This is a genomic window from Candidatus Dormiibacterota bacterium, from assembly GCA_035544955.1.
Classification (GTDB): Bacteria; Chloroflexota; Dormibacteria; order CF-121; family CF-121; genus CF-13.
The window spans coordinates 113,591-170,141 of sequence record DASZZN010000009.1; the positions used below are offsets into that span (position 1 = coordinate 113,591).

60 protein-coding genes, 3 tRNA genes and 1 pseudogene (1 of these 64 only partly in view) are annotated in these 56,551 nt (G+C 65.1%); 41 read left to right on the forward strand and 23 right to left on the reverse strand.

Going from position 1 to position 56,551, the window contains the following annotated elements; genetic code table 11:
* Positions 1-1,223 carry the 3' portion of an MFS transporter gene (locus VHK65_03015; GenBank protein HVS05120.1) on the forward strand. It extends 37 nt beyond the left edge of the window, so only the last 1,223 of its 1,260 coding nucleotides appear in the window; the start codon falls outside the window, past its left edge; the stop codon is at positions 1,221-1,223.
* Positions 1,224-1,398: 175 nt separating this feature from the next.
* Positions 1,399-1,647 (forward strand): Flp family type IVb pilin, encoded by a 249-nt coding sequence (locus VHK65_03020; protein ID HVS05121.1) that lies wholly within the window; start codon positions 1,399-1,401, stop codon positions 1,645-1,647.
* 28 nt (positions 1,648-1,675) lie between these two features.
* On the opposite strand, the gene VHK65_03025 is transcribed toward VHK65_03020, so the two are convergent.
* Positions 1,676-1,751: transfer RNA gene (locus tag VHK65_03025), tRNA-Ala, on the reverse strand.
* Between the two features lie 69 nt (positions 1,752-1,820).
* On the opposite strand from VHK65_03025, the gene VHK65_03030 reads away from it, so the two are divergent.
* Positions 1,821-3,029, forward strand: coding sequence for a hypothetical protein (locus tag VHK65_03030; protein HVS05122.1), 1,209 nt, complete (start codon positions 1,821-1,823; stop codon positions 3,027-3,029).
* On the opposite strand, the gene VHK65_03035 is transcribed toward VHK65_03030, so the two are convergent.
* Positions 3,026-4,093 (reverse strand): hypothetical protein, encoded by a 1,068-nt coding sequence (locus VHK65_03035; GenBank protein HVS05123.1) that lies wholly within the window; start codon positions 4,091-4,093, stop codon positions 3,026-3,028. The genes VHK65_03030 and VHK65_03035 overlap by 4 nt on opposite strands.
* A 213-nt stretch (positions 4,094-4,306) precedes the next feature.
* On the opposite strand from VHK65_03035, the gene ftsH reads away from it, so the two are divergent.
* The 3 genes from ftsH to VHK65_03050 are packed head-to-tail and all read left to right on the forward strand — an operon-like array spanning position 4,307 to position 9,222.
* Entirely contained in the window at positions 4,307-6,253 is a 1,947-nt protein-coding gene (gene ftsH, locus VHK65_03040; GenBank protein HVS05124.1) for an ATP-dependent zinc metalloprotease FtsH, read from the forward strand.
* A gap of 4 nt (positions 6,254-6,257) precedes the next feature.
* Complete coding sequence (lon, locus tag VHK65_03045; GenBank protein HVS05125.1) at positions 6,258-8,684, forward strand: endopeptidase La; 2,427 nt, start codon at positions 6,258-6,260, stop codon at positions 8,682-8,684.
* Between the two features lies 1 nt (position 8,685).
* Positions 8,686-9,222 carry a TlpA disulfide reductase family protein gene (locus VHK65_03050; GenBank protein ID HVS05126.1) on the forward strand — a complete coding sequence of 179 codons (537 nt, stop codon included), beginning with the start codon at positions 8,686-8,688 and terminating at the stop codon, positions 9,220-9,222.
* On the opposite strand, the gene VHK65_03055 is transcribed toward VHK65_03050, so the two are convergent.
* A complete protein-coding gene (locus VHK65_03055; protein HVS05127.1) occupies positions 9,188-9,283 on the reverse strand; it encodes an AURKAIP1/COX24 domain-containing protein in 96 nt (31 codons plus the stop codon). The genes VHK65_03050 and VHK65_03055 overlap by 35 nt on opposite strands.
* Before the next feature lie 90 nt (positions 9,284-9,373).
* Between VHK65_03055 and VHK65_03060 the strand changes: the two genes are divergently transcribed.
* Positions 9,374-10,528, forward strand: coding sequence for a thiolase family protein (locus VHK65_03060; GenBank protein HVS05128.1), 1,155 nt, complete (start codon positions 9,374-9,376; stop codon positions 10,526-10,528).
* Between the two features lie 54 nt (positions 10,529-10,582).
* On the opposite strand, the gene VHK65_03065 is transcribed toward VHK65_03060, so the two are convergent.
* The 3 genes from VHK65_03065 to VHK65_03075 all read right to left on the reverse strand — a co-directional run bounded on the left by VHK65_03065 (position 10,583) and on the right by VHK65_03075 (position 11,740).
* A complete protein-coding gene (locus VHK65_03065; GenBank protein ID HVS05129.1) occupies positions 10,583-10,894 on the reverse strand; it encodes a hypothetical protein in 312 nt (103 codons plus the stop codon).
* Positions 10,876-11,163, reverse strand: a complete 288-nt coding sequence (locus tag VHK65_03070) for a TadE family protein (protein HVS05130.1) — start codon at positions 11,161-11,163, stop codon at positions 10,876-10,878. Before VHK65_03070 ends, VHK65_03065 begins: the two co-directional genes overlap by 19 nt.
* A gap of 85 nt (positions 11,164-11,248) precedes the next feature.
* Positions 11,249-11,740, reverse strand: coding sequence for an HIT domain-containing protein (locus VHK65_03075; protein HVS05131.1), 492 nt, complete (start codon positions 11,738-11,740; stop codon positions 11,249-11,251).
* Positions 11,741-11,878: 138 nt separating this feature from the next.
* Between VHK65_03075 and VHK65_03080 the strand changes: the two genes are divergently transcribed.
* From VHK65_03080 to VHK65_03095, 4 genes are all read left to right on the forward strand, one after another.
* Positions 11,879-11,954: transfer RNA gene (locus VHK65_03080), tRNA-Ala, on the forward strand.
* A gap of 13 nt (positions 11,955-11,967) precedes the next feature.
* Positions 11,968-14,427 carry a leucine--tRNA ligase gene (gene leuS, locus VHK65_03085; protein ID HVS05132.1) on the forward strand — a complete coding sequence of 820 codons (2,460 nt, stop codon included), beginning with the start codon at positions 11,968-11,970 and terminating at the stop codon, positions 14,425-14,427.
* 69 nt (positions 14,428-14,496) lie between these two features.
* Positions 14,497-15,072 (forward strand): ComEA family DNA-binding protein, encoded by a 576-nt coding sequence (locus VHK65_03090; GenBank protein ID HVS05133.1) that lies wholly within the window; start codon positions 14,497-14,499, stop codon positions 15,070-15,072.
* A gap of 101 nt (positions 15,073-15,173) precedes the next feature.
* On the forward strand, positions 15,174-17,333 hold the full coding sequence (locus tag VHK65_03095; protein ID HVS05134.1) for a ComEC/Rec2 family competence protein: 2,160 nt from the start codon (positions 15,174-15,176) through the stop codon (positions 17,331-17,333).
* A 9-nt stretch (positions 17,334-17,342) separates the two neighbouring features.
* Here VHK65_03095 and VHK65_03100 read toward each other — a convergent pair whose 3' ends face one another.
* Together VHK65_03100 and VHK65_03105 are read right to left on the reverse strand one after the other, a co-directional pair.
* Positions 17,343-17,696: a hypothetical protein gene (locus VHK65_03100; GenBank protein ID HVS05135.1), complete on the reverse strand. Its 354-nt coding sequence runs from the start codon at positions 17,694-17,696 to the stop codon at positions 17,343-17,345.
* An 83-nt stretch (positions 17,697-17,779) separates the two neighbouring features.
* Positions 17,780-18,106, reverse strand: coding sequence for an antibiotic biosynthesis monooxygenase (locus VHK65_03105; GenBank protein HVS05136.1), 327 nt, complete (start codon positions 18,104-18,106; stop codon positions 17,780-17,782).
* A 64-nt stretch (positions 18,107-18,170) separates the two neighbouring features.
* Here VHK65_03105 and msrA point away from each other — a divergent pair, with 64 nt between their 5' ends.
* The gene (gene msrA / locus VHK65_03110) at positions 18,171-18,782 is read left to right on the forward strand and encodes a peptide-methionine (S)-S-oxide reductase MsrA (protein ID HVS05137.1); all 612 of its coding nucleotides are present in this window, start codon (positions 18,171-18,173) and stop codon (positions 18,780-18,782) included.
* Here the strand turns inward: msrA and VHK65_03115 are convergent.
* Complete coding sequence (locus VHK65_03115) at positions 18,779-19,474, reverse strand: DNA-3-methyladenine glycosylase 2 family protein (GenBank protein ID HVS05138.1); 696 nt, start codon at positions 19,472-19,474, stop codon at positions 18,779-18,781. The genes msrA and VHK65_03115 overlap by 4 nt on opposite strands.
* An 18-nt stretch (positions 19,475-19,492) precedes the next feature.
* On the opposite strand from VHK65_03115, the gene VHK65_03120 reads away from it, so the two are divergent.
* Entirely contained in the window at positions 19,493-19,867 is a 375-nt protein-coding gene (locus tag VHK65_03120) for a DUF2255 family protein (GenBank protein ID HVS05139.1), read from the forward strand.
* Between the two features lie 65 nt (positions 19,868-19,932).
* Here VHK65_03120 and VHK65_03125 read toward each other — a convergent pair whose 3' ends face one another.
* A complete protein-coding gene (locus tag VHK65_03125; GenBank protein ID HVS05140.1) occupies positions 19,933-20,145 on the reverse strand; it encodes a hypothetical protein in 213 nt (70 codons plus the stop codon).
* Positions 20,146-20,315: 170 nt separating this feature from the next.
* Between VHK65_03125 and VHK65_03130 the strand changes: the two genes are divergently transcribed.
* From VHK65_03130 to VHK65_03150, 5 genes are all read left to right on the forward strand, one after another.
* Positions 20,316-22,451 (forward strand): cyclic nucleotide-binding domain-containing protein, encoded by a 2,136-nt coding sequence (locus VHK65_03130; GenBank protein ID HVS05141.1) that lies wholly within the window; start codon positions 20,316-20,318, stop codon positions 22,449-22,451.
* Between the two features lie 59 nt (positions 22,452-22,510).
* Complete coding sequence (locus VHK65_03135) at positions 22,511-22,702, forward strand: hypothetical protein (protein HVS05142.1); 192 nt, start codon at positions 22,511-22,513, stop codon at positions 22,700-22,702.
* A 78-nt stretch (positions 22,703-22,780) separates the two neighbouring features.
* Positions 22,781-23,236 carry an Os1348 family NHLP clan protein gene (locus tag VHK65_03140; GenBank protein ID HVS05143.1) on the forward strand — a complete coding sequence of 152 codons (456 nt, stop codon included), beginning with the start codon at positions 22,781-22,783 and terminating at the stop codon, positions 23,234-23,236.
* A 62-nt stretch (positions 23,237-23,298) separates the two neighbouring features.
* Positions 23,299-23,979: a Crp/Fnr family transcriptional regulator gene (locus VHK65_03145; GenBank protein ID HVS05144.1), complete on the forward strand. Its 681-nt coding sequence runs from the start codon at positions 23,299-23,301 to the stop codon at positions 23,977-23,979.
* A 94-nt stretch (positions 23,980-24,073) separates the two neighbouring features.
* Positions 24,074-24,688, forward strand: a complete 615-nt coding sequence (locus tag VHK65_03150; protein ID HVS05145.1) for a hypothetical protein — start codon at positions 24,074-24,076, stop codon at positions 24,686-24,688.
* Here VHK65_03150 and VHK65_03155 read toward each other — a convergent pair whose 3' ends face one another.
* The 3 genes from VHK65_03155 to VHK65_03165 all read right to left on the reverse strand — a co-directional run bounded on the left by VHK65_03155 (position 24,689) and on the right by VHK65_03165 (position 27,157).
* Complete coding sequence (locus VHK65_03155) at positions 24,689-25,252, reverse strand: AAA family ATPase (protein HVS05146.1); 564 nt, start codon at positions 25,250-25,252, stop codon at positions 24,689-24,691.
* Between the two features lie 71 nt (positions 25,253-25,323).
* Positions 25,324-26,001: a BON domain-containing protein gene (locus VHK65_03160; protein HVS05147.1), complete on the reverse strand. Its 678-nt coding sequence runs from the start codon at positions 25,999-26,001 to the stop codon at positions 25,324-25,326.
* 133 nt (positions 26,002-26,134) lie between these two features.
* On the reverse strand, positions 26,135-27,157 hold the full coding sequence (locus VHK65_03165; GenBank protein ID HVS05148.1) for an ATP-dependent DNA ligase: 1,023 nt from the start codon (positions 27,155-27,157) through the stop codon (positions 26,135-26,137).
* An 18-nt stretch (positions 27,158-27,175) separates the two neighbouring features.
* Between VHK65_03165 and moaA the strand changes: the two genes are divergently transcribed.
* A complete protein-coding gene (gene moaA / locus VHK65_03170) occupies positions 27,176-28,186 on the forward strand; it encodes a GTP 3',8-cyclase MoaA (GenBank protein ID HVS05149.1) in 1,011 nt (336 codons plus the stop codon).
* Here moaA and VHK65_03175 read toward each other — a convergent pair.
* A complete protein-coding gene (locus VHK65_03175) occupies positions 28,149-29,300 on the reverse strand; it encodes a glycosyltransferase family 87 protein (GenBank protein HVS05150.1) in 1,152 nt (383 codons plus the stop codon). The two genes, moaA and VHK65_03175, sit on opposite strands and share 38 nt — an antisense overlap.
* Before the next feature lie 66 nt (positions 29,301-29,366).
* On the opposite strand from VHK65_03175, the gene VHK65_03180 reads away from it, so the two are divergent.
* From VHK65_03180 to holA, 3 genes are read left to right on the forward strand one after another with little or no spacing between them, the layout of a single operon-like run.
* The gene (locus tag VHK65_03180) at positions 29,367-29,822 is read left to right on the forward strand and encodes an RpiB/LacA/LacB family sugar-phosphate isomerase (protein ID HVS05151.1); all 456 of its coding nucleotides are present in this window, start codon (positions 29,367-29,369) and stop codon (positions 29,820-29,822) included.
* Positions 29,823-30,161 (forward strand): 4a-hydroxytetrahydrobiopterin dehydratase, encoded by a 339-nt coding sequence (locus tag VHK65_03185; protein HVS05152.1) that lies wholly within the window; start codon positions 29,823-29,825, stop codon positions 30,159-30,161.
* Positions 30,158-31,144 carry a DNA polymerase III subunit delta gene (gene holA, locus VHK65_03190; protein ID HVS05153.1) on the forward strand — a complete coding sequence of 329 codons (987 nt, stop codon included), beginning with the start codon at positions 30,158-30,160 and terminating at the stop codon, positions 31,142-31,144. Before VHK65_03185 ends, holA begins: the two co-directional genes overlap by 4 nt.
* Before the next feature lie 61 nt (positions 31,145-31,205).
* Here holA and VHK65_03195 read toward each other — a convergent pair whose 3' ends face one another.
* The 3 genes and pseudogenes from VHK65_03195 to rpsT form a co-directional block, all read right to left on the reverse strand.
* Complete coding sequence (locus VHK65_03195) at positions 31,206-32,447, reverse strand: hypothetical protein (GenBank protein HVS05154.1); 1,242 nt, start codon at positions 32,445-32,447, stop codon at positions 31,206-31,208.
* Positions 32,448-32,696: 249 nt separating this feature from the next.
* Entirely contained in the window at positions 32,697-33,323 is a 627-nt protein-coding gene (locus tag VHK65_03200; GenBank protein HVS05155.1) for a sortase, read from the reverse strand.
* 215 nt (positions 33,324-33,538) lie between these two features.
* Positions 33,539-33,775, reverse strand: a pseudogene (gene rpsT / locus VHK65_03205) (30S ribosomal protein S20).
* Between the two features lie 46 nt (positions 33,776-33,821).
* Here rpsT and murJ point away from each other — a divergent pair.
* The 5 genes from murJ to VHK65_03230 all read left to right on the forward strand — a co-directional run bounded on the left by murJ (position 33,822) and on the right by VHK65_03230 (position 38,578).
* On the forward strand, positions 33,822-35,381 hold the full coding sequence (gene murJ / locus VHK65_03210; protein ID HVS05156.1) for a murein biosynthesis integral membrane protein MurJ: 1,560 nt from the start codon (positions 33,822-33,824) through the stop codon (positions 35,379-35,381).
* Between the two features lie 59 nt (positions 35,382-35,440).
* A complete protein-coding gene (locus VHK65_03215) occupies positions 35,441-36,238 on the forward strand; it encodes a helix-turn-helix transcriptional regulator (GenBank protein ID HVS05157.1) in 798 nt (265 codons plus the stop codon).
* Entirely contained in the window at positions 36,235-37,059 is an 825-nt protein-coding gene (locus VHK65_03220) for a LuxR C-terminal-related transcriptional regulator (protein ID HVS05158.1), read from the forward strand. Before VHK65_03215 ends, VHK65_03220 begins: the two co-directional genes overlap by 4 nt.
* A gap of 198 nt (positions 37,060-37,257) precedes the next feature.
* Complete coding sequence (locus VHK65_03225) at positions 37,258-37,788, forward strand: MauE/DoxX family redox-associated membrane protein (protein ID HVS05159.1); 531 nt, start codon at positions 37,258-37,260, stop codon at positions 37,786-37,788.
* Positions 37,789-37,792: 4 nt separating this feature from the next.
* The gene (locus VHK65_03230) at positions 37,793-38,578 is read left to right on the forward strand and encodes a twin-arginine translocation signal domain-containing protein (GenBank protein ID HVS05160.1); all 786 of its coding nucleotides are present in this window, start codon (positions 37,793-37,795) and stop codon (positions 38,576-38,578) included.
* A gap of 110 nt (positions 38,579-38,688) precedes the next feature.
* Here VHK65_03230 and VHK65_03235 read toward each other — a convergent pair whose 3' ends face one another.
* Positions 38,689-39,258: a hypothetical protein gene (locus tag VHK65_03235; GenBank protein HVS05161.1), complete on the reverse strand. Its 570-nt coding sequence runs from the start codon at positions 39,256-39,258 to the stop codon at positions 38,689-38,691.
* Positions 39,259-39,332: 74 nt separating this feature from the next.
* Between VHK65_03235 and ispE the strand changes: the two genes are divergently transcribed.
* Together ispE and VHK65_03245 are read left to right on the forward strand one after the other, a co-directional pair.
* Complete coding sequence (gene ispE / locus VHK65_03240; GenBank protein ID HVS05162.1) at positions 39,333-40,172, forward strand: 4-(cytidine 5'-diphospho)-2-C-methyl-D-erythritol kinase; 840 nt, start codon at positions 39,333-39,335, stop codon at positions 40,170-40,172.
* The gene (locus VHK65_03245; protein ID HVS05163.1) at positions 40,172-41,593 is read left to right on the forward strand and encodes a Mur ligase family protein; all 1,422 of its coding nucleotides are present in this window, start codon (positions 40,172-40,174) and stop codon (positions 41,591-41,593) included. Before ispE ends, VHK65_03245 begins: the two co-directional genes overlap by 1 nt.
* On the opposite strand, the gene VHK65_03250 is transcribed toward VHK65_03245, so the two are convergent.
* Complete coding sequence (locus VHK65_03250; GenBank protein HVS05164.1) at positions 41,528-42,544, reverse strand: lysylphosphatidylglycerol synthase transmembrane domain-containing protein; 1,017 nt, start codon at positions 42,542-42,544, stop codon at positions 41,528-41,530. The genes VHK65_03245 and VHK65_03250 overlap by 66 nt on opposite strands.
* Positions 42,541-43,248: a polyprenol monophosphomannose synthase gene (locus VHK65_03255; protein HVS05165.1), complete on the reverse strand. Its 708-nt coding sequence runs from the start codon at positions 43,246-43,248 to the stop codon at positions 42,541-42,543. The genes VHK65_03250 and VHK65_03255 overlap by 4 nt, the downstream gene beginning before the upstream one ends.
* Positions 43,249-43,267: 19 nt before the next feature.
* On the opposite strand from VHK65_03255, the gene VHK65_03260 reads away from it, so the two are divergent.
* Positions 43,268-44,011 carry a glutamine amidotransferase gene (locus VHK65_03260; protein HVS05166.1) on the forward strand — a complete coding sequence of 248 codons (744 nt, stop codon included), beginning with the start codon at positions 43,268-43,270 and terminating at the stop codon, positions 44,009-44,011.
* Between the two features lie 33 nt (positions 44,012-44,044).
* Positions 44,045-45,568, forward strand: coding sequence for an undecaprenyl-phosphate glucose phosphotransferase (locus VHK65_03265; protein HVS05167.1), 1,524 nt, complete (start codon positions 44,045-44,047; stop codon positions 45,566-45,568).
* On the opposite strand, the gene VHK65_03270 is transcribed toward VHK65_03265, so the two are convergent.
* Positions 45,500-46,678, reverse strand: a complete 1,179-nt coding sequence (locus tag VHK65_03270) for a glycosyltransferase family 1 protein (GenBank protein ID HVS05168.1) — start codon at positions 46,676-46,678, stop codon at positions 45,500-45,502. The two genes, VHK65_03265 and VHK65_03270, sit on opposite strands and share 69 nt — an antisense overlap.
* A gap of 80 nt (positions 46,679-46,758) precedes the next feature.
* On the opposite strand from VHK65_03270, the gene VHK65_03275 reads away from it, so the two are divergent.
* The 6 genes from VHK65_03275 to VHK65_03300 all read left to right on the forward strand — a co-directional run bounded on the left by VHK65_03275 (position 46,759) and on the right by VHK65_03300 (position 51,152).
* Entirely contained in the window at positions 46,759-48,162 is a 1,404-nt protein-coding gene (locus tag VHK65_03275; protein HVS05169.1) for a HAMP domain-containing sensor histidine kinase, read from the forward strand.
* Positions 48,105-48,764, forward strand: coding sequence for a response regulator transcription factor (locus VHK65_03280; GenBank protein ID HVS05170.1), 660 nt, complete (start codon positions 48,105-48,107; stop codon positions 48,762-48,764). The genes VHK65_03275 and VHK65_03280 overlap by 58 nt, the downstream gene beginning before the upstream one ends.
* A 3-nt stretch (positions 48,765-48,767) precedes the next feature.
* Complete coding sequence (locus tag VHK65_03285) at positions 48,768-48,980, forward strand: Flp family type IVb pilin (GenBank protein HVS05171.1); 213 nt, start codon at positions 48,768-48,770, stop codon at positions 48,978-48,980.
* 98 nt (positions 48,981-49,078) lie between these two features.
* Positions 49,079-49,153, forward strand: a tRNA-Gln gene (locus tag VHK65_03290).
* A 67-nt stretch (positions 49,154-49,220) separates the two neighbouring features.
* Positions 49,221-50,339: a hypothetical protein gene (locus tag VHK65_03295; protein HVS05172.1), complete on the forward strand. Its 1,119-nt coding sequence runs from the start codon at positions 49,221-49,223 to the stop codon at positions 50,337-50,339.
* Positions 50,340-50,807: 468 nt separating this feature from the next.
* Positions 50,808-51,152, forward strand: a complete 345-nt coding sequence (locus VHK65_03300) for a hypothetical protein (GenBank protein ID HVS05173.1) — start codon at positions 50,808-50,810, stop codon at positions 51,150-51,152.
* 138 nt (positions 51,153-51,290) lie between these two features.
* On the opposite strand, the gene VHK65_03305 is transcribed toward VHK65_03300, so the two are convergent.
* Both VHK65_03305 and VHK65_03310 read right to left on the reverse strand, forming a co-directional pair.
* The gene (locus tag VHK65_03305) at positions 51,291-51,986 is read right to left on the reverse strand and encodes a hypothetical protein (GenBank protein HVS05174.1); all 696 of its coding nucleotides are present in this window, start codon (positions 51,984-51,986) and stop codon (positions 51,291-51,293) included.
* Between the two features lie 732 nt (positions 51,987-52,718).
* Positions 52,719-53,147 carry a hypothetical protein gene (locus VHK65_03310; GenBank protein HVS05175.1) on the reverse strand — a complete coding sequence of 143 codons (429 nt, stop codon included), beginning with the start codon at positions 53,145-53,147 and terminating at the stop codon, positions 52,719-52,721.
* A 469-nt stretch (positions 53,148-53,616) separates the two neighbouring features.
* On the opposite strand from VHK65_03310, the gene VHK65_03315 reads away from it, so the two are divergent.
* From VHK65_03315 to VHK65_03330, 4 genes are all read left to right on the forward strand, one after another.
* Complete coding sequence (locus VHK65_03315) at positions 53,617-53,907, forward strand: hypothetical protein (protein HVS05176.1); 291 nt, start codon at positions 53,617-53,619, stop codon at positions 53,905-53,907.
* A gap of 553 nt (positions 53,908-54,460) precedes the next feature.
* On the forward strand, positions 54,461-54,766 hold the full coding sequence (locus VHK65_03320) for a hypothetical protein (GenBank protein HVS05177.1): 306 nt from the start codon (positions 54,461-54,463) through the stop codon (positions 54,764-54,766).
* 525 nt (positions 54,767-55,291) lie between these two features.
* Positions 55,292-55,660: a hypothetical protein gene (locus tag VHK65_03325; GenBank protein HVS05178.1), complete on the forward strand. Its 369-nt coding sequence runs from the start codon at positions 55,292-55,294 to the stop codon at positions 55,658-55,660.
* Entirely contained in the window at positions 55,641-56,402 is a 762-nt protein-coding gene (locus VHK65_03330) for a hypothetical protein (GenBank protein ID HVS05179.1), read from the forward strand. Before VHK65_03325 ends, VHK65_03330 begins: the two co-directional genes overlap by 20 nt.
* Positions 56,403-56,551 lie beyond the last annotated feature (149 nt).

The window sequence follows — 56,551 nt, forward strand, 5'->3', positions numbered from 1 at the left end:
GGCGCGCCAACTGCATGGTGTTGGTTCACGGCGCCTACACGGCGGCCAACCTGCTCGCCGGGACGTTCCTCTCCATCTTTCTCTGGCGGGCGAGCCATGACCTGGCGCCGATCGCCGTCTACAGCGGCCTGAGCGCGCTCATGATTCCCGCGGCGTTCCTCGCCAATGGCCTGCTCTGGCGGGGCTTGGGCGCCGGCGCCTTGATCCGGTTGGGCCTCTTTGGCTGTGGCCTCTCCTACCTGGTGATCCTGATGTTGGGAAACGACGCCCCGCACTGGGTCGTCGTCCTGGGCCTCCTTCGGGGCGTGGCCGAAGGTTTCTACTGGTCCGGCTTCCACCTGGTCACCTACGACACGACCTCGGACCGGGACCGGGACCGCTACTTCGGCGCCCAGGCGACGGCCAGCTTGTTCCTGACCGCGACGCTCCCGCCGGCCGCCGGCGCGATCATCGTGGCGGGTACCCACGTGGGCGGGGCCTACCGCGGCTACCAGCTGGTCTTCGCGCTGTCCACCGTGGTGCTGATGGCGGCCATGGTGCTGGCCGGGCAATTGCCCTCGTCGGCGAGGCCGCGGCTGTCGCTCCGCCGGGTCGCCACCCTGGCGCGCCGCAACCCCGACTGGCGCTGGGTGACCCGCGCGCGGCTCGCGGACGGCTTCACCGGGAGCCTGGTCGGGCTGGTACTGACGATCTTGATGTTTCTCGTGCTCAAGAACGAGCAGCAGGTCGGCAACTTCAACGGCTTGATGGGACTGCTGGGTGTCGGCATCAGCCTGGGGCTGGCGGCGTTCATGAAGCCGCGGCACCGGATTGCCTGCGCCCTGGTCGGCGGCGCGCTGCTGGTGCTCTCGACCTTCTTGTTGCCGCTGTATCTGACCGCCTGGGCGATCGTTGGATTCGGGTTACTGCGCGCCATCGGTGGCCCGCTGCACGGCAACGCGCTCGCGCCCGTGGCGCTGCAGGTGATCGACCGCGATCCGACGCCACAGTTGATGCGCTACGACTACATCGTTCACCAGGAGCTGTGCCTGGGGATCGGGCGCGTGCTCAGCATCGGCTGTTTCCTGTTGCTGGCCGCGCCCATGAACCAGATGCTGCTGGCCCGCATCGTCGTCGCCGTCGCCGGCGCCGCCCCGATCCTGATCTGGGCCTCCTTTGCCCGTATCCCCCGGTTGCCGCCTGCCACGGATGCCGAAAACCGAGTGCTTCCGGCCGCGGCGTGACCGAGGACCGATAGGGGGCAAACCGTTAGGTCGCTCGTAAGGTCGACCCGGTAACGACGCGGGCACAAGTCGAGGGGAGTCGAAGGGCTGGGCGCCCTCGTAATGCCTACCGAAACGGCTTAGCGCGTTTAGTGAGGTAGCGGGGCACCCACGCGTGGTGACCGGAGCACAAACAATGAACCAGTTGTTGCGCAAAAAGGCGACCCGTAAGGGCCAGTCGATGGTCGAGTACGCGATCATCCTGGTTCTGGTCGCCTGCGTCTGCATCGCTGTGATCGCCACCACTGGCAACCAGGTCGTGCTCACCTTCCAGGACATCGAGGAGACGCTCCTGAACCCAAGCGACCCCGGCGCGGCCGCGGTCTACACCTGCCCCGACGGAACCCCGGCCGTGCTGCACGGTCACAAGTACCACTGCCAGTAGCTCGACCTGGGTGGTAGAGCTGTGTGGATGGTGGAGCGAAAGAGACTCGAACTCTCGACCTCCGCAATGCGAGTGCGGCGCTCTGCCAGCTGAGCTATCGCCCCGCGGAATTATAGGACCGGGCCCAACCAGCTATTCATAACCATCGAGCCGACGATCGCGTTAAGGGCGTCGTGACGCTTCGCATGGCGGCCGTCATTGCGCTGGCCCTCGCCAACGTCGCGTGCGGGAGCATGGCTCAAACGCCGACGACGAAGCCCACGCCAACGCCTTCGGCAAGCGCATCGACGGGAACATCCTCGACTGCCTCGCCGACGACCAGTACCTCGGCAGGAAGGATGCCATCGCTCGGCATACTGGTCGCCTTTTCCAATGGCACCGGTCCGCAGAGCGCGGGCTACGATCTGACGCTGGTCGCCGCCGACGGCAAAGTGTCAGCCAAGGTGCATGCGGCGGTCCGATCGTTTATCCATACGCCAGGCAACGGACCGGGCGCGGCGGCGTACGACCTGCCGGAGGTCAGCCCGTCGAGTTCCCGCGTCTATTACCTCGATGGCGACCGCGATGTTCGCTACATCCGCCCAAATGGATCCGGCGGTTTGGCCGCCCGGTTGCCCGGTACCACCATCGCCCACGCGACCTTTGCGGTGTCGCCGGATGATCGACGGATTGCGGTGTCGATCCTGGATTACGCCTCGTCTCCCCCGACGCTGCGTCTCTATGTCGAGGACCTCGGAGGCGGAAATCACGCCGAGATCTTCTCGTCCAAAAGTGCTTGGGTCTGGCCGGTCGGCTGGCATCAGGGCAAGCTAGTCCTGGCGGCGACCAGCTCTCCACCTTTCACCCAGCAAGGCATTTCCTGGAATCCATACAGCGCCCCGGAATATCACCTCGTCAACGCCGCTGATGCCACGCGGCTCGCGACCATGGGCAGCGGTGAGGTCCCGAGTGGCTGTCAGCCGGTCGGGGCGCTGACGGCGGCCGGAACCGCTTGCTATCAGCGGACCGCCACTGCCGGGGGAGCCGGCTACTTCACCACGATCGACTGGACTGGAAAACTCGGATCACGGCGAGTGATGACCGACACCGAGGGGATGGCCGCGGTCTCTCCGAGTGGCGGCTCCGTCGCCGGCTGCTGCGATCCTGGCGGAACAGCGTGGATTGACGGTGGCGGCGGCAGGTTCTCGAGCCAGCTGCACGGCTCCCCGCAGGATTGGCCGTGCTTCATCGACGACGCGAACATCCTCTTTGGGTTCCTCTATCCGGCGCCCGGCCAGCACCCCCAGATCGTGAATGCCCGGAGGAACATGGACGGCATGGTGCCGATTCTGGTGCCGGCAAGCGGGTTCTGCGCTGGGGTCTTCCCGGCGGCGCTCGATTAGAAGTTCGAGCTGGTGGCGGGCCAGACCGAAACCGGGCTGTCAACGATGCTCGGCGACTCGCTATGGTCGGACAGGTCGTAGACGAGTGGCTGGTTCCCGCCCGATCCGCAGGGACCGGGGCTTTCCGACTTGAACCACAGCTGTCTCGCGTTGAGAAACGCCGGCAGCGTCCGATTCCCATTTCCAATCTGGAGAGGGCGACTGGCCGGTGGCAGGTCGAGCAGCGACACGGTATGGAGATCGTTCTTCTCCTGCACGGCAAATGCAACATGCAGCCCATCCGATGAGATCGTCGGGTAGTCCCACGAGACGCCCGGAAGAAAATTCTGCGGGCCGCTTGCTGATGTCCAGTTCCAGATGTTCGCATCCTTGCGGTAATAGAGCGTTTCCGACGTGGATGACCAAACCGCAAACGCTGGTTGGGCGCCGCTCGACCAGGGACGCGAGTCCGGTGCGAGGCGAAGGGCGACTTTGTCGCCTTCCAGGACGAGCAGGCTGTTCAGGTTCGGGATGGGCTGGTCGAGGATGAAGAGATGCTTCCCCGATCGTGAATAGCCGGCAATCTTTGAATCATCGGGGCCGCCGCAGCGACCACCGTGGGGATTCGGCAGCGACGCGACCACCTTATCGCCGGTATGGGTTGTCAGGTGGATCTGGTCGGTGTTGGCCGCGAGGTCGGCGCTCAGCCAGGCGACGGTGCCAAGGTCCGGTGCGATCGCCAAGAAGGTCGCGACCTGAGTTCCCGGTAACTGGAACCAGTGGATGCGAACTTGCGGGAGATCAACAACCGCGTAGAGATTGGAGCCACTCGGGACAATGACGTGCTGGGCGTCAATCAGCACGAGCCCGTACTGGGTCTTTCCAAACGAACAGGCCGTCACCGGCTGGGCGATGTCCGCATAGTCGCGGAGGACGGTCGTCCCGCCGTGCAGCTGGACAATGGCGACGGAGTCGGAGACACCGATCGACCGGCTGCAGGTAATCCCCAGACCGACGGCCGGCGGCTGGGCCGGAGGTAGCAGGTCGAATACGGCCGTAGTGCTTGATACGCTCGGAACTGGCATGGCGGAGCCGCTCGTCCGGGGCGGACTCGTACTCGCTGGGGGTCCGCCACAGGCGGTCAGGCTCAACACCACTAGGAGGGCCACAAAGCGGGTCACTGGATGTAGGTGCAACGGGGCTTGCCCGGCGGGAGTTACTGGCCGACCGCGTTGACCGAAGGCTTTGCCTGATCGAATTTGTTTCATTCTCATGAGGCGCAGATAGACTAGCCCTATATGGCGCTCAGGCCCGACCAGAAGCCACCCGCGCAGACCCCGAAAAGCCCCCGTCCGACGGGATCCTGGCTTCGTCTTGCCCTCCTCGGCGGTCTCGGCCTGTACTTCGTGATCCTGCTGTCCCCCGTGCTCAGCCGCCTCGGCGGGCCGGCCCGGGTCGACCTCAGCTACTCGCAGCTGATCGCGGAGATCGATAGCGGCAAGGTGGCCGACATCACGATCCAGGGCCAGAGCGCGCAGGGTGACCTGAAGGAGACCTTCACCAACAACGGGGTCACCAACACCCAGTTCACGGCGACCCTGCCGGACAACGTCGCCTTGCCCGACTCGTCCTTCTTCGCAGCTCTAAAGAGCAACGGCGTCGCGACCACGCTCAAGCCCGATACGGGCGGCCTCGGCAGCACGCTGCTGTATTTCCTGCCGTTCATCGCCCTGATCGCGATCTGGATCTGGTTCATGCGACGGAGCGGTCAAGCGGCGCAGGGCATTTTCAGCTTTGGCCGCAGCCGCGCCCGCCTCCAGGATCCGGCCACCCCCAAGACGACGTTCCACGACGTGGCTGGGGTGGAGCAGGCGCAGTTCGAGTTGCAAGAGATGGTTGATTTCTTGCGCGACCCGCAGAAGTTCCAAAAGCTCGGCGGCCGCATGCCCAAGGGCGTCTTGCTGATCGGCCCGCCGGGGACCGGGAAGACGCTGCTCGCGCGTGCCATCGCCGGTGAGGCGGGCGTGCCCTTCTTCAGCATCTCGGCCTCGGAGTTCGTCGAGATGTTCGTCGGCGTCGGCGCGTCCCGCGTCCGCAGCCTCTTCGAAGACGCCAAGAAGCACTCGCCCTCGGTGATCTTCGTCGACGAGCTCGATGCCGTCGGTCGCCAGCGCGGCGCCGGCCTCGGCGGCGGCAACGACGAGCGGGAGCAGACGCTGAACCAGTTACTGGTCGAAATGGACGGCTTCGACCAGCGCGAAGCGGTCGTCGTCGTCGCTGCCTCGAACCGCGCCGACGTTCTCGATCCGGCCCTGCTTCGGCCCGGCCGGTTTGACCGGCGCGTGGTTGTCGACCGGCCCGATCGTCGCGGCCGCGCCGCCATCTTGAAAGTGCACACGCGCAGCGTGCCCCTGGCCTCGGACGTCGACCTGGAGATCATCGCCCGCTCGACACCAGGCCTGGTCGGAGCCGACCTCGCCAACCTTGTCAACGAGGCGGCGCTGCACGCGTCGCGCACCAGCAAGACGAGCGTCGCCATGGAAGACTTCGAAGAGTCATTCGATCGCGTGGTCCTCGGGTCGGAGCGAAAGATTTATCTGAGCGAGGCGGAGCGTCGCGTGATTGCGTACCACGAGTCGGGCCACGCCCTGGTCGCCTGGTATCAGCCCCAGTCAGATCCGGTCCACAAGATCACGATCGTCCCGCGCGGCATGGCGCTCGGCGTCACCCAATCGATCCCGACGGACGATCGGCACAACCTGTCCGAGGAGTATCTCGAGGCACGCATTGCGATGGCCCTGGGCGGACGCGCCGCCGAACAGCTGGGACTCGGATCGATCACGACCGGCGCGCAGAACGACCTGGAGACAGCTACCGAACTGGCGCGGCACATGGTCATCAGCTGGGGCATGAGCAAGAAGATGGGGCTGTTTTCATTCGACGATTCGCCGCAGGCCGTGTTCCTCGGCCGCGAGCTGGCCGGCAGCCCGCACATCAGTCAGCGGACGGCGGGGATCATCGACGAGGAAGTGACCCGTCTGCTCCAAGAGGGCTACGACGCGGCGGAGACCATCCTGACCGCAAACCGGGCCAAGCTGGACACGCTGGCCGCGGCCCTCATGCAAGAGGAAGTCCTCGACGAAGACCAGATCGCGCGGCTGATCGGGCCGCGCGCCCTCGAAGGGGGCATTGCGTCGCCCAAGGCCTGGAAAGCTGCCGTCAACGACGCCGGCGAGCAGGTCTGAGGCCATGGCGCAAAAGATCGCTGACCCTCCCGCACAAGACGCGCCGCCGCCAGACAAATCGCTGCGGCGGCTCCCGCTCGTGCCCCTGCGCGACGACGTCGTCTTTCCCAAGCTGATCGTGCCCCTTTCCGTGGGCCGCCGGACGTCGATTGCGGCGATCACGGCCGCGATGGACAAGGACAAGCAGGTGCTGCTGGTCGCGCAGAAGGACCCACAGGTCGACGACACGGTCGAGCAAGACCTGTACCCCATCGGCACGATTGCGGAAATCAACGGCATGCGACAGACGCCTGCCGGTGTCCAGATGCTGGTCGCCGGCGCCCAGCGGGCGCGCATCGTCCGCTACGTGCAGTTCAAGCCGTTCATCGAAGTCGAGATCGAAGTCCTGGTCGACCAGGTGGGTGAGGGCCTCGAGATGGAGGCCCACATGCGTTCCGTCAAGAGTCTCTACGAGAAGTACGTTGAGTCTGGCGCGGGGGTCGCCCCCGAGGTGGCAGCCACGGTGTCGAAAACGGATGATCCCGTTTATCTCGCCGACCTGGTGTCGGCGGCCCCGGACCAGACGCTCGAGCAAAAGCAGCACATGCTGGAGACGCCCAACGTGCTCGAGCGGCTGAGACTTCTGGCGTTGTTTCTCAGCAAGCAGGTCGAGATCCTCGAGCTCAAAGCGAAGATCCAAAACGAAGTCCAGAGCACGATCGGCAAGCTCCAGCGGGATCAGATCCTGCGCGAGCAACTCAAGGCCATTCGCAAAGAGCTCGGCGAAGACGAAGAGGGCGCCGAGCTGCATGGCCTGCGCGAAAAGATCGAGGCCGCCGGGATGCCGGACGCCGTGAAGGAGCGCGGCCTCAAGGAGATCGACCGGATGCAGAGCATTCCGGCGGCCTCCCCCGAGGTCGGCATTATTCGAACGTACGTCGACTGGCTGATCGCCCTGCCCTGGGGGCCACCGCCTGGCGAGACGTGGGATATCAAGGTGGCCGCGAAAGTCCTCGACGAGGATCACTATGGCGTCGAAAAAATCAAAGAACGGATCCTGGAATACATGGCGGTCCGCCAGCGCTCGCAGAGCCTGCGGTCGCCGATCCTCTGTTTTGTCGGCCCGCCTGGCGTTGGCAAGACCAGCCTGGGTAAGTCGATTGCCCGGGCCCTCGGCCGCAAGTTCGTGAGGCTCTCGCTTGGCGGCATCCACGATGAAGCCGAGATCCGCGGCCATCGGCGAACCTACATCGGCGCCATGCCAGGGCGGATTCTGCAACAGATGAAAGTCGCCGGCGCGCGCAACCCGGTGTTCATGCTGGATGAAGTCGATAAGGTCGGCGCCGACTGGCGCGGCGATCCCTCGTCAGCGCTGCTCGAAGTGCTCGATCCCGAACAAAACAAAGACTTCTCGGATCACTATCTCGAAGTCCCCTATGACCTGTCCCAGGTGCTGTTCATCACGACGGCCAACGTCGTCGACACGATCATCGCCCCGCTTCGTGACCGCATGGAGATCATCCGGCTTCCCGGGTACACGGAAGACGAAAAGATGCATATCGCCCAGCAGTTCCTCGTGCCGCGCCAGCTGCGCGAGCACGGCCTGACGGACGAGAACCTGGAAGTGCCCGAGCCGACCCTGCGCTTATTGATTCGCGAGTACACGCACGAAGCCGGGGTACGGAACCTGGACCGCGAGATCGCCAACATCGCCCGTAAGATTCCTCGTCGCATCGCCGAGGGCCAAACCGAAAAAGTCCTCGTCGAGCCGGGTGACGTGATGGGCTACCTGGGGCCGCCGCGCTTCGAGTTCGGCGTCGCCGAGCTGGAAGATCAGGTCGGTGCCGTCACCGGTGTGGCCGTCAACGAATATGGTGGAGATGTCATGACGGTCGAGGCGATCTTGATGCAAGGGCGTGGTGAGTTCGCACTGACGGGGCAGATCGGCAAGGTCATGGAGGAGTCGGCGCGTGCTGCCGTCAGCTACGCGCGGTCGCACGCGCTCGAGCTTGGGTTGAAGCCCGGCTTCTTCGAGGATCATTTCTTCCACATCCATGTGCCGGCCGGCGCCATCCCCAAGGATGGTCCCTCGGCGGGCATCACGATGGCGACGGCCGTTGTGTCGGCGCTCACCGGCCGGCCCGTCCGCCGCGAGGTGGCGATGACCGGCGAGATCACGCTACGCGGCAAAGTGCTGCCCATCGGCGGGCTCAAAGAGAAGCTGCTGGCCGCGCATCGGGCCGGCATCAAGATCTTCATCCTGCCTGAGAAAAATCGCAAAGACCTCCACGAAGTGCCCGAAGAAGTCAAGAACTCGATGGAGCTCGTTTTGGTCAAGCACGTCGACGAGGTGCTGGACAAGGCGCTGCTGCCGGCAGCCACGCGGCCGCCGACACCCGGCCTTGGGTTCCGGCGACCGCTCGCCGACTCCCAGCCTGGCACGGTCAACTAGCTTGCTGGGCCGCTGGCCCTGGTTGGTGATGTTGTTACTGCTGGCCGGATGCAGCCTGCAGCCCGACGTCTCGCAGGCGGCGCCCAACGGCCGGGTGGGCGCGGCGGCACCGAGCCTTTCCGGCCAGGCGCTGGATGGAACGGCGCTGACTGTCGACTTCAAGGCGTCGAGCACGGTTCTGGTGTTCTGGGCCGCCTGGTGCGGGCCCTGTCGGAAGGAGCAGCCGGGGTTGAACACGCTGGCCGCGCGATACGCCGGCCAGGGCATCAAGTTCTACGGCGTCGACATGCTGGACCACGACCGGGCGCTCGCCCGCGCCTTTGTTGCCGAATTCAACGTCCCGTATCCCAGCCTCTATGACGACTCTGGGAGCCTGACGGCGGCATACGAAGTTGACTCGCCGCCGTCGTTCGTGCTGGTTGACCGTGGTGGCATCGTCGTCGCTCGCTATCCGGGGGAGGCCTCGCAGGCGCAGCTGGCGAACTTAATCGATCAGAAGCTGGCTACTTCGTCCGGCGCTGCCACCGCGTCGCCTTGAGCATCTTCTTGTGCTTGTGTTTGCGCATTTTCTTCCTGCGCTTCTTGATTACCGAGCCCAATCGGCCCGCCCAGTGAAAGCTCGCATGTGCCGGAACATTGTAAGGGAACTTGGGGTTTAGACTAGTGCAGGGCAGCGAAGCTCAGCAACCATGACTGAAGCCGTAATCGTTGACGCGGTCCGCACGGCCATCGGCCGGCGCAGCGGCAAGCTGAGCCCGGTCCGGCCGGACGATCTGCTGGCGCTTACCCTCCGGGAGCTGGTCACCCGTGCTGGGGTGGACCCAGCGCTGGTGGACGACGTCATCGCCGGCTGCGTGACCCAAACCGGCGAGCAGGGCATGAATATCGCCCGCGCCGCGGCCTTGATCGCGGGTTTCCCGATCGAAGTCCCGGGGACGACGGTGAATCGCTTCTGTGGCTCCGGCCAGCAAGCGGTAAACTTCGCCGCCCAGGGCGTCCTGTCCGGTGCCCAGGACATCGTCATCGGCGCCGGCGTCGAAAACATGTCGCGGGTGCCCATGGGTTCCGACGCGTTCGGCCCAGGCGAGGGCCCGGTGAGCCCCAAGCTCATGGATCTCTACGAGATCATCCCGCAGGGGAATTCCGCCGAAATGATCGCCAAGAAGTGGGGCTTCTCGCGAGAGCAACTCGACGAGTTTGCCCTTCAGAGTCACGTCAAGGCCGGCCAGGCGATCCAGGAAGGCCGGTTCACGCGCGAGATCTTCCCGGTCCAGGTCAGGCAGAACGGCAGCAGCTATGAATTTGCCGTAGACGAGGGCGTGCGGATCCCACCGTCGAGAGAAAAAATGGCGCAGTTGAAGCCGTCGTTCCAGGAGGACGGCGTCGTGACCGCCGGCAACTCCAGCCAGATCAGCGACGGCGCCGCGGCGGTGCTGATCATGACAAGAGAAAAGGCCAAGGAGCTCGGACTCAAGCCGCGGGCGCGCATCGTGGCGCAGGCGATCGTGGGCTCAGAGCCGACGATCATGCTGACCGGTCCCATCCCCGCAACCCAGAAAGTCCTCAAGAAGGCGGGGTTGCAGCTGAAGGATATCGACCTGTTCGAAGTCAACGAGGCCTTTGCCCCGGTCGTGCTGGCATGGCAGCACGAGACCGGCGCCGACATGGAGAAAGTCAACTACAACGGCGGCGCGATTGCCCTGGGACATCCCCTGGGGGCCAGCGGCGCGCGGCTCATCACGACGCTCCTGCACGAACTGGAGCGGCAGGATGCCCGATACGGGCTGAGCACGATGTGCATCGGCTACGGAATGGGCATCGCCACGGTCGTGGAACGCCTCTAACGCTCGCATCGCACTAAAGCGCGGCTCGCGTGGGCCGGCGGGCCCGGAGAGGCTCTAGCTCGTCTGATCGCGCCGATCGGGAAAGGTGATCGGCTGGCTCTGTCGGCGACGTTCGACGACACCGCTGAGCACGAAGAGGAAGATCACCTGCACGAGAAAGTAGAGCGCGACGATCAGGTCGATCACGGTGGTCAGGCTCCCGCCCGTTTCGCGCATGTTGCCCACTGCGAGACCGAAGAAGAGGAACGAGCATAAGTACGTAATCAGCGCGATGGCGTAGATCGCGTTTTTCCAGATCTGTCGGTTGGCCAGCAGCCGGTTGAGCCCGCGCGGAGCGGCCTCGTAGCTCAATTGTCTTGTCTGCATTTCCATTTGTGGCCTCTCAGCTCACTGTGCTGCCCGGACTCACACGAGCCGGCGCCCGGCGTAACGCCCGGGCTGAGGATGGTTGTCCCGTCGGGCGCGAGCGTGGAGGTATCGGTGAGGTGGTTGAACTCGTAAGTGACGTCGTTGAAGGCACCCTGGAGCTGGGCGCCCGCCAGGATGACAACGGCGAATGTGATGGTGGCCAGCAAGACCATGAGAAATGCATATTCGATTAGCGCCTGGCCAGACTGTCTCCGCCGTCTCTTCATGACTTAGAACGACGGTAGCACCGGTTTCCAGCCGAACCATCCGCCGTTCGGACCTAATTGAGGCGCGCGCAACTAACGGTTGCCGTTACGACAGTCGATCGAAGCCGGCACGCAGCTGCTGATAGCTGACCGTAAGGCTTTCGTTAAGGAGTTTTGTGTCGGCGACGATGGGCATGAAGTTCGTGTCGCCGTCCCACCGTGGCACCACGTGCTGATGAACATGGTCGGCGACGCCCGCCCCGGCCGTCTTGCCGGCGTTGATGCCGAGGTTGAAGCCCTGCGGCGAAAGCACCTGCCGCAACACACGAAGTGCGCGTTGCGTCAACGCCATCACCTCGTTCGCGGTGGCAGCCGGCAGGTCTTCGATACTCGCAAGATGCGCGTTGGGCGCAATCATCAGATGTCCGTTGTTGTACGGGTAGCGATTCAGGATCGCCAGGGCCAGCTCGCCGCGGGCGACCACTAGAAGCTCGGCATCGTGCGATCCATCGGCGGCGGCCGCCTCGCAGAAGAAGCAGCCCAAGGGTTTGGGCCCCTTGATGAACTCCATTCGCCAGGGCGCCCACAGGTGCTGCATCGTCTGCATCATAGGGCGCGTTCTCCCGGATTTTGCGACGACAGTTACACAAAAACGTGTATACTACTGGGGTGGCGTTTGCGAGCGCTGCTCTCGATCCGAAGAGTTCGCTAAACTTGACCCTCGACCCGCGCATGTGGGGCCGTGGCGCAGCTGGGAGCGCGATTGCATGGCATGCAATAGGTCACGAGTTCGAATCTCGTCGGCTCCACCACTCCTTTACTGACATGGCCAGAACTGTCACTCCCGTCTACGATCCGCAGGCGATCGAGCCCAAGTGGCGCGAGGCCTGGAAGAAGGCAGGCCTCTTTCGGGTCACCGAGGACTCGAGCAAGGCGAAGTTCTACAACCTGGTCATGTTCCCCTACCCCTCAGGGCCGTTGCACATGGGGCACTTCCGAAACTATGTGATCGGCGACGCCTTTGCCCGCTACAAAGTCATGCGCGGCTTCAATGTGCTGAACCCGTTTGGTTGGGACGCGTTTGGTCTCCCTGCGGAGAACGCCGCCATCCAGAGCGGCATCCCGCCGAGGGTGTCGATCGAAGGCAACATTGCCATCTCCAAGCACGAGCTCGAGATCATGGGCGTCCTCTATGCCTGGGAGCGCGAGGTCACCACCTGCAACGAGGACTACTACCGCTGGACCCAGTGGCTCTTCCTGAAATTCATGGAGATGGGCATCGCCTACAAGCAAAAGGCGTGGGTCAACTGGTGTCCGAAGGACAACACCGTGCTCGCCAATGAGCAGATCGTCAACGGCGTCTGTTGGCGCTGCGGGACCAAGCCGACGAAGATCGAGCTGGAGCAGTGGTTCTTCCGAATCACCGCCTTTGCGCAGCGATTACTCGACGACTTGAGTAAGCTCGATCGCTGGCCGGAGCGCGTCAAGGTGATGCAGGCCAACTGGATCGGGCGTAGCGAAGGCGCCGACCTGGACTTTGCCGTCGAGGGCAACGGCAGGCTCCAGGTCTTCACCACTCGGCCGGACACGGTCTTTGGCGCAACCTTCATGGTCATTGCCCCCGAGCATGAGCTCGTTCGGAAGATCGTCACGCCGGAGCAGCGCGCCGCCGTCGACGCGTACATCGAGCGCACCAAGGCGGAGACCGAGATCGAGCGCCTCTCGACGGAGCATGAAAAGACGGGGGTCTTTACTGGCGCCGATGCCATCAACCCGTTTACCAACGAGCGCATCCCGATCTGGATCGCGGACTATGTCCTCGCCACTTATGGCACGGGCGCGATCATGGGCGTCCCCGCCCACGACGCGCGGGACTTCGAGTTCGCCAGGAAATATCAGCTGCCGATTCGTGAAGTCATCAGCGCGACGCCGAAGCCGTCCGCCAGGGCACTGGAGGCCGCGTTCGAGACCTACGACGGCTTCCTGGTCAACTCCGGCCCGTATAGCGGCCTGCGCGTGAAAGACGGCACGACGAAGATCATCGCCGAGGCTGAACGTCGTGGCATCGGCAAAGGGACCGTCATCTACCGGTTGCGCGATTGGTTGGTCTCGCGCCAGCGCTACTGGGGTGTGCCGATCCCCATCATCTATTGTCCGGATCACGGCATCGTCACGGTGCCCTACGACCAGCTGCCGGTGCGGCTACCCGAGAACGTCGCGTTTCGATCCGACGGTCAGAATCCGCTGTTGCACACGCCGTCGTTCGTCAACACCACCTGCCCGAAATGCGGCAAGCCGTCGCGCCGCGAGACCGACACCATGGACACCTTCGTCGACTCATCCTGGTACTTCCTGCGCTATGCCGACCCCAACAACGACGCGCTGCCCTTCGACAAGCGCAAGGCAGACCACTGGATGCCGGTCGAGCAGTACACCGGTGGCATCGAACACGCCATCCTGCACCTGCTCTACTCGCGGTTTTTCATGAAGGCGCTCTTTGACGCGGGGATGGTGTCGGTGGACGAGCCGTTCATGGCGCTCTTCACCCAGGGGATGATCCATCGCAACGGCGCCGTGATGTCCAAGTCCAAGGGCAACGGCATCACGCCCGACTACATCGTCGAGAACTACGGGGCCGACACCGGGCGCGTGTACGAGCTCTTCATCGGCCCGCCCGACCAGGACGCGGAGTGGAACGATCGTGGCGTCGATGGCGTGGCGCGTTTCCTGAATCGCGTCTGGCGGCTGGTGCTCGGCGAGGAAGACGAGGTCGTGGCCGGCGCTCCCGCTGTCTCGTCGCGTGACCTGATGCGAAAACTGCACGAGACGATCGACAAGGTGACGCATGACGTCGACGCGTTTCATTTCAACACGGCGATCTCGGCCTTGATGGAGCTGGCCAACCGGATGCAGGACTACCTGCAGGGCGGTGGGCAGCGGGACGATGCCTGGGAGGCCACCGCCCTCGGCATGACCCGCTTGCTGGGGCCGTTTGCGCCGCACCTGTCCGAGGAGCTCTGGCAGCGGCAGGGAGGAGAGGGGCTGCTCGTCTTTCAGCCCTGGCCCGAGGTGGACGCGTCGCTGCTCCGCCGGCCGCAGGTCACGATCGTCGTCCAGGTCGATGGTCGGCTTCGCGACCGGATCGAGATGCCGGCCGGCGCCGCCCAGGCCGATGCACAGGAGCGGGCACTGCGAAGCGCCAACGTCGCGCGTGCGCTGAACGGCCGGCGGCTCGCGCGCGCCGTCTACGTTCCCGACCGGCTGATCAACCTGGTCACCGAGTAGGTCGACAACCCTGATGACGATCGAGGCGTCCGCGTGCGCGTCAGATTAGGTCTAGGCAAGCAGACAAATATGTGGCGAGCGGCGGGCCGCGGCTGGCTCTACCGGCATGACTGGCAGGTGGCCGCTGCGCTGGCGGTCGCGATCCTCGGCGCCGTTGGCTTCATGCTCTGGCCGCGGCCGCTCCCCGTGGCGGTGGCGCCCACCGCCATCTCGGCGAACGACGTCGAGGCGGCCCAGGAAAAGACGGTCATCGTCTACGTCACGGGCGCCGTCCGCAACCCTGGCCTCTACACGCTGGTGGCAACGCTGCGCGTCAGTGACGCGATCGTCGCCGCAGGCGGGCTCACGGAAAACGCCGACCCTGCGTGCCAGCCCAACCTGGCAGCCCATCTCAAAGATTCCATGCAGGTCGTGGTGCCGCCGGCCGGTCATTGCGCCAAGGCAAAGAAGGCCAAGCTGGATATCAACACGGCGACGCGGGAGCAGCTGCTTCAGGTGCCAGGAATGGATGCGGCGCTCGCCGACGCGATCATCAGGTTCCGGCAAGACTACGGCAGCTTCACCGCGCTGACGGAGCTCAAGTCGGCGATGGGACTGGACGCCGCCACCTATAAGCAACTGGCCAAGATCCTGATGGTGAACTGAGGCCCCCACCCCGGCCCTCCCCCGCAAGCGGGGGAGGGAGGTCCGGAAATTCGCCCGCAAAAAGGGAGGGAGGTCGATGGCCCTGGTGGGGCCTGGCCGCGGTGCTGACTGGGTGGACCGTCGGCGTCATGGCGGCCGTGCTACTCAGCCCGCTGCGCGTGTGGTTGGCGCTGGCGGCCGGACTTGCCGGCGCCGTGGCTCTGATCGATCGCCGCCTCGCACTGCTGGCCGGCCTGTCCCTAGCGGCGTTCCTGATGGGCGCGGGCCGCGCTACTCTCGCGCCAACGGTCGCGCTTCCCGCTGAGTTCGCCGGGCAGACCGTTTCCGTTTCCGGAATCGTCGATGACGATCCGGTCGAGCGCAAAGCCAGCCGTCGACTGGTCGTGCGCCTGGATCACGTGCTTACCGGCGCGGGACAAACACCGGCTGGCTGGCGGATCGAGGCCATCGTCTACGGCATGACACCGGTGAGCTACGGAGACGTGGTGCTGCTCAGTGGCGAGATCCAGGTGCCGCCCCGCTTCGAGCAGTTCGATTACCGCGCCTACCTGGCCGAGCAGGGCATCGCCGGCGTCATGCCGTCAGCGCGACTGGTCCGCGTGACATCGCACGGCGGCGACGCGCTGCACGCCGGGCTGCTCGCGATTCGGCATGCGGTGATCGATGCCGTGGATCGAGCGCTGCCAGAACCGCAGGCCGCGCTGCTGCTGGGCGTGGTCTTCGGCTACCGTGCCGCGCTACCTCCGGTCCTACAGCAGCAGATGATCGCCAGCGGACTGATTCACATCGTCGTGATTTCCGGGCTGAAAGTCAGCTTGCTCGCGCGGATCGTGCATCAGACCCTTGGTCGCGTCGCGCCGCGAGCGGCGCCGTTGATCGCGGTCGGGGCGATGTCCGCCTATGCGCTCCTGGCCGGAGCGTCAGCGGCGGCCTTGCGCGCGGCCGCTATGGGGATCCTGGTCGTCATCGCGGGCCGGCTGCGCCGCGACAGCCATGTGTTTGTGTCATTGGCGTTTACAGCGGCCGTGATGCTCGCCTTGAAGCCGGCACTCGCCGCCGATGTCAGTTTTCAACTGTCGTTTGCCGGCACCATTGGGATCGCGGCCATGACGGATCGGATCGCGGCCCGGCTCGCCTGGATCCCACCCGTGCTGCGCGATCCGTTCGCGGCGACCATCGCCGCCGAGGCCGCAACCTGGCCGCTGATGCTCGCCAACTTTCATCAGCTGTCGCTCATTGGCCCGGTGGCCAACGCACTTGTCCTGCCGCTGCTCCCCGCGGTGATGATGGTTGGCGGCGCCGGCGCGTTGCTCGGCAGCCTCCTGGCGGCGGCGGGCTGGCCGCTGTTGCAGGCGGCCGGGTTGATCACCAGCTGGTACGGGGTGGTGATCGAGAGCCTGGGCAGCCTTCCGATCGCCGCGATCACCATGCCGTACTTTCCGGGACGCTGGCTCGCCGCGGCCATGGTCGTCAATGGCGGTGCGCTCGCCGGCGTGAAGCTGCGTCAGTTCTTCTGGCGACAGCGAGTCTGGGCCGTGCTGGGTGCCGCCGGCATCGCGACCGTGGCCCTGCTGCTGATCCGCCCCGACGGACGCGTGCATGTCTACGCGCTCGACGTCGGGACCGGGTCGGCCGTCCTGGTGCGAACCGCGAACGGCCACCAGCTGCTGATCGACGCCGGGCCTGATGCGGACAAGCTCGCCCAGGCCATGGGACGCGCGCTGCCACCAACGGCGAGGACGATCGACACCTGGCTGATCACCGGGGGCCGGCGCGTGAATCTTGCGGCGGCGGCCGCGGTATTGGGCCGCTTCCAGATCGGCTCGATGGTTATCGCCGACCCGGATCCCTGGAGCGCGACGCTTCGCGCCCTCGTGCAGCAGGCGCAGTCTTCCGGCATCCCGGTTGTCTCTGGGAACCAGCCGGTCGCTTTCGACGGGGTGACGATGAGTCTGGCCAGTGATGGACGCAGCTGGCTGATTGCCGACGGGCAGGCGCTCCTCGCGGTGGTGCCGCCCGAAACGAGCTGGTCATCGTTGCCGGCCGGCGTCGGTGGCGCGATCTTTACCAGTGGTGGACCGGCCGTCTGGCAGGGACCCGGTCAGGGATTCAGTGTCATCCAAGTTTCATCGAGCAGTCGTGACGGCCTCCCCGTGCGCGCCTTCCTGCGCGCCTTGACGGGCGCGGCTCTGTATCGCACTGACCGCGTTGGCACCGTCGAGCTAATCGAAACCGGAGGTGCGTTCAGCGCAGCACCGTAGCCGCTCGACTCAGATCGGATCCGGCGGCGTGAACTTCTTGGCGATGTCGGGAAAATCCTCGAGCTTCCACGCGAGCTTCCCCGTTCTGAGGTCGTTCACTACGCTCTCGACCCATTTCAGCTCGGCTGCCGTGACGGTGCGGACGTACTCCGTCTCGAGGAGGAACAGACGCGGCGGACCGGACTCATTGTGAAGCTCTCGATCGAGTTCCCCGATGCTTTCCAGGAGAAGCCACGCTCGTCTGTCGAGTGCGGAGAGCGCCTCGCGGGGCGTCAGCCCAAAGACGAAGGAGAGGGCCGCGGGAAACTCCGGGAACTCGTTGCGCGGGGTGATCAGCATCTCGGTGAGCCACTCGCGGCCCACCGGAGTCCGTCCTCGGTCAGTCGAAGTCTTCGCCTGGTATGTCGCGCTCGGCTGGATCGCCTTCCGGTCGAAGCCAGCCGCAGCTAGCGCGTCGAGGCTGCGAGCGCAACCGTGAAGTGCGTGGCGCGATCGTCGAAGCGATTCAGAAGGTCGCGGACGACCGGCTCGACGACGGCGTGCTCGTAGTCGTCACCGGCGAACGCCTTGACGGCGTCGATCGAGTCCCAGATCGTCGCGACGACAAGCTCGGTTTCGTTTCGGCCTGGTCGGGTCAGCACCCTGGCGTCGACAAAGCCATCCATGGTGCGTAAATGCGGCAGCACGGAGCTTGGGAAATGCTCATCGCAGTAGCGATCGACACCGGCCTGGGTCCCGTATCCCTTCCAGACGCGAACGATCTGACCGGCCATCGTCGACCTCCTGAGTTTCAATTCCACTGGGTCACCCGTCGCCACAAAGAACTAAAGTAAATCAATGGCACGCGTATCACCGGAACAATTCGCGGATCCCGTCGTCGACGCCGCGCTCGCTGACAAAGCCGGCCAGGGCCGGGCGATCCTGGCGGGCGGCTGTTTCTGGTGTGTCGAGGCCGTTTATAAGAACCTCGAGGGGGTCTCCTCGGTGAAGTCCGGCTACGCGGGTGGCACCAAAGAGACGGCGGACTACGAGACCGTCTCGAGTGGCACCACCGACCATGCCGAGTCCGTCGAGGTCGTGTATGACCCCAGCCGGATCAGCTATGGCCAGATCCTGAAAGTCTTCTTTGCCATCGCGCACGATCCGACACAGCTCAATCGTCAGGGGCCCGACACCGGGCGCCAGTATCGATCGGCGATCTTCTACACGGACAGCGAACAACAGCGCGTCGCTCAGGCCTATATCGACCAGTTGAACAAGGCCCATGTCTTTGATCAGCCGATCGTCACCGAGGTCGTGCCGCTGGAGGCCTTCTACCAAGCCGAGACCTACCACCAGGACTATGCGGCGCGCAACCCGTTGAACCCGTACATCGTTTTCAACGCGCAGCCCAAAGTGCGAAAGCTGCGCTCGTACCAGGAAGCGAAAGAAAAGATCGGCAAGCGCTAGTCGGCGGTCCGACGCGAGGGGCTTCGCCTGGTCGGGCGGCTCTGCCTCACCGGCTTCGCCGCCTTAGCGGGTTTCGGCGCTTGCCGGGTCGATGCCCAAAGGTACAGGCTCGCCAGGCTGCGGTTCGGTCGCCATTTCTCGCCGATCGCATCGACCTCGCCTGGCGTGGGCAGGTGGTCCAGCCGGCAGAGGCGCTGAACCGCGGACCGAATCCCGAGGTCGCCAATCGGGAGAACGTCGGGTCGCTCGAGGTTGATCAGCAGAAACATATCCGCCGTCCAACGCCCGAGCCCGCGGCTGGCCGTGATCTGGGCGCGCACCTCGTCATCGGAAAGCCTGTCCAGGTGGTCGACCTGGAGCTCGCCCGAAATGATGTGCTCGGCCAGCGACCGAAGGTACTCAACTTTCCGCTGAGACAGCCCGACGCTTTTGAGATCGCTGGGGTCCAGCGCCAGCAGCTCCGCGGGGGACGGCATTCGGTCACCGAAGCGCTCGGTGAGCCGGCCGGCGATGGCGCGGGCCGCGAATCCCGAGATCTGCTGGCCGATGATCGAATAGACGAGCACGCTGAAGGGATTGCCGAGCGGCCGCGCACGGCGCCAGGCCGTGGCATCGACAGGTTCCGTCGCCTCGATGAGGCGCGCCATCTTCGGGTCGCTGGCCTTCAGCGCAGCCAGTGGCTTGTCCGTCACAGTCGATACGATAGCCGCATGCGGGCGACATCGACGGATCTACTTCGAAGGCTCGCGGAAAGTGACGAGATCGAGATCGAGACGCGCCGCGACTCTAAATCACCAGTGCATCGGACGACGATCTGGATCGTGCCGACTAGCAGGGGCGTCTATATCCGGTCCGTCTACGTGAAGGGACGCTGGTATCAGGAGGCGCTGGCGAATCGAAACGTCACAATCCGGGTCGGCCGGCGCAAAGTGGCGGCCCGAGTCCAGCGCGTGAGCGACGGTTCGCTGATTCGTGCCGTCAATGCCGGCATCCGTGAGAAATACGGCGAGCGCTGGCCCAACGATGCCCGATCGTTCGTGCGGCTCTCGAGACGGCACACCACCCTGCGCCTTACCCCGCAGTAGCGAAACGGCTGGCCGCGTCAGTCGCTAGCTCCGGATCTGACGCGGCCCCTCACCGTCGATCGGCGCTAGCTCGCGGGCGCCGCCTCATGGATCGCGGGCGCCGCGAGTCGGGGCGCAGCGCGGCGCCAGAAGCGCGCGACGTTTATCGTGAAGAGCGCGCGACGGGCGGCCCTCCGCTCCCTCAGCACCTCATTGACCTGGTGAATCCGTTCCGCGTCGCGAAGCATGTCGCTCATTCTCGCCTGGCTCATCATGTCCAGTTGATTCATCCCGTACATCTCAGTCCTCCAGCAGCGTTTTCTCGACGGCAGCAGCATATGACTCGGGCCGTTGCGGAGAGATGTCGCCCGTCACCACCGAGCTGTGTCGTTTGACACTGTCCCTTGACGGTGGGTGACCTGAGGGTCATCATCGGCCGGTAGGCGGCGGAGCATCGGGGGAGGAGACAATGGCGTCAGTCTGGGACCAAGTCTCGGAAGCTGTGTCGGTCGCGAGCTACCGGCCGCGGCTGCGTGGGGATTTGACCTGGGCGCGCCTCAAGAGCCGGCGTGGCGCCCCGTACACCATACTGGCGGACCGGCCGCGGCTCTACTTGCGATTAGGTCCGCACGACGACTTTCTGGCCAGCCGCATGGACGGGAGCCGCCGGGTTTCTGATCTCGTCATCGAGTATTTCCGCCGCTTCGGCCGGTTCGGTTTCGACCGGATTGCCACCCTGGTGGCCGACCTGCGGCATGCCGGATTTCTGGTGGATCCCCCGTCCGATGTCTACCAGACACTCAAGGGCCGGCTGCAACCCGAAGCGCCGCCGAAGCGGGGTGGTCGATGGGAGGGTACGGCGTTGCGCCTCCGCCTGCCACTCCGCGGGATCGATCCGGTCGTTGGGCGGCTGCACGACCGCCTCCGATGGATTTTCACCCGACCGGCGCTGGCGCTGACAGTAGCGATCGCCGTCAGCGGGTTGGTCGCGTTCGTCGCCGAGATCCGGGCCGGCCATGATCCCTTTGCGCCGATCGCCAACTCGGGTGTCGCCGGCTTGATCGGATTGGTGCTCGCCTTCTACGTCGTCGTCTTCGTCCACGAGACCGCCCATGCCGCGACCGCCAAGCACTTCGGACGGCGAGTGGATGAAGGCGGCTTCATGCTCTACTACTTCATTCCGGCCTTCTACGTCAATGTCACCGACGCCTGGCTGGAGCCCTGGTACCGCCGCGTCGCCATCTTCTGGGCCGGGCCGTACTCCGGCTTCGTCCTTGCCGGGCTGTGCTCGCTGCTGGTCGCGTTCGTCCCGGGACCGGCCCTGGTGATGACCGTCCTCTTCAAGATCGCGGTCGCCGCCTACATCAACAATCTGGTGAACCTGATGCCGCTGCTCTTGCTGGACGGCTACTGGATCCTCGAAGAGTGGGTTGAAACCCCCGGCCTTCGGCAGAAAGCGCTGAATTTCGTCCGCGGTCCGCTCTGGCATCGGCTGCTCGACCGCAAGCGCCTGAACCGGAGGGAGGCGTTCTACGCGGTCTTCGGTTCCCTCTGTGCTGTCTACTCGTTCTTATCCATCTATCTGGCCTTCTTCTGGTGGGGACGCCGGTTGAGACCGATCTTGCGCCCGCTCTGGGCCACGCCCGGCCTGCTGGCGAAGCTGGTGCTGGTCGTCGTCATTGCCGTGGTCGCGGTTCCCCTCGGTATCCGGCTGGGACGGCAGCTCTGGCGCTACCAGCGGGCGATCAGGCAGGCACCGGCGGCGGCCCGGCAAGCGCTCCAGGCCCTTCGGGTGCGGGACCGGCTCCGGCTCCTGCAGGGCCTCGGCTTTCTGCGAACGCTGCCGGCCGCGTCCATGGAACGCCTCGCAAAGGCGGCCGGCATCCGCGATGTGGCAGAGGGCGGCACGATCGTGCGCCAGGGCGAGCGCGGTGACGAGTTCTTTGTTATCGCCCAGGGTGAGGCCGTGGTCCTGGTGCGCGAGGCGGGCGACGATACCATGGTCGAACGAAAGGGAGCCGGCGACTTCTTCGGCGAGCGGGCTCTCCTTGGCAGTGGCATCCGCCAGGCAAGCGTCAAAGCCGTGACGCCCATGAGGCTGCTGGTTTTCGAGCAGCGAGCCTTCTGGAACGAGCTGGGCGGCGTCGTCGCCTGGGAAAGCCAGGTGCGCAAAGCCCTGCAGGAGCGGGAGCGCTTACGGGCGGTTCCTCTGTTCAGTGAGGCGACACCCCGCCAGCTGGACCTGCTGGCCGTCAAGCTCGTGGTTCACGGCTTTCATCATGGCGACACGGTAATGCGGCAAGGCGATTCGGGCGACGCCTTCTACATCATTCGCGAGGGCCAGGTCGACGTCCTTGCCCGGGCGAACGGACGGTCGCGGCGTATCTCCGTGCTCGGTCCCGGCGACTATTTCGGTGAGATTGCCCTGCTTCGCGACCAGCCGAGGACAGCGACAATCCGTGCGAAGAGCGACGGGTCGGCCTGGAGGTTGGAGCGTCAAGACTTTCGCGACCTGCTGGGTCGGTACCTCGAACTCGACGCGCAACTCGCCGGCATCGCGGATGCCCGGGTCCCACGCGGCCATTCGGTGGCAGGTGCTGCCTGATGCAATGCTGGATCTGCGCGGCCCCCGCGAATGGAACCTGCCGGTTCTGCGGACGAGCGGTGTGCCGGCAGGACGCCAAGCTGCAGGCGTTTGTCCTCGAGGTCTACCCGGCGGACGGGACACTGTACGGCCTCGCGGTCGAGGACGCGCTGTTTTGCGGCGTCTGCAAGCCGAGGGCCGAGCCGGTTCGCATGGAGTTTCTCGATGGGCGCCCGCCCGAGGCTGTGTCAAACGACACAGGCAAAGAGTGACTCACGACGCCGCCGAGGCGACGCCCCTCGTGCATCCTTAGCGCGTTCGTCGCATAATCCCGAAAAGGAGGTGAACACATGAGCGAAGAGGCCCTCGAGGAGGTATTGCGGAAAGCATCGAGCGATGCCCAGTTCCGGAGCCGCTTGCAGACCGACCTGGAAGGCGCCGTTCGCGGATTCGACCTGAGCGCAGCGGAGAAGCAGCAGTTGCGAACCGGAGCCGGCGACCAGGCCGTTCGAGCCGGTGCGGTACCGGAACAGCAGGCCGCGTCCCGGGTTAGCAACAGCGCGCAGGCCCTGAACAGCGCGCAGGCCCTGGGCAGCGCGCAGGCCCTGAACAGCGCGGAGGCCCTGAACAGCGCGGAAGCCCTGAACAGCGCGGAAGCCCTGAACAGTGCGGAAGCCCTGAACAGTGCCGAAGCCCTGAACAGTGCGGAAGCCCTGAACAGTGCCGAAGCCCTGAACAGTGCGGAAGCCCTGAACAGCGCGGAAGCCCTGAACAGTACCGAGGTACTGAGTAGAGCGGCGGAGTAGAGAAGGATCGTGGGGAGGGTGGTCCACGGGACTGCCCTCCGTCGACGCCATATCATTTCGCCATGGACCTGGTCGCGGTCCTGGCTGACTCCACCCTGTTCAGCGGCATGCCGCGGCAGGATGTCGAGGCGCTTGCGCCCGCCGCAACGTCGCGCACCTTCCGGAAGGGCAGCTACATCTTTCGAGAAGGTGACGTCGGAAATGCCCTGTATGTCATCCGGCGTGGGCAGGTCAAGATTTCGCGGATGGGTCGAGGTGGGGAAGAGGCGGTCTACGCCATCCTCGTGCCGGGCGACTCCTTCGGCGAGATCGCGCTCCTGTCGGACGATGCGGCTCGGACGGCCGACGCCCAGGCAATGGAACTCACCGAATGCGTCAGCGTGGCCAAGGACCCCCTTCTCGCGTTTCTGGACCAGTATCCGGCGTTGAGCCGGCACCTGATGCGGGCGCTTGCCCGGTACGTGCAGCAGGTCGACGAGAGCCTGGCCGAGATCGCGTTCCTGGATATCGGCGGGCGCGTCGCGCGAAAGCTCCTCGACCTGGGTCAATCCCATGGACGCAAGACACCGGACGGCATCCGCATCGATCTGCGGCTCTCGCAGCGCACCCTGGCTTCGATGGTCTCGGCCAGTCGGGAAAACGTGAATCGCGCCCTGCAGCGCTTCGTGGCCCATGGCGACATCAAGCAGGATGGCGGGCTCATCACGATCTTGAGGCCCGAGGGACTCCGCAAGCGAGCCTAGCGACCAAACGCACGTTCGAAAATTGCTATGGGCCCGTAAGCGAGCTGGACCTCCGCCGTTGTAGAAGGCGACTACCCCGCAAGGAGGACGAATCGTGCGAACAAAGACGATCATTCTGGGGGCGATCGCGGCCCTCGCCCTGGCAACGCTGACGGCCAACGCCGGGAATCGGGCGACCCATCAGGTGCAGGGCAGCCTTGTGAGCCTGGTCGCCGCGGCGACGACCGTGACGAAAACCGATCGCGACCTCGCTTCGGCTGCCGAAAAGACGGCGACCCCCGAGGGAAGCACCGAGGCGGTTCAGAAATCGGTGGTGGCCGCCAAGCCTGCGCCCAAGATCACGGTCTCGACTGACTGCCAGAACGCGATCAACAATCTGAAGGCGCTGCGTCAGGCGGACGCCGCCGAAGACAAGGCGGAACGAGCCGCCGCCCAGCAGCCGGCGAGTGCCGTCGAAGCGGATAAAGCCGAAGACGCGGCGGACAAGTGGCAGTGGCGAGCCGCCCTATTGGCCGCCCGTACCGCGTGCGTCCCGCAACCCAGCGCGGCCTGCCAGGCGGCGATCGCTGCCCTGCAAGCCCTCAAGGGCAACGGCATTGAGGATGTGGGCGAATTGAGCGATCTGCGCAATGTCAACTGGCCGGCCCAGTTGGCCGGCCTGCGCACCGCCATCGGCACGGTAGCCACCGCCTGCGGCGAACGCGATTAGTTAGTCGTCACGAGAAAGGGCCCGGGCCGCCGGGCCTTTTTCTATTTGTACCGCGACGCGATTGACCTCGGCATCGCTTCGCAGGACATGGACAACATGGAAGCCTTCCAGGTCCAATCGGTCGAGGCTCTGCCGCAGCTCATCGTGTTGCCGCCGGATGGTACCGGCGCGGACGCGGCGCTGTCGTGCCGCGTTCCTTTCCAGGCACAGGTCGAGCGGCAAGTCGAAGGCAATCGCGACCGAAGGGCGGCCGTGCTTGCGCGCCCGGCCGACGAGCTCACCCCGCCGCATCCAGTCGAGGTTTGTGGCGTCGACCACCGCCAGGGCGCCCGCCTCGAGCCGCGCGTCAACCCAGCGATCGAGCCGCTTGAAGGCGGCATCCGTTGCCCGTTGGTCGGCCTCATCACCGGCGAGAAGGCCGCGCAGCCGATCGGATGAGATGACCGCACTGGCATCGAAGCGCCGCGCGGCGAAGGCCGATTTCCCCGATCCAGACGGACCGATCAGCAGGACGAGGGCTCCGGCCGGGATCCGGATCGGCAGATCCGCCGTTCCGGTGCCCACCAATGGAGTGTAGACATGCATGAAAAAAAGCGGCCGGCCGGGGGGACCGACCGCTCAACTCGCTCTCGAATCTAGCCGGCGTTCTCGCGCGCTCGCGCCGTATTGGGGGCCGGAGTGCCGTCGACGTGGAGCAGGTTCTCGACCCCGACGACGCCCGGGACTTTCAACACGGCCTTCTCCACGCTCGCAATCTGGAACGCGTTCTCGACCTGGCCGCGGATCGTCACGACGCCCGACTCGACGTCGAGGGTGATCTGACCCTTCGGCAGGTCGCCGTTACGAAAGACTTCACTCTCCACGCGGTCCCGCAAGGTGAGGTCGTCGGCCGGGCGCGGGCCAGATCGCAGGCTCACCATCCTCTGGGGAAACGCGGCAGCGTTCGAGCCGGTCCGCGCTCCCAGCTGGTTGAGCGCCCGCCACCCTCTACGAAGTCGCGCACCGGACCAATCGACGAATTGCGTCCGTCGGGCGCGTCCGTGCTGCGGATCAAAAAAGTAGACGGCGACCGCGCCGGCGGCGGCCCCGGCCAGGACGGCCAGCCGCGACGGACCGCCACGCCCCGACACGCGGCGGCTCGCCGCGCGGGTCTGCTTGCGAATTTGCGTATTCAGCGATTCCTCCGCCGTGGCGGCGAGCTCGCGGGCCGCATTTCCGGCGCCGCTCGTCAGTTCTTTCGCGGCCCGGCCGACCCGGTCGGCGACCTCGTCGCGTACCTGCTTCAGATCGACCTGCTTCAAATCAAGCATCATTGCGTTACTCCTTCGGTCGTCCTTTCGGCCGACCTCGTTCCTGGTGGCCCGACCAGGGTGGTCTGAATCGATGAACGTCAGCCCTAAATTGTAGCATAATCTGATATCAACATTAACAGGAGCGCGATCTTGCCTATGCGAATAGCTTTTTCAGCTCCACCGACGCCTCGGCCTTGAGCTGGGCCAGGGTGCAGGACGTCGGATTCTTGTCGGGCCGCCAGCGAACGAAGCCGACGCCGTGACGGAAGCGACCGTTCTCCAGTCGGTCGAAGGCGACTTCGCACACGAGTTCGGGGCGCAACGGCTCCCAGGCAAGGTCGCGGCCCTGCGACCAGCGACTCGGTCCGCCCGGCGCCCGGCCGCCCGCAAAACTGGTCTCGTCGCGCAACGGCTGCAGCATCGCGACCAGGTCGCGTCGCTGCGCGTCGTCGAATCCCGAGGTGTGCCCAATGAACTCGAAGGTCTTGCCGCGATAGACGCCGAGCAAGAGCGACCCGACACGCTTGCCGTCGTTGCCCCAACGAAACCCACCGACGACAACGTCCGCCGTGCGTTGCTCCTTGACCTTGATCATGGCGCGCTCGCCCGGTTTGTAGATGCCCTCGATGCGCTTCGCGACAATGCCGTCGAGCCCGGTTCCGCGATATTCTCTCAGCCAGCTGATCGCGACGTCGCGATCGCGGGACACGGGGCTGAGGTAGATCGACTCTGGCTTGGCCCCGAGCAGTTTCTCGAGCCGCTGGCGCCGTTCTCTCAGCGGTCTGTCCAGCAGGCTCTCGTCGCCGTCGGCGAGCAAGTCGAAGGCGATGTAGGTCGACGGCTGTTCCTTTGCCAGCATGTTCACCCGGGACGCGGCGGGGTGAATCCGGAGCTGCATGGCCTCGAAATCAGTGCCATAGCCGGTGAAGATCACGATCTCGCCGTCGAGGACCACGCGCTTCGGCTTGATCTTCTGCAATGCCGGCACCAGCTCGGGGAAGTAACGGGTCAACGGCTTGGCATTGCGGCTGTGGATGACGACCTCGTCCCCGTCCTTGAAGGCGACCGCCCGGAAGCCGTCCCACTTCGGCTCGTACTGCCAGGCATCGCCGCGGGGCAGCTCGGACTGGACCTTCGCCTCCATGGGTGTGAACGGCGGCATGACCCCTAATTTCACGCCCCATATACTAGGTTGGTGCCCAGCCCGAATCCTGTTCTGCATCTCCGCGATACCTTCGGGCGGGTGGCTGATGACCTGCGCATCTCGGTCACCGACCGGTGCAACTTCCGCTGCGTCTATTGCATGCCAGCGGCCGGCCTGCCCTGGCTGGCGCGCGACGAGGTGCTCAGCTTCGAAGAGATCGTGCGCGTCACGCGCGTCCTGGTCGATCGGTGCGGCGTGCGCACCATCCGGCTGACGGGTGGCGAGCCGCTCGTGCGCAAGGGCATCGAGGACCTGACTGCCATGATCGCCGCGATCGATCCATCGCTCGATATCGCGATGACGACGAACGGCATCTTGCTCGAAGAGAAAGCCACGGCGCTCAAGGCCGCCGGGCTCAAGCGCCTCAATGTCAGCCTCGACACGCTGCACTCGGATCGGTTCAAAGACCTGGCCCGCCGCGACGCGCTCGACCGGGTCCTTCGCGGCCTGACGGCCGCGCGTGAGGCCGGGTTCAGCCCGATCAAGCTCAACATGGTCGTGATGCGCGGCCGCAACGACGACGAGATCCTGGACTTTGCCAGCCTCGCCCGTCGCGAGGGCTACGAAGTCCGATTCATCGAATTCATGCCGCTCGATGCCGACGGCATCTGGTCGATGGAGAGCGTCGTCGCGAGCCGCGACATCATCGAGGCGATCGACCGCGAGTTTCCGCTCGAGCCGGTGCCCGATCAGAAGCCGGCGCCTGCCACGCGATTCAAGTTCCGGGACGGCAGCCAGGGCGGGATCGGCGTCATCCCCTCGGTCAGCGATGCGTTTTGCAAAGTCTGCAATCGCATCCGGCTGACGGCCGAGGGCCACTTGCGGACCTGCCTGTTTTCGATCCAGGAGCATGACGTCAAGGCGCTGTTGCGAGGTGGCGCATCGGACCAGGACATTCGCGACTTCGTCGCGGCCGCGGTCTGGCAGAAAGAAGAAGGCCACAAGATCGGGCAGGCGGACTTCGTCAGGCCATCGAAGACGATGAGCCAGATCGGCGGCTAGCGCCCAGGACAACGCCTCGGTCCGAGGCCAGCCAACCGGCGAGCACCAGCAACAACGGCAGCGGGGTGGTCAGCACCAGGGCGGCCAAAAAGCCGGTCAGCCCGAGCACGCGCTCAACGGCCGGTGGCGCCGTGCGCAGCCATAGCCATGCGGCCGGAAGCAAGACGGCCACGTCCTGGGCATGCAGGAAGGTGGCGACCAGCATCGAGGCACACAGTCCGGCCGCGAAGGGGAACTCCAAACCGGACTCACGCCGTCGCCACGCCAGCACCAACGTCAGCGCGATCACCAGCCCGTCGACGAGCGCGGCTGCCCACCCGTTCCCGAACAATCCGGGCAGCGTGAGCTGCGGGTAGACCATCGACGGCCCGAGGTCGTGGGCCGTTTCAACCAGACGAGACGCGTACGTCTGCAGGCCGGTCGTGCCAAGCGTTGCCAGCGCGGCGATCAACATGACCACTGAGCCGGCGAGCCAGCCGAGGAACAAGCGCCGCCGGCCGGCGACCAGCAGCGCGATCGGCACGATCAGCGCGAGCTGCGGTTTGAGGGCGATCACGGACAGGACCACCCCGGCGGCGATCGGGCGGTTGTGCCGCGCCAGCCACCAGGAAATCGCGATCACGGCGGCCACCACGATCACAACCTGGCCGAGCAGGAACCCGAAGGCGACCCCGGGCAGCGCCCCAGCAAGCGCGAGGTGGCCGAAGCGGACGAGCCGACTTTCGGGCGGCACGGTCAGCCACCATGTGACGAGGAGCGCCGCGATCAACAGGACGTTCCAGAGCGCGTAGGCGGGCGCAAACGGCAGCGCCGCGAAGGGCGCGACGAACCAGGCCAGCACCGGGGTATAGACGGCGGGATAGAAAAAGGCGGACGCCAGCGCACGCCATTCCTCGCGCTGGACGGTGAGGTTGTAGAGCGATCCCCAGCTGTGGTCGATGCCGATTCGGGCAAAGAAGTAGTACTGGGCGAAGTCGCCCTCCAGCGCGCGGTTCATCGCGAAGCGCACCACGCCCGCGACGTTGCGCAGCGCGAGCACGCCGGCCACGGCCAGAAAGACGGCCGGCAGCCACGAGCCCCAAGCCGGCAGCCGCCTGAGTCGGTTCACGAGCACGGGGGAATAACGCGGAAATGCCCCACCCCGTTGCTCAGCGGAGATTTCCCCCCTGGGGAAGGCAGGGTGGGGACTATTCTGGGCGTGGGCATGAAGATCGCGGTGGGAAGCGACGAGCGGACGCACATCACCGATGCCGTCGTCGACCACCTGCGCCGGGTCGGCGTCGACGTCGAGCTGCACGGTCCGCTGAACGACCGCCCGCTGGACTGGGTAGACGTCAGCCGGGAGGTCGGGGAACGGGTGGCCTCGGGCGCCTGTCAGCAGGGCGTGCTGTTCTGCTGGACCGGGACCGGCGTGTCGATTGCCGCCAACAAGATTGCGGGCGTCCGTGCGGCGCTCTGCAACGACGCCGAGACGGCCAGGGGCGCACGAAAGTGGAATGACGCCAACGTGCTGGCGATGAGCCTTCGGTCAACACCCGAGGCGGTGGCGAAGGAAATCGTCGATGCCTGGCTCGAAACCGGCCCCGACGAGGCGGAGCGCGAGACGATTGCCAAAGTCGAGCACCGGGAGAACTGAGTGGCGGCGAATCTTGCCGATCAGAAATGCATCCCGTGCCGTGGCGGCACGCCGCCGCTGACCCATGCCCAGATCGCGCCGCTTTCGGAGCAGCTCGAGGGCTGGCAGGTCGAAGACGACAAGAAGCTGATCAAGTCGTTCAAGGTCAAGAACTGGGTCGAGGCGGTCGACTTCGTCAACCGGATCAGTCCCGTCGCTGAGGCGGAGAACCATCACCCTGACCTGTATGTGCGCTGGGGGGAAGTTCGCGTCTACCTCTGGACGCACAAGATCGATGGGCTGACGGAGAGCGACTTCTACATGGCGGCGAAGATCGACCGCGTGTTTGTGCCGGCGTGATCACCCTGATCCACGGCAGCGAGAGCTACCTCGTCGACCGCGCGACGCGCGATCTCCTGCTGCCCTTGCGCACCGGGTTGACGCTGGAATTCAACTACGAAGACATCCAGGCGGACGCCCTCAATGCCGATGCCTTCGCCGAGAAGGCCGGCACGCTGCCATTCATCGATGTGCTGCGGGTCCTGGTCCTGCGCGACTGGGGCCTTCTGGCCGGCAAGCGCGACAAGGGTGCAGGGACGGAGCGCGCCGCCGCCTACCTGGAGGGGATCCCCGATACGACGCACCTGGTGCTGGTGGCGCACGTGCTCGTGACACCCGGCAACCCGATCTATAAGGTGGTGGCCGCGATGGAGCGGGACAAGCGCGCCCGGATCCAGCGCCATGAGCCGCCGCGGCGATCCGATCGCGCCGGCTGGGTCCGCAAGCTCGCCGAGGAGCGTGGCCTGACGATCACGCCGGGCGCGGTGCGGCTGCTGCTCGAGCGGTCGCAGCCGGACCTGCGGCTGCTCGACCAGGAGATCGTGAAGCTCGCGCTCTACGCCTCGCCGTCGACGCGCATCGACGATGCGGCCGTGCGCGCGCTGGTGAGCGACAGTCGCGAAGAAGAAATCTTCGCGCTCACGGACGCGCTGGCGAGCGGCCGTCCGGGCGAGGTCGCCGGTGTCTTGCAGTCGCTCCTGGATGCCGGACGCGAACCGACCTGGCTGCTCTACACCCTGGTGAGCCACTGGCGCCGGCTGCTGCAGGCGCGCGCCGTCCGCGACCGGGGCGGCAGCCTGGCGGATTTGCAAGCCAGGATGTCTGACCATCCGTTCGTCGTCGAGAAGGCCTTTCGCCAGGCCGCCGACTACTCGGCGGCGGAGCTCGACCGCGGGTTCCACGATCTCCTGCGCATCGAGGAGCAGATCAAGCTTGGCGAGCTCGATGCCCGGCTGGCGGTCGAGGGCTTCATCCTCGAGCAGGTACTCAGCACCGCTCGCTGATGTCCCGGAGGAAAAAAGAAAGGCCACTCCAGTGGGAGTGGCCTTTTTGTCTCAGCGTCGACTAGCGCGGCATCTTCGCCAGGATCCGGCCGCCGACGGCCAGGCTCGCCAGGCTAAGGATCAGCAGCGCCAGCGGAATCACGGGAACAGCCGGTTGGGTCGGATGCGGTTGACCGGTTGCCGGAAGAACAATCGGGGCCGCACCCACGGTCACCGTTGCGTGCAACATCACGGTGCTGCCTTCATGATCCGTCACGGTGGCCGTGATGGACTTGGATCCGGCTGACGCGTACGTGTGCGTCCCGCTAACGCTAAACGCGCCGCTCGCCGTCTTGGTCACCGTGCCCGGGTAGAGCGCGTTGTCGCCCCAGCTGATCATCGCGGAAAAGTCGCCGGCGGCGGCCTGCGCGCCTGCTTCATCCGTAAAGCTGCCGAGCACGCTGGTAAACGCGGCGCTGGCGGTCGCGGTGAGGCTCTTGTTGGCGTCGGCTGTCAGCTTGCCGTCCGAAATGCTTGCATCGAACGTGCGGGTGGAGGTGGCGCCTCCGTCATCCTTGGCGGTCACTTTGATGAGGTAGCTCGTACCTGCAGGACTGCCCGCATCGTACACGTGCGAAGCACTGACCTCAGCGTCATTAGAACTGCACTCGCAGATATCCGAAGGGGCTGTCGACTGCACGGTTTGCAACGCCGTACCGTCGCCCCAATCGATCGTCCCGGTGATCGATGTGTCACGAGCCGACGACTCGGAGTTTCTGTCCTCGAAAAAGTCAACCGCTACCGTGATGCTCTTGCCTTCCACGGCGCTGTAGGTGCCGCGCGTGGAGTTGTCACCATCCCAGGAGAGGGCCGCATCCGCCACGGTGACGGCGGCGGTGTTCGTGGCGCTGCCACTAACGTGCGGGGTATCGGCCGTGTCGGTAACCGTGACGTTGATGTGGAATGTGCCTGAGTCCGGGTAGGTGTGCGCACCCCAAACCGCCCAGGTTCCCTCGGTGTCTGTGCAACGGACGGTCCCCGCACCCGTGACCGTGCCGTCGCCAGACCAATCGATGGTCGCGCTGTATCTGGCCTGCGCTACGCCGTCGCACGAGATGCGGGGCGCCGCCCCTATCACAATCGGCGGGTTGCCGCTATCGGTAAACGTCGCGACTTGCTTTGACCCGGTCGAGTCGCCCTCGAGCACGGTAATGGCCGTGTCGCTGCCTGCGGTAACCGTGATCGCGTCGGCCGCGAATGCCACACCGCTCTGGAGCCCGACGAGCGCCGAGGCGGTCGCGGCCGCCATTCCAACGTACGCCAATGAGGCGCGAATAGACCGACAGTAACCAGGGAACCCCATCCTCTTCCTCCTTCTTGACGCGAAACGACGAATAGACAGGTCCGAAATCAGTCGTACGCCCTTCCCGTGAGACCCCCTCGCGAATTTCCGAAACGCAGCGTTACCTTGCTCAGCACTGAGTGTATCCCGGCCTTTCGGGTTGTCAAGTAGTCTGCGTCTAGTTGTGGGAAGTCACTCCGAGTGGCACCGTCAGTACTAAACGTGGCGGAGTTAGGCCGGAACCGCAGTCACGACCCAGCGCTTGGTATCGACGTTGAAGGGCCAGCAGGTCATGATCGTCAAGCGTACGTCGGGGGTAGGGGCGAGGATGCCGACTGCCGTGGGCGGCACGATCTGATGGCCGGTAACCCGGTAGACCTGCGTGGCGCCACCGACAGTGACCTGGATGATATCGCCAGGCGCCAGGTCATAAAGGTGGCCAAAGATATTGCCCTGGATGTCGTCGTGGCCGTAGAGGAACGTATTGCCGCTCCCGAACGTCGCCGAAAACGCGTAGCGCGTCACCGAATAGCCCGGGGCGATCAGCATGACCCCCTTGGCATCCGTACCCCGGTCGTAGATGGGCGCGTTGCGGATGCCGATCCGAGGGATGGAGATGAGGGCGATTACCGCCGTCGCGGGAGCAGCCGCCGCGACCGCTGCCGCGGCATTCCGCTGGGGGGCGTCCGACGGTTGGGTCGTGGCCAGCGCGGTTGGTGACGGCGCCGGCGGTGCGATTGCCAGGACGGCCCGCGGCGCCGCCACGGGGTGGGCCGGGCGGACCAGCTCGGCCGCCGGGATGCTGGCGAGCAGAACGAGGACGCCGGCAGCGAGCAGGACGGCGGGTCCTCGCTTCATGGACCTATGTTCGCACTGGTTGGGCGAAAGTCAATCGAGCGAGACGAGGGAGAGCCACGCCGGGTGAGAAGCTAGGCTTTCGTTTTTGCCGGCTTCGGCGCCGGCTTGGCAGTGGCTTTCTTCGCGGCGGTCGCCGCGGGGGCCGCGGCCCTGGCCGATGCCTTCGCCGGGGCAGGCTTGCCGGCGGATGGCGCGAGCTTCGCCAGCGCACTCATCAGCCGGGCCTTGCGACGGGAGGCATTGTTGGCATGCAGGACGCCCTTCTCGGCAGCCTTGTCGAGCGCGCTGATCGCGCGGCGGACTTCCTCACTGGTCAGGCTGGCCGCCTCCGGCAGCGCGGGTCGCCGCGCACGCGACACCAGGGTCTTGACCGCCGAGCGGGTCGAGCGGTTTCGGTCGCGCTTCCTCAGGGAGGCGCGCACGCGCTTCTTCGCCGATTGGGTATTCGCCATGCGAGCGGTGATTATACGCGAGATCGCACAACTACAATGACCACCGATGTCTAGCGAGCGGCGGCGCATCGCGTCAGCCGCGACGCTGATCCTGGTCGCCTACGGCCTTAGCCGCGTCCTGGGCGCGGTTCGCGAACTGGTCATCGCCAATATCTTCGGGACCAGCCACCAGATCGATGACTACCGGGTCGCCTTTGGTGTGCCGGACCTGCTCTTCAATCTCTTGCTGGCTGGTGCCATCAGCTCGGCGTTCATTCCGGTCCTCAGCGAGCACCTGGCAAAGGGGCAGCGCCAGCGCGCGCTCGAGATTGCCGAACGGGTCCTCAACTCGGCGATCGTCATCCTTACCGTCGGCGCAGCCATCCTGTTCATCGTCGCGCCCTTCTATGTTTCGCTGATCGCGTTCGGATACAGCCCGCACGATCACGAGGTCATCGTCGGGCTGACCCGGATCCTCTTGCTCCAGCCGATCTTCCTCGGCGCGGGCGGCATGGTGATCGGCATCCTGACCGCCTATCAACGCTTCTTCGCCCAGGCGCTGGCTCCGCTCTTTTATAACGGCGCCATCATCGTGGCGGCGGCGTTCTTCGCGCCGCGTTACGGCGTCACCGCACTCGCCATCGGGGTCGTCGCCGGCGCCATGCTGCATTTCGGCGTCCAGCTGCCGGCGTTGTGGCGGACCGGGTGGCGCCCGACCACGGCCCTGGGCCTGGACGATCCCGGCGTTCGAAAAGTTGGCCGGCTGATGTTTCCGATCGCGCTTGGCCTCGCGGCCGCACAGGTCAACGTGTTCGTCGACACCATCCTGGGGACCTCGCTGCCGCATGGCCGCGTCGCGGCGCTCCGCTATGCCGACACCATGGCCCAACTACCACTCGGTACCTTCTCGCAGGCGCTGGCGTTCGTGCTCTTCCCCTTCCTCGCACGAGACGCGGCGCTGGGGGCGATCGAGTCGATCCGGCACCGCACCTCGTTAGCGCTGCGGTTGAACATCTTTGTGCTGGTGCCGGCGTCGGTCGGCCTGGCGCTGCTCGGCGTGCCGATCACGGCCGCACTCTTCGAGCGTGGTCAGTTCGGACCGGATTCCGTGCGGCAAACGGCCTTCGCGCTGACGTTCTTCAGCCTCGGGCTTGCGGGACAGGCGGCGACGGCGCTCCTGGTCCGGGTGTTTTACGCGCTACAGGACGTGATCACGCCGCTGCGGATTTCACTGGTCGTCATCGGCGTCAACCTCGCAACCAATATTGTGCTGGTCCATCTGCTGGCGCAGGGCGGCCTGGCGCTCGGGACCTCGATCGCGGCCACGCTGAATGCGATCCTGCTCGGGCGCGCGTTGCGCGGCCGCCTGGGCGGACTCGAAGGCCGCCAGATTCTTCACACCGCCCGCCGCGCGGTCGTCGGCGTGGTTCCCATGGCCGTGGTCGTCGCGGGCGTGGCCTACGTCATGGCCGGCGGTTCCGTGCAGGGCGGCCTGCGACCGCTGGTGGCGACACTCGTCGCGGTCGTGCTCGCGGGCGCAACCTACTTCGGGGTGGAGGCCCTGCTTCGCAGCGAGGAAGTCGGCATCCTGCTGTCGGTCATCCGGCGTGATCGGTCACGTGTCTAAGGACCAGACCTACCAACTATTAAGTTCTAGACTTACCCAAGGAGGGAGGGGACTGTGCCGTGGTCGGGCAGGCGGGCACGTTGGGCGTCCTGACTCCACGCCTCAACGCGGCGCAGATGCGGGCCCTGATCCGGCTCGGGGTGATCCTGCGCTGGGTGGCGGTCGCCTTCGCTGGGCTGGCTGGATTGCTGGGCCCGCGGGTGCCGAACCTCCTGACCGCGGAGATCCTGGCGGCCGTGATCTACAACGGCCTCGTGATGGGATCTGCGATGCGCGCCCCCGATGAAGGTCTGCCCCGAATCGCGCTGATCACGACGGTCGTCGATCAGCTCTTCTGCTTCACCTTCCTCGGCCTCTACAACGTCGCGCCGGACAGCCGCCAGGTGGCGGCGTACGTGCCCGGGATGATCGAGGCGGTCGCGTTCTTCGGGGTGGCCGGCGCCGTCCTCTCCAGCGGCATTTTCTTGACCGGTGTCGTCGTTGCCCAGGCCGCCGCCACCGTCCTGGGGCGAGGCCCTTTTGACCCGGAGGGCATTTTCGGTTCTACGATGATCGTGATCCTGATCGGGACCTGTCTCGCTGCGGTCAGCCAGGTGATTGGTAACGCGGCAGGCGATGCGGTCCCGAGTGAGCGCACAGTCCGCAGTACCGCGGCGCCGCCTCGGCCGGGCCTTTCCGGACAGGAGCAGGATGTGCTGCATATGCTCGCCGAGGGTTGCTCGAACGCGATGATCGCCGGCCGGCTCGGGCTGAGTGAGCGAAGGGTCAAGGCCTGCGTTGAACGCCTGCTGACCCAGCTGAAGGCCCGCAACCGCGCCGAGGCGGTGGCATCGGCAATCCGGACTGGACTGCTGTGATCGTCCTGCGGGCGGCCGCGTCCATCGTCACCTTTGCGGAGATCATCCCGCTGCCGACGGCCGAGCAAGTCCGGCGGAAGCTACACCAAGGCGTGGCGTTGCGCTGGATCTTGATCGCCGTGATCGCGGCGGGCGTGATGCTGACGCCGAACGTGGCCGGGCTCATCCTCGCCGTCCTGGCGGCCGCCAGCGTCTGGAACGCGACGGTCATGGTGGCGCTGGCGCGGGCGACCGCACGCTGGCAGCGGCGAATCACGCTCGCGGTGGTGATCGTCGACCAGCTGTTCTGCTTCATGTTCGTGGGCCTCTACGCATCCCACGTTGGCGCCAGCCAGCCGCTCGGCGGTTACTCGATGGGAACGATTGAGGCGATCTTCTACTTCGGGGCTATCGGCGCGATTCTGTCGCTGGGGATCTTTGTGGTCTCCGCCCTGGCGGCCCATGGGCTCGGCCTGCCGCTCTTCGGCCATGTGTTCGACGGCCCCGGCATCGTGAACTCCGTCCTGCTGCTGGGCATGATCGCCGTCTGCCTGATCGCCGCGTGGCGGATCCGGCTTGTGCCCGCCGCCGTGGAGGGAAGCCACGCCGAAACCGCTGAGGTGGTGTCGTCACCGAATGGCGATCCCGCGATCCGGCTGTCGCGACGCGAGCGCGAGGTGCTACACCTGGTCGCCGAAGGGTACTCGAACACGATGATCGCCAACCGCCTTCGGATCAGCGAAAACACCGTCAAGGGCTACGTGGAGAACCTCCTGTTCCACCTGAACGCGCGCAACCGCGCAGAGGCGGTTGCGGCGGCGGCCCGGCTCAACCTGCTCTAACTCACAGCACCCTCCGGTTGGCCCCCTCCGGTTGGCGCGGGACAGTCCCGCCGTCCGGGGGGTACCGCGACCTCGATTTCCACCTTATGTTCGACACGCACGCACTGCTGAGGTGGTGCAGCCGAGCAGCCGAAGGAGGTGTCGTATGTTCACGCGCGATCGGCCCGAGGTGATGTTGCACAGAGGAGGGTTCTCACGATGTTGTTGCTGATCGGATTCGTCTTCAGGATCTTGATCGGGGCGCTGCTGGTGCTTGCCGGAGCGGGCAAGCTTCAGATGGTTGCCACGGAACGCGAAAAGTGGCTCCGGGCGTACGACATTCTTCCCAACTCCATCGTGCCCGTGGCGGCGGTGGCTATTCCGTCGGCGGAGCTGCTGGCGGGTGTCGCCCTGATCCTCGGGCTGGGAGGCGAGCTCAGCATTGGGCTCAGTGCGGTTGTCCTGGTGCTGGTGACGGGCGGAGCCGCGCTCGCGCTGGCTCGAGGCCGGCGCCCGGATTGTGGCTGCTTTGGCCGATGGGCGCGCACACAACTCTCCTGGATGGTGGTCGCCAGGAACCTCGCGCTCATTGCGCTGCTCGCGGGCATTGGCGCGAGTGGCCTGACCCAGCCGGGAATCGCACCCTGGCCGATAGCAAGTCAATTCGTGGTTGCGGCCGCCGTTGCAGCGGCCACTGCTTTCTTGCCCCGCCGAGCGAATGCAGCCGGCGGGCAGCCTTCAAGGGGGTGACCCAGTGAGCATGAACGGCTTTTTGTCACGACGGCGCTTCATCAAGATTGCGGGGGCCGCCGGCCTCGCTGTGGCGGGCTGGGCGGGACAGATTTTTCCGGAGTTTGCGTTGGCGAACTCGGGCCGATCGGGCGGGGCGCCAAGCCCCAAGGTTCCGGGGGCCGCTGATGTTCCTCCGTGGACCTGGGGCACAGTTACCAGCAAGACCGAGATGCAAGGGGCGCATCGCGATGCAGCCCTGGCTGTCCATCGCGAGCGCGGTTCGGCCCACGCGGCGGCTGCTGCCGCGGGCTTCCAGCTCGAGGGCACCCACGTGGGAACCGCGAGGTACACACTTGCCGACGGGCATCAGGTGCTGGCCTCGGCATGGCTGAGCGGTGATCGTGTCCTGGCGTCGTACGACTACGAGACACCGCGGGGCGACGGCTACCAGGGCCAGGCGATGATTTACGAGATCTCCTCCGACTTGAAGGGTTCACTGCTCGCGGCCGCGGTGAACGGCAAACTGCTCAAGCGAGGGAGGTTCGGTGCGTCCGCCCCTGCCACCGAGACGCTCGCGGTTGGCGCGGCGGCGGTCGACGCCGAAGCCGGCTGGTGCTCGATCTGCTGCAACATCGACTTCGGCTGCATCATGGGGTGCTGCGACTACTGCTTCTGGCCATGTCTCGCGGGTCCGCAAGCCTGTATCGCTTGTGCACTGTGGTGGTGCAGCATGACCTGCCCACTATCCATTTGCTGCCGGTGCTTCTGCGATTGTGGCAACGCATGGGGATGCAGGTGCTGCGCATAGCGGCCCCGACCTTCGCCGCCGTTCGCTGAGGCCAGTCCGGACGCTGCGGTTGCCTCCCGTTGACGCGAATTAACGGGAGGCCCGCGGCGTGAGTTGCTAGCTCGCCGCGATTACGACGGCGCGATCCCCGGACGCTCTGGCTCCTGACGGCGCCGATAAAAGATGAAGCCGACCGCGAGCGCGGCGGCGGCCACCTCGATCCCGACCAACAGGAAAAGGCCATAGTCGGGGCCAACGGTCACATCCCACGCCTGTGGGGTATACGCGAAGCCGAATAAGCTGCCACCGCTGGGTCCGACCGTTTGCAGCTGTGCGGATCCTTCGGCCACGGCCTTGAAGTCGAACAACTCCGCATCGGGGCTGGGCTGGCCCCCGCACGGGTTCAGCTGTGCTGCCAGGACGCCATTGTTGGTGCTCGAAACCTGTGGAAAGGTGCCGAAGGGCCAGTCACTTCTGGGTACGGTCACTCTGACGATCGAGCCGTTGCTGACAGTGAGCTGGTTGTCAGGGTGATTGGGGTCTGCGGTGACTTCCTTCGCCGTGGCGCAGGCGAGGCGGGGCGCCTCCAGGATCAAGAACCCGGGCAGGACGGCGACGACGATGCCTACCGCGAGGACGACCATCCAATCAGGAACGGTTCTCGAGAGCACGCCGAGCCCCGAGCGGTGCTGTCTGGCCACTGTGCCCAAGAACGTCCGAGCACGGCGGTTCTTTCCTCCACGAGCGGGGGAAGGTGAATTAGAGTCGTGACAACGTGGCGCTGATTCTGCCCGCTTACGCGAAGCTCAACCTGACACTCGACGTCACCGGCCGCCGCCCCGACGGGTATCACGATATCGACTCGGTGATGCAGACCGTCTCGCTGCATGACCTGATCTGGATCGAGCGGACGGAGTGTCGCGTCTTCGACGTGGTCGGACCGATGATCGCCGGCGAGAACCTGGTGCTGAAGGCCGCCCGGGAGCTGGAAGGCCATGTCAGTCGCGCGCTGCCCTTCACGATCCGTCTGTTCAAGCGCCTGCCGATGGGTGCCGGGCTCGGCGGCGGCAGTGCCGATGCGGCGGCATTCTTGAAGGCCGCCAACCTTCTTTATGATCTGCAGCTCAAACCGGCCGAACTTGTCCAGATTGCGTCGGCCGTCGGGCAGGACGTTCCCTTCTTGCTGTCGGGCGGTACCGCCCGGGCGACCGGCCTGGGATCGACGGTCGTGCCGTTGCCGGCCGCGCCCTCCAGCTGGCGCTTCCTGGTCGTCTGCCCGCCGCTGGAGATTCCTACCCGAGCCGTCTACGAGGCCGTCGACGGCAGCGTGCCAAGCGCGCACCGGACCCCGGGGCTCGTCGCCGCACTGCCGAGTGGGGGAGACATCAGTCTGTTTGGCAATGACCTGGAGCCGGCGAGCCGCACGCTGTTCCCAGCCCTGGAGAAGGCAATGACGCAACTCCGTCCTGCCGTGCCGGGGCTGACGATGAGCGGCACCGGCGCTGCCCTGTTTGGCACCTTTACCAGCAATTCCGACGCGAAGGCCGCCCTGGCCGAGGTACGCAAGCTGGGCTACCCGGCCTGGGTGTGCCGGCCGGTTTCGGCTGTCGCCTGATGCGCGCCAAACTGGGGGCGCGGGGTACAGCGGCACTCTGGGCCGGCAAGCTGACGGGGGGCTTGAGTCGTGGCTTGCACCGCGGCGGTGGGACCACGCTCCCGGGCGACGTCTCACGCTGGGTCGACCCGGCCATCCTGACCAGACTCTCGCGCGCGCTGAGCGACGGCACCATCGTGATCACGGGCACCAACGGCAAGACGACCACCGCCGCGCTGCTCCGCCACATCCTCGAGGCGCAGGGTCATCCGACCGTCGCCAACCAGGCCGGCGCCAACCTGGTCTTCGGCGTCACCGCGGCGATCATCAACCGCGCGAGCTGGACCGGGGATCTTCCGGCAACCGTCGGGCTCTTCGAGATCGACGAGGCCAGCCTGCCTCGACTCGTCCAGGAAGTCGCCCCCGGAACGATCGTCGTCACGAACCTCTTTCGGGATCAGCTCGACCGCTATGGCGAGCTGGAGACGACGGCCGCCCACATCCGCCGAGCGCTCACGCAGGGGCCCGAGGGGATGACCGCGGTCCTGAATGCCGACGACCCGATGGTAGCCGCGCTCGGCGACGGCTTGCCGCGCGTCATCTATGCGAGCCTGGACGATGCGTCATTGCTGCAATCGGAGCTGAGCCATGGCGCCGACGCCAAGTTCTGTCCACGGTGCGGCAGCCCCTTCATCTTCGACGGCGTGTACTTCGGGCACGTCGGTCACTATCGCTGCCCCCGTGGCGACTTCGCGCGGCCGACGCCCGACGTCAGCGCCACCTCGGTCTCGATCGACGGCATGGACGGCATGCGCCTGCGGGTCACCGATGGTCGGCAAGACGCCGACGTCGAGGTTCCGCTGTCGGGCCTCTACAACGCCTACAACGTCGTCATGGCACTGGCGGCCGCCAAAGCGCTGAAGGTGCCGCTGGCGAAGAGCGCCGCCGCCCTGCGCGACTTCACGCCGGCCTTCGGCCGGATGGAGCGCACGGTCATCGACGATCGCCCCGCGATCCTGCTGCTGGCGAAGAACCCAACCGGATTCAACGAAGTCCTGCGGACCGCGATTCAGTTCGGCAAGGCGCACTCGTTCTTGATTGCGCTCAACGACCGGATCGCCGATGGGCAGGACGTGTCCTGGATCTGGGATGTCGACTTCGAGCAGCTCAAGGGGGCGGCGTGGCACATCGTGCTGAGCGGCGACCGGGTGCTGGACCTGCGCGTGCGCCTCAAGTACGCCGAGCTGCCCGACGACCAGATCGAGGTGGTGACCGACTGGCGTGATGCCCTCAAGCGGGCGGCTCAGGCGACCCCGGCGGGGGAGACGCTCTTCATCCTGCCGACCTACACGGCGATGCTCGAGCTGCGCTCGGTACTAACTCGGGACGGGACGCTCCAGCCCTACTGGAAGGGCCGGCGGCCGCGTGACGCGAAGCCATAGGCCACCGACCGCGCCGGCCAGCAGCGACACCGCCATGTTGCCGACGTGGTTCAAGACGGCCGCCGCCGTGACCAGCGCGGCCGGGCCTGCGCCGAAGGTGGTGAGCACCAGCAGGAAAAACCCCTCGTAGGTTCCGACCGCCCCGGGGGTGATGCTGATCGCCTGGCTGATGATGAAAATCGTGCAGGCGAGGGCCAGCGTGGGGAAGGAGAGCTGGGGCGACAAGGCCCGAAAGCACGCCATCAATCCGACATCGACGCACAACCAGGTCAGTACACTGAGCAGTCCCGCCGTCACCAGCCGTCCGGGCGAGCGGAGCGAGGCGAGCCCCCTGAGAACCGACGCCGCGAAGCGATCGACGAACGTTCCGACCCGGGCGGGCAGCCGTCTTGCGACGCGATCGATCACGCTCAGTGTGGCGTGCGGGTAGGTCACCATCAGGTACGCGATCACGCCGATGGCGAGCGAAGCCAGGGCGATCACAACCACCCCGCTCCAGAGGCCGGAGCTGTTGGAACCTCCTCCCGCGACCGCCGCGGCCGCGACGGCGATGACAAGCAAGGCGAGCACATCGAGCACGCGCTCGAGCACGACCGTGGCCGTCGCCTCGCCGACGCCGATCCGCGCCCGGGGGGCGATCGTCCCGATGCGCAAGAGCTCGCCGAGCTTGAACGGCGAGACGGTGTTGAGCGCGAAGCCGATTGCGGTCACCGCTGTCGCGTCGCCCAGGGTCGCCGCCGGCGCGGAGGCCTGCAGGATGACGTGCCATCGCCAGCCGCGGATGACGATGAAGGCCAGGTATCCGGTAAGTCCAATGGCGATCCATCCGGGGTTGGCGCCGCGGATCGCCGTGACGACCTGGTCGGGATGGACCGTCCGCAGCAGTCCATAGAGGATGAGCAGGCCGATCACGAGCAGGATCACCGCCTGGATCACGCGCCGGCGGCTCATGAGCGCCGCCCGGCGAGTCGGAACACGGTCAGCATGGCGCGAAAGATCTCCTGGCGCGAGATCTTCGAATCGCCCATGGTGCGATCGGTAAACGTGATCGGGACTTCGACGATCGTCAGGCCGGCGCGTTCGCAACGGGTGAGCAGCTCGATCAGCGCCGAGTACCCGGACGATCGCAGGGGTTGGGTGACGAGGAACTGCAACGCGCGAAGACTGTAGCAGCGAAAGCCGCCGGTGCAATCGTGCGTATGAAGTCGGAGCAGCTGCCGCGCCACGAAGTTCGCGCTCGCGCTGAGGATGCGGCGGCCGGGCGCCCATCCCTGGATGGCGCCGCCGGGGATATAGCGCGAGCCCACCGCGAGATGCGCGCCGCGCTCGACTTCGCCGAGCAGGGCCGGGATTCGATCGGGCGGGTGGGAGAAGTCCGAGTCCATCGTCAGCACGCTCCTGTAACCATGCTGCAGGCCGAAGGCGAATCCGGCCATGTAGGCGGTCCCCAGTCCGAGCTTGCCGGGGCGCGCCATGATCTCGAGCCGGGCGTCTTTGAGGATCCGGTCGCGTACCAGGTCACCGGTCCCATCTGGGGAGGCGTCGTCGATGACCAGCACGTCGGAGTCTGGAGCCGCTTCGTGCACCCGTTCGACCAGCCGCAGAATATTGGCCGCCTCGTTGTAGGTGGGGATGCAGACGAGCTGCTGAGCCATCCGCCGTACGATACCCGTTGTGAGTGAGCCAACGCTGCGCATCGCCCACCTGTACGCGGACGAGATGAACATCTACGGCGATCGCGGCAACATCCTGACGCTGACGAAGCGGGCTGAGTGGCGGGGTATTGCGGTCACCGTCGGCGCTGTCGGGCGAGGGCCGTCCCCCGACCTCTCGGACATCGACTTGATCTTCTGGGGCGGCGGCCAGGACCGGGACCAGGAGTTGGTGTTTCACGACGCGGCCGAGCACAAAGTGGCGGTCATCCGCGAAGCGATCGACGGCGGCGCCGTGGTGCTGGCGGTCTGCGGCGGGTACCAACTGCTCGGGGAGTCCTACGTGACCGCCGACGGCAAGAAACTGCCCGGGCTCGGCCTTGTCGACCTGCACACCGTGCCGGGCCCGAAGCGGAATATCGGCAACATCGTGATCGAGACCAGCGGTCTGGGGCTGACGCCGCCGACGCTGGTGGGCTTCGAAAACCACAGCGGCAAGACGTACCTTGGCGCCCGGCAGCAGCCGCTCGGCCGCGTGCTGCGCGGGGCGGGCAACAACGGCGAAGACGGCTTCGAGGGGGTGGTCTCGGGAAACGTCTTCGGCACCTACCTGCACGGGTCTTTGCTCCCCAAGAACCCGCACCTCGCCGATCTTCTTATCGCTCGAGCCTTGCGGCGCCGCTCGCAAGCTCTACCGGAGCTTGATGACAGCGTGGAGATGGCAGCCCACCAGGCGATGGTCAGGAAACTGATGGGAGCAGCCTAGCTCGAGCCCCTCGGCGACTGCTACCCTTCAATCGTGGCCGATACGGCCCCCGAAGGTCATCAAACGGTGGGCGTCGCTGAAAATGGAAAGCCGCTAGCTACGGACCAGACCGAGATGCCCACGGAATCAACGGTCCGACCAGCTGCTCGCTCGGTCCTTTCCCCTGATTGGCTACCAGTTGCCCTCTTCATCGGCGATTCGATTATCGCCGGACTTTCAGTCCTTGCCGCCTACTGGTATCGCTTCCACCTCGACCGAATCAATCCCACCAACGGCCAGGAGCTGGCCTTCGGGCCGTACCTCGTTGCGGTGCCGGTCGTCATCGCCATTATTGCCATTTCCCTGGCCGTCAACCGCCAGTACCGGTCCTGGCGGGGTCGCACCCTGGTCGACCAGCTTCTTTCCCTGTATAGCGGCATTGCGCTGGCCGCGGTGCTGATGCTCGCGGCCATCTCCATCACCAACACGGGCCTCGAGTATTCACGTCTCACGCTGGTTTATAGCCTCGCGCTCTGCGCCATTCTCATGACACTCGAGCGGTACGTGCTTCGACAGTACGAGACGCGGCTGCGCCGTCAGGGAATTGGAACGGAACACGTGCTCATGGTGGGGACAGGCACCGGCAGCCAGCTCCTCATCCAGCGGATGACGATGTTCCCGCAATACGGGTTCCACGTCGCCGCCGTCCTCGACGATTCCCTCGAGGCGGGTTCGACCTACGCGGGAGCTCGCGTGGTTGGACCGACCAGGGACTTGCGTTACTGGGTATCGCAACTCAACGTCGACCAGGTCTTTCTGGCCGTTGCGAACGCCACGAGCGAGCAGCTGGTTCACCTGATCAACACCTGTGACGATCTCCGCGTGGAGTTCAAATTGGTGCCGGACCTCCTCGAGGTCATGAGCACACGAGCCGCTGCAGACGCCATCGATGGGTTGCCACTGATCGGCATCCGCCACAGCCGGCTTCGTGGGATCACGGCGGCCGTCAAGCGCGCGATCGATATGATCATCAGCGCATTCGGATTGCTGATCGCCAGCCCGATCATGCTGATCATCGCGGCGGCGATCAAGATCACCTCCCCACAGGGTCCGATCCTGTTCCGCCAGCCTCGGGTGGGGCTGCACGACAAGCGGTTCACGGTCTACAAGTTCCGGTCGATGATCCCGGATGCCGAGGCGCACACCGGGCCGGTCGTGGCGACCCCGGACGACGATCGCTGTACGCCGGTGGGGCGGGTGCTGCGCCGGCTCAGCCTGGACGAGCTGCCCCAGCTCTTCAACATCCTCAAGGGCGACATGAGCCTGGTCGGGCCGCGCCCGATGCCGATCTTCCTGGTGGAGCGCTTTAGCGAAGAGATCCCGCGCTACCTGGAGCGCCACCAGGTGCGGCCCGGCCTGACGGGGTGGGCGCAGGTCAACGATTTGCGCGGCGGCGAAGCCTTCGGGGATCGGGCCATGTATGACATCTATTACGTGGAGAACTGGTCGCTAGCGCTCGACCTGAAGATCCTCATCCTGACGGCGGCCCGGGTATTCTTCCAGCGCCGGGCCTACTAGCCGAACCCCGAGCGCCATCTCGTAGGCCTCGACCGTCTGCTGCGCGGCCCGCTCCCAGGTAAAGGTGCGCGCCCGCTCGATGCCCAGCTGCCGGCGGCCGGCGTTTGCGGGGGCGTCGAGCATCGCGTCGATGGCCTCGGCGAAGGCGGCCGGGTCGTTCGGGTCGCAAAAGACCGCCACACCGTCGGCGATCTCACGGAGGACCGGCAGATCGCTGCAGATCACCGGGACCCCGCAGGCCATCGCTTCGATCACCGGCAGGCCAAAGCCTTCGGCGCGGGAGGGCAGCACCACCATCGCCGCGCCGCGGTAAAGGTCGGGAACGGCGCTTTCCGGGAGGCGACCGGGCAAGACGGCCGATCCCTCGGGGAGCGCGGCCGCGCGCTCTCGGACTTCAGGATGGCGTGGGTCGTCGCCGGCGATGACCAGTTGAGCGTTGGGGTGGGTACGGCGGACGCGGGCGAAGGCCTCGAGCAGGACCGGTAGGTTCTTGTAAGCCTTCCATTGACCGAGGTAGAACACGTACGGCGGGCGGATCCCGAGGCGCATCTGCCAGGCCGCCTCGGCCTCCGGATTGCGCCGGCTGGTGAAGCGATCGTCGGCTGCTTCGGGGATCGACAGCACCCGGTCGGCCGAACGCGGAAAACTTTGCTTCACCGCGAGGGCCGTAGCCCTGGATGGCGTGATGATCCGCTCGGCGCGCCGGACCGCGTTGCGCATCAACATCTGGTTCACACCTCGGGGCAAGGCGCCGGAGTGGATCTCGGGAAACTGAAAGGGAAAGAGATCGTGCACCGTGACCACGAAGTGACCGGGCTTGATCAGCGGCAGGTTGTAGTGGGGGAAATGGATCAGGGCCAGGTCGGCCCGGATCAGGGTGAGCGGCAATAACGACTGCTCCGCGAGGCGATAGGGCTGGGCGTTGACGGTCATCAAGTGGGACGATCCGCCGATCAGCGACCGGACGATTGCGGCATCCTGGCGGTTTGCGACGACTGTCAGGCGGTCGCCGAGGAGGCGGGCCAGTTGCGGAAGCAGCCCGCTAATATAGCGCCCAATGCCAAGCGCCCCGATCAGGCGGGCGTCGAAGCCGATCCCCCTTGCGGTCAAACCATCCCCATGGTGAGCGATCCATAGGATTATCGCGCACGTCTGACGCTGGAGCGGAGCCGGGAGCGCGTTATACGGCCGTGGCGGACGCCGAGCTCACAAATGGCGACTACTCGGTCGTGGTCCGCGACAGCCAGTCCGCCATTTTGGCCAGCGCCGAGCGCATCACCGTGGTCGGCCGATGGGTGGTGCTGGCCGCTGCCGTCATCCTCAACCACTTCGGCAACCGGAACTCGCAGGCCTCGGTGGTCATCGTCGACACCATCCTCTTGGCCTGGGGCCTGGTCAACCTAGTGGTGTCAGTCGTCCTCGTTCGCGGCTACAAACCCGGGCGCTGGTTTGGCTTTCTCACCACGGGGATCGACCTCCTCGTGGCGACCAGCATCCTCTATTTCTCCGGTGGCTACGGCGCGCCGACCGATTTCTCCCTGCTGTTCTATCTGCTGATCATCGCCTCGGCCGTTCGGCTCGGGTTACCGGGCGCGCTCGCCACAGCGATCGTCGTGTCGGTGCTGTATACGGTGATTGGAGGGCTCACCGGGTTCGCCACGGTGTCGCCACCGCCCGGCTTCGTCGTCGGCCGCGTGTTCCTGTTCCTCTTCGTCGCCCTGGTCGCCGGCCTGCTGGTCGGTGATGTGCGAAGCCGGCTCGACCGCGCGTTGCGCACCGCGATCGAGCGCGCCACTCAGCTCGATGAGACCCGCCGCCGCGAGGCGTTGGAGAAAGAACGGGTCGAGCGGTTGGAGGAGATTGACCAGGTCCGCTCGGATTTCGTCTCGATGGTGGCGCACGAGCTGCAGACACCACTAGCCAGTATCAAGACTCAGGCGGAAACCCTGCTGACCCAGCAGCACCGTCTCGACCAGGAAACACGGAGCGCGCTCGTCGACGGGATTCATCGGAGCGCCGCCAGTTTGACCGATCTGGTGCAGGACTTCGCCGCCGTCAACCGGATCGAGAACAACCAGTTCAGCTATCACTTCGAGCGGCTCGACCTCGCCGACTTCGTCAAGGAGGTGGTCGATCTCTTTCCGGTTGACCCGCGTCGCTATCCAATGCGGGTGCGCGTCGAGCCGGGCCTGGTCGTCCGCGGCGACCGCCGGCGGTTGCAGCAGGCGCTCCTGAATCTGTTGAACAACGCCGTCAAGTACTCGCCTCGCGGCGGCAACATCGCCGTGATCGTGGCCCCCACCAAAGATGGCGAGGCCAAGGTTTCCGTCCATGACGAGGGGATCGGCATCCGGGACGAGGACATTCCCAAGCTCTTCAACAAGTTCACTCGCCTGTTCGACAAGCGCGCGATGAACATCGGTGGGTCCGGGTTGGGCCTCTTTATCACCCGGTCGATCATCGAGGCGCACGGCGGCCACATGGCGGTCGAGAGCCAATGGGGCAAGGGCTCGGCCTTTAGCTTCGTTCTACCCCTGTGGAAGCCATCCGGGTCCTCATCGTCGACGACCACGCCGTCTTCGCCGACGCCCTAGCTACCATCCTCCGAACGGAGGGCGACATCGAAGTGGTCGGGAAGGGCGGGACGGTGCAGGAGGCGATCCGCGCGGCCCAGGCGCTCGGGCCAGACGTCGTGCTGCTCGACGTGCACATGCCCGACGGCTCGGGGATCGAGGCGGCCGCCGCCATCAAGAAGGGCCGGCCCCAGACCCAGGTCGTGATCCTGACGAGCGACGAAGAAGAGTCGGTCCTGCAGTCGGCCATTCAGGCTGGCGTCACCGGCTACCTCAGCAAGCACGAAACCGCGGCGCAAGTGGTACAGGCGGTACGCAGCGCGGCGCGCGGCGAGGCATTGATCGCGCCCTATATGCTGGCCCGCCTCTTGCGCGGCCTACAAAAGAAGGATGAACCGGGACCGGCGACGCCACTCACGCCGCGGGAGCTCGAAGTGTTGCGCGAGCTCTCGTTGGGCCACGACAACGAATCCGTCGCGAAAACCCTGAAGATGTCGCCCAACACTGTCCGCACGCACGTACAGAACATCCTGTCGAAGCTCAACGTACATTCGAAGCTGGAGGCGGTTTCACGCGGCATTCGCGAAGGCTGGATACGGATTCCACAGGAGCCGGCGGCCTGAGCAATGCGTAGCGAAACCCGCCATTCGGGGGATCGGCGGGTTCCCTGGCGCTTCTACGATGGGGCCGCTGTGGAGAAGCTCAAGCGTGGACAAGGCTATACCGAGTATGGCCTGATCCTGATGCTGATCGGGCTCGTGGTGATCGGTGCCCTAACGTTGCTGGGGCAGCAGGTTCACGAGCTGTGGCACAGCATCACCACGTCGATGCCGCGTTAACCCTGCCAGGGGCGTTCATGAACGGGCCGACTCGCTCCGGCCCGTTCTTCGCTTAGATGAAACGGAGCGACCCTATACTTGGGGCGAACCGCAACCATTGGGGCGTCGCCAAGTGGTAAGGCAGCGGACTTTGGATCCGCCACACGTAGGTTCGAATCCTACCGCCCCAGCCATCGCCTTCAGCAAGAGTCCTCGCTAGGTGCTCGTAACGGCCTGCCTACCCCAGCCGTTCTTAGCGGTGTGAAGCGGTTGCTCCTCGTCGGACTGGTAGTCGTTTCGGCCTGTGGCCCGGGGGTTAAATCTGGCCCAGCCGCCACCCAGGCCGCCAGTCCATCCGCGCCCTCCTCATCAGCCACTGCGGCCACCGCGGGCAACTCGCCAGGAAGTCTCGCGTGCAGGCTGCCGCTCGCGGATTTCGAGCAATCAGCCGACTATTCGAGTGGGACGCTAAAGGCCGGCTTTGTTACGTTTCCGGGCGCCGCCTTCACACTCGATCCCAACGGTGCTTTCGAGGGCCCGGGGACCAACGGACTGGTGAAGTCGGTGGTGAAGCCATATCTATACGGCGGCCCTGGGGTTGCCACCTTCACACGTCGATTCGGCCGGTGGCTACCTGCCGGTGTCGCCGCGGTCTCGCCTGACAGCGCCCACTATGCCTACGCCGAGTCCTATAACGACGCCAATGGTCCGCGGAGCCGGATTCACGTCGTGGATGTGGCTTCGGCGGCCGACCGGGTTGTCTACGACCACGGCTTCTATGGGGTGATCGACTACGAGCCGGAGGGTATTTACCTTTTTGCCATCGGCTACGCGGACGCACCGAACTCGGGCCTGTGGCGGCTGGACCCGCAAGCTCGCTCCCTGACCCCTATTACTTCGCAGGATTTCACCGTTGACTACGTCGCCGGAGGCGCGGCCTGGTATAGCGACTTAGCGCCCGGCGACCAGGCCCCTCCGAGCATGACCAATCCGATGGCTCGGGCCTTCTTCAAGGACCGCCTCGTGGTGATTGATCTCAAGAGTCGCATCGCGAGGCCCTGGTTTCGGCGGCCGGGTAAGGAGGTCCGTGCCATCGGCGTCGACGGCCTGGGGCATCCAATCGTGACCGTGGGCTCGCCAACGGACGCCGGAACGTCAACGTCCGAGGAGCTCTGGCTGGTTACCGGTCCCGAAATCGGGAAGCAGATCTATGCCGGCCCTGGTTCGAATTCTCCTGATTTTGTCGGCTTTGGTACTCCGCTGGCAGATAACCACGGACTCTGGTTTGGGACCAAGAAGGGAGTCTTCTTGTACACGCCCGATGCAAAGTCCCAAATGGTCTCGACCGCGGTCGGTGAGGTAGCCGGCCGCTGTTCGTGAGTCAACAGATCGTAGCCGTCGGCAGCAATCCGGTCAACGACCTATTCGTCGAGTCCGCAGCCGATGAGTCCCGAGAAGCCGCTCAAGTCTTAGGGCGATCGCAGGACCAACTTCATGAGCGAGCGTTGCCAAACCTGACCAATTGATCCAGCCATCGCCTTCAAGCGTTGGGCTGCCGGCGCTGCGTTACGCCCACGGCTGCTTACCTGGGTCAACACAAGCTGCGCTGGATTGCTCGGCCAAGACACGTTTCACGAGTGTGCGACCAACCACGCTACGCGGCTCAGAGCACTCTACTATTGGACTAACTGAAGGCGCCATCGCTTTCCGCCGGCGGGCCGTTGTCACGTGTTAGACACATCCTGGACGGCGCGTCGCTTTTTGCGCTCAATGGTGGGTCTGCGTAGCTCCCCGCCGGCCGACCAGACTCTGGCCCTGACACTTATCGAGAATGGTTGGATCGAGACCATGGCAATGGGCGCATGGATGCCGGCCTGGGCTGGCACCGGAGCGGCGTTGCTGTTCGTTGGCTATGCGATAAAGTCATGGGATCGCTCCTCCAAGACGTGGCCGCTAATAGTCGCCGCCGCCCCGATGGCAATCTCGGTCGTCGGCTTCATCATTCACATGTGTCGAGCAGCAATCGCAATCTCTGCAGGGCGCAACCTAGCACTGACGAAGCAGCCGGGCGGTGCGTACGCCCAGGCCGTTTCTCGTCTGACCACGCCCACCCCGTGGGTGCTTGTCCCGCAAGTCGCACTTGGCATTGCCCTGGCCATCGTCGTCACGCGCCTAGCGCTTGCCAACCCCTAACGCGTTAAGACCGGTTCAATAAAATTCGACGCAACGCAGACGCGAAAGCTTCGCCCACGTCGGCAAGCAAAGTTGCCAACTCTGACCAGTTGGCCCAGCCATCGCCTTCAAGTCGGGCCGCTCGCCAGCGCCGAGAATCTAGCCAGAAGAGCCCTGTACCAACCCGAGAAAGCTGCCGTTAAGGCCAAGGTCGATGATGTTCGTTGGGTTTGTTACGCGAATGAGCGCCAAACCGCCCGACACAAAGCTCGGTGGGCAACCCGAGCAGGTCGGCTTAACGCTGCCTTTTTGGCCGATGACGGTTGCCGCATCGAGCCACCCTTGAGGCTGGAACTTCGCACCCAGCCCGATTCGCACACCATCGCGGCTCCGGATCACGCTGGAGTCAAAGACGTAGCAGCAGTTGCTGTCCAGGTTGAAGGCTACGTGCGATGCGTCTGGTGACAGCGCAATTTCACCGTAGGTAAAGCTATCGTTCGGATCTAAGGGCTTTAGGCTCCAGAGAGTGTGCCCACTGGCATCTCTGACGGTTGGATGTTTGGGGTCGTAGCAGACCAGCCAACCGTCGGGAAGATCCCCAAAAGACGGATTGCAATCGGAGCCCCCAATCGCGCTGCCGACCTGTCCTTGCATATCGAGGTGCGCGGCCGGGCCGAGCCATACCGTACCTTCCACGTAGCCGATATAAGCCATGTGTGTGTCAGTGGTTGCCACAGGCCCGATGCCATCCCAGCCGGCGACCGCCAGGAGAGCGGCCGGCGGTCCCTTCACTCCGCCTGACAGGGTCTTGGCCCAGATGGTCGTCGTTGACCCGCCCGCCGTCGCCAGCTCCAATTCTTCCCGTACGTCCCCAGGGACGTGCTGGGGACAGCCCTGCGACGGATCTATCGTCGGCGAAACCAGGGGCGGCCAGGCGATGACTGAGGCAATCAGCTTCGTCCCATCGGGACTGACGGCGAACCAGGTGAGTTCCTGGCTGGTGAGAACGGGAAATCTTGCCACGATCTGGTTGTGGCCAGTAGCGCTGAGTCGATGAACTGCCCTATTCGCGTCCAGGTAGTAGACACTCCCCGCAGCGACCTGTGCCGTGGCGGCGACGAAACTGCCCTCACATCCGAGCGCCGGCGTTGGTGGTGGCGAGAACGTGGCTTGCGCGCGAATGCGACCGTCCAGGCCGAGGATGGCGACGGTGCTCGTGCAGTTGAGACCGCATGGCTGTCCCAGGCTTGCAGCAAAAAGGACCTCACGTGGCGAGCTGGACGGCGTCGGAGTTGTCGCTACGTGATCAGACGTACTTGAGGCTGTGGGGGAATTGCTGGCTTGACCGCACGCGGCAAGGGCGAGGCACGCCGACGCGACGATGCGCTTCATGTTGACATAACAGCGGGCGATGAGACGAGGTTACGCGAGGAGGGATCTTCCTCGATTGAGCGCCTGGGTGATTCGGCCATCAACATCCGCCAGGAGAGTTGCCAAACCTGACCAACTGACCCAGCCATTGCCTTCAAGCTGAGGGCCTTCAGCCCCCTGAATAACTCGAGGTGTATGACAGGCGACGGTCTGATCTTACGAACATTGTCCAGCGACCTGACCAGTGAGTCCGGGAATCTTCTGGAAGCCACCGGCGGGCGTATAAACGAAGACGCCTCTTGAGCCGCTGAACCCGCCGCTGAACCAGACCGCATGCCCGTATCCCACGAGCGCCGATAAGTCAAAGCCGTCAGGACTCGATGAGACCCGTTGACCTGAACCCGGAGTTAACACCAACCACAGCTCCACGGAATCGGCGGACGATTGCCCGGAGGCGACCAGGACAAACGGGTGGCCGCTTTGGTCCAGGCCGAGAAGGTGGACGCTGTGGCCAGGCCGGTAGAACCAGACGACCGTCGCGCCTGACTTGAGGTCTTGCCGCATCACCTCGTCGGGAAGAAGCGTCCCCGAATAGGAGTCACGCAGGGCGCTCCCATCGGCGGGATCAACGGCGTTCACCCACACGGCGCCCGCCTGAGGCGATCCGAGGGCACTATCGCGGGCAACCAGCTGGACCGCGCCTGTTATGGGGTCCAGGAGCCAGAGACCGGGAGGAGAGATGCCCTCGTAGGGGAGCTTCCGCAGATAGATCCCTTCGGTCCGATCATGCGTCCTTTGTCGACAGCCGACCCGAGTATGCTGCAGCCGCTAGGGCGCTGGTGCGCCGACGCCGTTGACGCCTAAGGAGGGATGCGACATCGCTGGGATCGACGGGCAGCCGGAGCCGGTAACTCCTGCTCGCAGGCCTAGGAAGCGTACCCGGCTTCGCGTTCTGCTCTTGGTTGTCGGCGCGCTCGTCGGAGTGGCGGTAGTTCTGGTCGTTGGAGGGTCCGTTTTTCAGGGGCTACTAGAGCGATCCGATGCTTCCTCAGGTTCTGGGGCTCCACTGCCCCAGAACTTCCCAGGGGACTTTCCTTTGTACCATCCAGCGAGCTTGAGCTTGATCGAGTCAAGCCCCGGCACGACGTTTGTTGGCAAGTGGCTAACCGTCGACAGCCAGGCGATGGTGGTTGCGTTCTATCGGCGGCATCTGAACGACGGCGATTGGGAGGCCGTAGATGCACGCGTGGCCTCCGGCAGCACCCTGAAGGGCATGTATTTCCAGCGGAAGAGTGCTACCAACTACGTCGGAACGATCGTCGTCTCCTCTCAGGACCTCTACGGTGTGGTGACAATCTGGGTCTGCACGGCTGCGGACTCCAGTCCTCCAAACCCGTGTCCGTAAGAGTTGACACCGGAACGCGTAGAGCACACTCGGCACTACGGCAGCAGGCCAATCGTCGCGAGGCACGACGTACGCCGGAGCCGCCCAGACCTAAGAACACCGATACTTCTGTCGGTGGGGGAGCGTTTGAAGTGGTTGAGGTGCCGAACTTGAGCGACACAGAGCCAGACTGATGGTTAGCCGTTTGTGCCGGCGCCCGTCCGTCGTGGGTGGTTGGATCACACAAACCTGTGAGCGGCAGGATTTGGTTCGAGAATTCAATGGCCAGGAAAGGGCGCGCATCTCACGCATACGACTGAGGGCCAGTGTCATCGCGCTGGTGGGGGCCGTGGGCCTCACCAGCTGCACGTCGGGCGCTAGTGGAGTCGCACAGAGCCCTCGCCCGGAGCGGATTGCGCCTTCAGGCGCCCCGTACTCCTACGTCGTCCCAAAGGGTTTCGAGCCGGTCTTAGGTCATCAAGATCAACCGAATTCAGCGATCGAACACCAAACGTGGCTTGGTCCGACTGACCTCCCATCCGACAAGGACAACATTTTCGTAGGGGTTCATCCCTTGCCTCAGCCGATGACGGAGTCGGAGCTTGCGAAGGCGAGCGTTGAGATTGACCACGGCAAGACTCAGTTCTGGCCGACTGCCGAATCGATAAGCAGCCAGGAACGGGTGACAGTAGGCGGAGCCGTAGGGTTCGCGTACCACATTACGGGTGCCATGAGCGGGACCACCAAGGTGGACCTTGATGCCTACATTCTCTTCCAAGACAAGACCGAACTGTTCCTCAATTGCCAGTGGATTCCGGCAGACAAAACCCAAGTGCTCGGAGGGTGTGAAGCGGTTAAGAGTTCGCTAGTTATCGCCTGAGCGACGGCAATGCTACCGCCCGCGTTTCCGGTGGCCGTCGCGAAGCACGTGGCGACGGCTCGGGGCACATGAAAGTTAGCCGCTAGCTGGAACGGCCGGATCATTTAGGGGGGTTCGCCACTAAGTGCGGCCAGTGACTTTGCCAACCCCGACGAGTTGACCCAACCATCGCCTTCAATCAAAAGTGGGCGCAAATGGCCCCTAACCACAGGGGCCTACCTGTCAGGCTCTGACTTCGACTTTCGTTTACGGCATTTCGGCCTCCGGCAGAGAGCACGGTCCTCTCACGAGAGGGGGCAACGCCTTCGACAACCTTCCGTTCACGATTCATCAGAATCAGACCAAGCCGACGGCCAGCGATACTTTCCACCACAAGAATGCGTTGATAGCTGCGTGGGGCCACTGCAAGAGGCGGCGGGCGAACGAATCTCCACGGAAGCCTCTCGGAAAGGAGTCGCACAGTTCTTGAGCCGAGGCCGGATTGGGGCGTCGCTGCTAGTGGGTGCATGCCTTATTGGTGTCGGAATGTTTCTGCCGTGGCAACGAACGGTTGAACAGGGTGGCCAAACCTCGACCCAATCAGGTATCCATCTCGCCGGCACAACCCTGCTGATCATCGCGGCTGCGATGGCGGTCTTTGCCGCGGCCTATCTAAGGGGCCGCGGAGGCACCGGCCTTAAAGTCACCATGCTCTTCGTCGCGCTGGTCTGCCTTGTATCTGTCCTTCTCGCCGTCAACGCGATCGGCTTACCGGAGACCACAGATATCATCTCGTTCAGCTTCGACATCGGTTTTTACATGATCGCCTTGGGCACGGTGGTGCTGCTTGGTGGCACGGCTCTGGCTTTTAAAGAACACGAAACACGGAAGCCCGGTGCCGATGCGACTCCCTGAGGGCTGGGGGCCGGGCATTGCCGGCGTCGCCGGTGCGGTCCTGCTTGTGCTCGGTGTTGTGTTCTTCAGGGGACCAGTCGACGCCTACGTAGCCTCGGTGGACAGCTTTTCGTGGAACTGTGACTCCTGTGAGCATGTACTCAGCGTGAGCCGAACAGCAAACTGGACCGAGTCATGGTCGTTTACCGGCGCCATGAAACCGAATACGCCGCCCCTGGCTCGTGGCGACCAGGTCAAGATCGAAAGCACCCCTCACCGGCTCGTGGCGTTTACCGCGCTCAACCCTGCGGGGGGCGGTGAACGATACGTCACCGATCAGGAATTTCTACCGCCATTCGGACCTGCGACGGGTCTTGTCGGCTGGGGCAGTCTCATCCTCGGAGCGCTGCTGCTCGGTATCGCGATCTGGTCCTTCGTGCGGCGGCAGGCGCAATTGGACCGTAGGCTTTCGGCCCAAAGTCTTGTCGGCGGACTGATCTGCCTGGCTCCCGCGCTGTATTTCTTTGCGCTGTTTTCTGGCCGGCTCGACGCCGTCGATTTCCTCGGCCTGAGCTTTGTGGTGTGGTTGGTTGCGGCCGGCACGGCGATCGTGCTGGGCATTATGGCTCGGCGGAAAGAACATGATCAGGTGGCCACGCTAATGGCCACCGCTGGTCTCGGCCTCTCGATTGGTCTGACGGTCGGCTGGCCGGTAGTGTTCATGGCCGTTCTGTCGGCCGCTTTTAGTGCAGGCGGGGGGTAGAGGCCTCGATTCGCGCTGCACGAGCTCGGCGACTGAGGCGAAGCTTTAGTCGGGGCTCATGGCAGATCTCCCGCGTAGGTTTCTAGTCTGGCCGTATGCGGCGGCCGCTTCGACAAGAAAGCGCGCAGCCAATGCGGCCAGGGAGGCCC

Bases quoted from the DNA above. Each gene is read 5' to 3' on its own strand.
- VHK65_03020 (HVS05121.1), top strand. From the start codon at position 1,399: ATGAACCAGTTGTTGCGCAAAAAGGCGACCCGTAAGGGCCAGTCGATG.
- VHK65_03035 (HVS05123.1), bottom strand. From the start codon at position 4,093: ATGCCAGTTCCGAGCGTATCAAGCACTACGGCCGTATTCGACCTGCTA.
- ftsH (HVS05124.1), top strand. From the start codon at position 4,307: ATGGCGCTCAGGCCCGACCAGAAGCCACCCGCGCAGACCCCGAAAAGC.
- lon (HVS05125.1), top strand. From the start codon at position 6,258: ATGGCGCAAAAGATCGCTGACCCTCCCGCACAAGACGCGCCGCCGCCA.
- VHK65_03060 (HVS05128.1), top strand. From the start codon at position 9,374: ATGACTGAAGCCGTAATCGTTGACGCGGTCCGCACGGCCATCGGCCGG.
- VHK65_03065 (HVS05129.1), bottom strand. From the start codon at position 10,894: ATGCAGACAAGACAATTGAGCTACGAGGCCGCTCCGCGCGGGCTCAAC.
- VHK65_03070 (HVS05130.1), bottom strand. From the start codon at position 11,163: ATGAAGAGACGGCGGAGACAGTCTGGCCAGGCGCTAATCGAATATGCA.
- VHK65_03075 (HVS05131.1), bottom strand. From the start codon at position 11,740: ATGCAGCACCTGTGGGCGCCCTGGCGAATGGAGTTCATCAAGGGGCCC.
- leuS (HVS05132.1), top strand. From the start codon at position 11,968: ATGGCCAGAACTGTCACTCCCGTCTACGATCCGCAGGCGATCGAGCCC.
- VHK65_03090 (HVS05133.1), top strand. From the start codon at position 14,497: ATGTGGCGAGCGGCGGGCCGCGGCTGGCTCTACCGGCATGACTGGCAG.
- VHK65_03105 (HVS05136.1), bottom strand. From the start codon at position 18,106: ATGGCCGGTCAGATCGTTCGCGTCTGGAAGGGATACGGGACCCAGGCC.
- msrA (HVS05137.1), top strand. From the start codon at position 18,171: ATGGCACGCGTATCACCGGAACAATTCGCGGATCCCGTCGTCGACGCC.
- VHK65_03120 (HVS05139.1), top strand. From the start codon at position 19,493: ATGCGGGCGACATCGACGGATCTACTTCGAAGGCTCGCGGAAAGTGAC.
- VHK65_03125 (HVS05140.1), bottom strand. From the start codon at position 20,145: ATGTACGGGATGAATCAACTGGACATGATGAGCCAGGCGAGAATGAGC.
- VHK65_03130 (HVS05141.1), top strand. From the start codon at position 20,316: ATGGCGTCAGTCTGGGACCAAGTCTCGGAAGCTGTGTCGGTCGCGAGC.
- VHK65_03140 (HVS05143.1), top strand. From the start codon at position 22,781: ATGAGCGAAGAGGCCCTCGAGGAGGTATTGCGGAAAGCATCGAGCGAT.
- VHK65_03145 (HVS05144.1), top strand. From the start codon at position 23,299: ATGGACCTGGTCGCGGTCCTGGCTGACTCCACCCTGTTCAGCGGCATG.
- VHK65_03160 (HVS05147.1), bottom strand. From the start codon at position 26,001: ATGATGCTTGATTTGAAGCAGGTCGATCTGAAGCAGGTACGCGACGAG.
- VHK65_03200 (HVS05155.1), bottom strand. From the start codon at position 33,323: ATGAAGCGAGGACCCGCCGTCCTGCTCGCTGCCGGCGTCCTCGTTCTG.
- murJ (HVS05156.1), top strand. From the start codon at position 33,822: ATGTCTAGCGAGCGGCGGCGCATCGCGTCAGCCGCGACGCTGATCCTG.
- VHK65_03225 (HVS05159.1), top strand. From the start codon at position 37,258: ATGTTGTTGCTGATCGGATTCGTCTTCAGGATCTTGATCGGGGCGCTG.
- VHK65_03245 (HVS05163.1), top strand. From the start codon at position 40,172: ATGCGCGCCAAACTGGGGGCGCGGGGTACAGCGGCACTCTGGGCCGGC.
- VHK65_03250 (HVS05164.1), bottom strand. From the start codon at position 42,544: ATGAGCCGCCGGCGCGTGATCCAGGCGGTGATCCTGCTCGTGATCGGC.
- VHK65_03255 (HVS05165.1), bottom strand. From the start codon at position 43,248: ATGGCTCAGCAGCTCGTCTGCATCCCCACCTACAACGAGGCGGCCAAT.
- VHK65_03285 (HVS05171.1), top strand. From the start codon at position 48,768: ATGCGTAGCGAAACCCGCCATTCGGGGGATCGGCGGGTTCCCTGGCGC.
- VHK65_03300 (HVS05173.1), top strand. From the start codon at position 50,808: ATGGCAATGGGCGCATGGATGCCGGCCTGGGCTGGCACCGGAGCGGCG.
- VHK65_03325 (HVS05178.1), top strand. From the start codon at position 55,292: ATGTTTCTGCCGTGGCAACGAACGGTTGAACAGGGTGGCCAAACCTCG.